Source organism: Ochrobactrum teleogrylli (assembly GCF_006376685.1).
Lineage (GTDB): Bacteria > Pseudomonadota > Alphaproteobacteria > Rhizobiales > Rhizobiaceae > Brucella > Brucella teleogrylli.
Genome location: NZ_VEWL01000018.1, coordinates 1 through 57,671 on the forward strand (window position 1 = coordinate 1; position 57,671 = coordinate 57,671).

Below are 57,671 nucleotides of genomic sequence, written 5' to 3' on the forward strand. Positions count from 1 at the left end.
CGGTCATGGATGAAAGAGAAGTCGATCACCGCATCGATCTTGCGAAGCAGATGATCTTTCGGGACCAGTTGATCGAGTGTCACCATCTCGAGCGCGGTCTGTTCAGCGGCTGGTTTCTTCAACATGACCCAGAGAATCACAAACCCCCCGGCATAGCCAGGGGTTTGTCAGCAGGCTGGGGCCGGGATTTTCCCGGCCTTTTCATTTTTGGATGCGCCCTCGCCCTCCTCATTCTGAGGAAGCGTCCTGAGCTTGTCGAAGGCCGCTGTCTCGAAGGATCAGGAGGGAAGCACAGCCTCGTCCTTCGACACGGTGCTACGCACCGGCTCAGGATGAGGGGCGCGCGCAGGCCGCAGGAGCGGAAATATCTGAAGCTTAGAAGTCGATTGTCCGCCCCTTGATCTCCCAATCGCCGAAGCGCGCCGGGTCCTTGCCGCCGCGCCCGCCGATTTCACGCGGAGCCTTGGCACTGGTTTCGGCAGCACGGCGTTCTTCCGCTTCCTTGAGGGCGCGCTGGGCAGCCGGAGGCAGATCGTCAAACTTGCGCGGCGCAGCGTTCTCGTCGATGTCGGTTTCGTCGCGTTTATCGGTCATCCGCTGAAGTCCTATTATTGAAGCGCAGGCTTTTGATACCCATCATATAGGCAGGAATAGGTGGGACGCAAAACCCTGTTTGAGATAAACTCTCGCTGAATTGGAGATCACGACGCATGAATATGACGAAAACTGCCATGCTGATTGCTCTCATGACAGTCATGTTCATGAGCATCGGCTATTTGCTGGGCGGCGGCGGCGGCATGATGATCGCGCTCGTCTTCGCTATCGGCATGAATCTGTTCGGCTACTGGAATTCCGACAAGATGGTGCTGCGCATGTACAATGCGCAGCAGGTGGATGAGCGCACCGCCCCGGATTACTACCGCATGGTGAGCGGCCTTGCCGCCAATGCCGGTCTGCCGATGCCGAAGGTATTCATCATCCACGAGGACCAGCCCAACGCCTTTGCCACCGGGCGCAATCCCGAAAATGCGGCTGTCGCCGCCACCACGGGTCTTCTCCAGCGCCTGACACCGGAAGAAGTCGCGGGCGTGATGGCGCATGAGCTGGCGCATGTGCAAAACCGCGATACGCTCACCATGACCATCGTGGCGACGCTGGCCGGTGCCATTTCGATGCTCGGCAATTTCGCCTTTTTCCTCGGCGGCAACCGCGAAAACGGCAATGGTGTCATTGGTGTTATCGGCACCATTCTGGCGATGATCGTCGCGCCCTTTGCCGCGATGATCGTTCAGATGGCCGTGAGCCGTACCCGCGAATATGCCGCCGACAAACGTGGCGCAGAAATCTGCGGCAACCCGCTATGGCTGTCTTCGGCGCTTAACAAGATCGCCCGCAGCGCCAAGGCGACCGTCAATGAAAATGCCGAACACAACCCGGCAACGGCGCATATGTTCATCATCAATCCGCTGAGCGGACGGGGTGCCGACAATCTTTTCTCAACCCATCCGGACACCGACAATCGCATCGCGGCGCTTGAACAATTGGCCGGAGAAATGGGCATTCGCTCAACCGGAATGGCTCCCCGCGCTGCTGCCCCGTCACAAAACAGTGGTCCCTGGGGCCAAAGAAGTGGTAATGCAGGCGATAACAACAGTGGCGGTTCCGGTTATCGGGGGCCATGGTCCTGAAAATCATCTCATAAAAGCAGAATAGCGTGAACGATAAGAAGCCCGCGCCAAAGCGCGGAAACAACAAGCCATCGGTGCAGAACAACGCGGTGGAACGCCCCGGCTTGAGCGCGCGTCAATGTGCGGCGCGCCTGCTGGGTGCGGTGATCGAAAAGAACACCTCGCTGGACGGTCTCACCGACAACAGCCATGGCCATCCGCAATATCTGGCACTGGAACCGCGTGATCGCGCGCTGGTACGTGCGATTCTGGGTGCAAGCCTGCGCAATCGCGGTGCCATCGAACGGGCCATTTCAAAACGTCTCGACCGCCCGCTGCCGGAAAATGCCGTTGCGCTGAAGCATTTGCTGCATGTCGCCGTGGCGCAGATTTTCTATCTCAACCTTCCCGACCATTCGGCGGTGGATCTGGCGGTGGAAGCCGCCAATGCCGATCCGCGCAATCGCAAATATGCCGGTCTGGTCAACGCATTGCTGCGTCGCCTGTCGCGCAACAAGGAACGCGCGCTGGCACACACGTTGCTACCGGAAGGCAACGTGCCCGAATGGTTCGCCAAGAGCATCGTCGATGCTTACGGCGCGGAAAAAGCTGCGGCCATCTTCGCCATGCATGCCTATGAGCCGCCAATCGATTTCACCGTGAAGAGCGACCCGGAGCTATGGGCCGAAAAACTGGGCGGCATTGCGCTGCCGAACGGTTCTGTCCGTGTGCAGACGGTGGAGGGTGCGCTGACCGACCTTCCGGGCTTCGCCGAGGGTGACTGGTGGGTGCAGGACGTGGCGGCAAGCCTGCCTGCACGCCTGATGGGCGATATCAATGGAAAACGCGTCGCTGATCTTTGCGCGGCACCGGGCGGCAAGACAGCCCAACTCGTGCAGCAAGGTGCAGACGTCACGGCGCTCGACATGTCCGAGAATCGGCTGAAGCGCTTGCGCGGTAATCTGGAACGGCTTGGTTACGAGGCGAAGACCGTTGCGACCAATCTGATGGATTTTGCGCCGGAAGAGCTTTTCGACGCAGTTCTGCTCGATGCGCCCTGCTCTTCCACCGGTACGGTGCGCCGTCATCCCGACGTTCCGTGGACCAAGACGCCACAGGATATCACCAAGCTTGCCGATCTTCAGGGCAAGCTGCTGGCCCATGCTGCAACCTTGGTAAAGCCCGGCGGCGTGATCGTCTTTTCCAATTGCTCGCTGCATCCGCTCGAAGGCGAGGAAATGGCGCGCAAGGCGGCAGAAAATCCGCTGCTGGAGCCTTTCCCGATCACCGTGGACGATTGCGCCGGTCTGGAAGGTCTGATCACCAGCGAAGGCTATCTTCGTTCCACGCCAGCCGATCTTCCGCCCGAGCGTTTCAACGGCGATCCGCATAGGGCGGGCATGGACGGTTTCTTCGCAGCACGCTTCAAGCGGCGCGCGTAAGCCAAACTAAATCGTAAAAATTGTCATAACGGGGTGCGATACCCGTTATGGTTAACGCTCGATTCATCATTCTATAGAATTGTAAAGAAGGCTGGAATTCTGATCCGGCCTAAAGGATTTGAGCATTTCCAGCAAAAGTGCGAAGCGGTTTTGCGTTGGATAATGCGTAGGCACAATGACAAAAGATACGGAGAAAGACCGGGTGGCAGTCGCGCTGAGCGAAACCCCTCACCTTTGGGGACTGGCCGTTGCACAGGCGTGGCGCAAGTTCAGCCGCCGCCTGCGTATGGGGCCGCTTTACAGCTGGCGCTTCACCGGCTTTACGCCCGACCGTATCCTGATTGCACCGCCCGATCTGCGCGTCGCCGACCCGCAGCTGGCGCAGGAATTCTATCACGGGCGCTTCGCGCTGGCAGGTCGCCTTGTCGAAACCGGCGGGCTTTCGCCATTTGCCGTTGAGCCGCCGACCCCCGAATGGGAAGCAGCGCTTCAGAGCTTCGGCTGGCTGCGCCATTTAAAAAGCGCCAACAGCGAACTGGCGACCGCCAATGCGCGGGCGCTGGTCGATGACTGGATGCGCATGTTCGGCAAGCGCATCGGCGGTCTCGCATGGGCGCCAGAAGTGACAGCACAGCGCATCATCGCCTGGTTGCAGCATTCCAACCTGATCCTCTCCGGCGCAGAAATGCCGGCCTATCGCAAATTCATGCGGTCTCTCGCCATGCAGGTCCGCTACTTGCGCACCGTTGCGGGCGCGATGGACGACGGCGAAGAGCGTCTGCGCGCGCGTATCGCGCTCGCTTTCGCCGCCCTTGCATTGCCGGTCTCACCGCCGACTGCCCGCGCCGCCCGACGCAATCTCGAATATGAACTGAAGCGCCAGATTTTGCCCGATGGCGGGCATATTTCGCGCAATCCGGTAACCGTTCTGGAGCTGCTGGCCGATCTTCTGCCGCTGCGCCAGACCTATGCCAATGGCACGGAATCGCCACCCAAGGCCCTGATCGAGGCGGTTGAGCGTATGCTGCCCGCATTGCGCTTCTTCCGTCATCAGGATGGCAGCCTCGCGCTGTTCAATGGCGTGGGCCCGACCATGCCGGAGCGCATCATCTCGGTACTGCGTCATGACGAAACCGCCGGTTCGCCGCTGACCCACGCGCCCTATTCCGGCTATGAACGTCTTTCCATGGGATCGACGACCATCATCGCCGATACCGGCCTGCCGCCGCCGGTCACTGCCTCGCGGGATGCCCATGCGGGCTGCCTTGCCTTTGAAATGTCCTCTGGACGCCAGCGCTATATCGTCAATTCCGGCATCGACCGTTTCGGCCCGCCGGAATTTCGTCCATTGGGACGCTCCACGGCTGCCCATTCGACAGCGACCATCAACGACACATCGTCGTGCCGGTTCAGCCTCAACGCTGGCCTCTCCAACATGATCGGTACGCCGATCATTGCCGGACCGACGCGCGTACAGCGTGACCGCATCGAAGAAATGGGGCGACAAGGTTTTGTTGCGAGCCATGACGGCTATGCGCGCCTGTTCGGCATTTATCATGAGCGCCGTCTTGTGCTGTCACACAATGGCAGTGTCATTCAGGGGGCAGACCGTTTTTATCGTGGCGACGGACGACCGCTGAAAGCCAATGGACGCGACAATATTGCGGTGCGGTTCCACCTGCACCCGTCGGTCGATATTTCCTATGATGAGAACGGCCTGATCGTCCTGTCTGCCGACCGGGACGACACCTGGGTGTTCTCCTGTTTCGAAGTCGCGCCGCAACTGGAAGACACGATCTTCTTCGCTGGGTTCCGCGGGCCTGTCACATCCAAGCAGATCGTGCTGTCCTTCCCGGCCTCCGAATTGCCGGAGGTCAACTGGCAGTTCAGCCGCGTGGCGCTCGGAAGCTACGTCTAACGCTTTTACACGTTCACGGATGCGGCGCTGGGAAACCGTGCCGCTCTGTCAGCGCGGCCAGAATTTTGTGTGGATCGGCAATCAGCGAACGCCCCAGATAGGTGCCCGTTTCCAGCGGCGAGCGGTCGCCGTCCTTCAAGATCAGCAATGGAAGTGACTGGTTTTCCTCACCCGCAAGCTGGATCACCTTCTCACGTGGCCGGGAAAATGCGACGCGCTCGATCTTCAGATCACCACCGAGCGACGGAAAAGACGCCAGAACACCCTCAATCAGCGCGCAGTGCCAGCAATAGAATTCCTGTCCGGGATAGGCCGGATCTTTGAAACCCGGGGTCAAAAGAAACAACGAATCTTGGGTCATTTTGCTTTGGCCTCAAAGCGAATGGATTTACAAATCACTGTTACATCATTCCATAGCAGTTCTTCACCAAGCCGTCTTCAAAAGTGAGTAACCGTCGCGGAACCGGATGCATCGCATGCCGTTCCGGTTTAAGGCGGTCCTCAACAACAGGAGTTTATCCCATGGGCGAAAAGATCAATCAGCGCATCGTGCTTGCATCGCGTCCAGACGGACGCCCCACGGCGGAAAACTTCCGGCTGGAAGAAACGGCAGTTCCGAGCGCTGGCGAAGGCGAAGTGCTTCTGAAGCTGCGCTATCTTTCGCTCGACCCCTATATGCGCGGTCGCATGAGCGCTGCCAAATCCTATGCCGCCCCGGTGGAAATCGGTTCCGTCATGGAAGGCGGCACGGTGGGCGAAGTGGTGGAAAGCCGCAGCGCGGGCTTCGCGCCCGGTGACTTCGTCTTGTCTCATTCCGGCTGGCAAAGCTATGCGGTGGCCAATGCCTCCACCTTGCGCAAACTTGACCCTGAACAGGCACCGCTCACCACCGCCCTTGGCGTTCTCGGCATGCCGGGCTTCACCGCCTATTCCGGGCTCTTGACCATCGGCCAACCCAAGGAAGGCGAAACGGTGGTCGTTGCGGCAGCGACAGGTCCTGTCGGTTCTGCGGTCGGTCAGATCGCCAAACTGAAAGGCGCGCGGGCCATTGGCATTGCCGGCGGCGCAGATAAATGCAAGGCGCTGATTGACGAATTCGGTTTTGATGTTGCGGTTGACCATCGCAGCCCAAATTTCGCACAGGAATTGGCGCTGGCCTGCCCGGACGGCATCGACGTCTATTTCGAAAATGTCGGTGGCAAGGTCTTTGCAGCAGTTTTCCCACTTCTCAACCAGTTTGCCCGTGTGCCGGTCTGCGGGCTTATCGCGCAGTATAACCAGAGCGGCCCATTCGACGGTCCCGACCGCCTGCCGCTTGTGATGCGTGATATCCTGTCCAAGAGCCTGACCATTCGCGGTTTCATCCAGCGCGACTTTGCCGATCAGCGCCCCGCTTTTTATCACGATATGGCGAAATGGATCGCCGACGGGCAAATCCGCTATCGCGAAGACATTGTGGAGGGGCTCGAAAACGCGCCAAAGGCCTTCATTTCGATGCTCGACGGCGGCAATTTTGGCAAGCTTGTCGTCAAGCTCACATAGAATGCAACTATTCCGCTTGCAGAACATCATTTCGGGCACGATGCTATGCCGGGTTTCGGATATGAGTCACTTCGGCAAGGCAGGCAGATCATGGGTGAACGCCAGCAGGCTGGCATAGGCGAGGACGCCGGCGGTCCGGGACGCGAGCGCCAGGAAGAAGCGCGCCGTATTCTGGAGCGGCTGGAACGCGAGCAAACCGGCGCGGAAGGTATCGTCCGCCGTGGTTTTGCCCGTACCGCCATGCACCTTGCCGCCGGGGACGCACCGGAAAACGACCGCATCGAACTCTGGGCCACCCGCATCGGGCGGACGCTGGGCCTTCTCATCACGCTGGCGATCATCGTCTGGCTCGTCTTTTATCTCATGCAAAGCTAGGTCTAACATGACGCTTTCTGCGCCTTCGGACGCGACAACCGTTATTGTCATTTCAAGCCATGTCGTGCGCGGTTCGGTGGGTAACCGGGCAGCCGTCTTCGCATTGGAAACGCTGGGCTTTCCGGTCTGGGCTGTGCCAACGGTTGTCCTGCCCTGGCATCCCGGCCATGGTCCTGCCGGACGCATCGTGCCACCGCCCGAAGAGTTTTCCCGCCTGATGCAGGATCTCCAGCGCGCCCCGTGGCTGGGCGAAGTCGGCGCAATCCTGACCGGCTATCTGGGTCACCCGGAACAGGCGGCAGCTGTCGCTGAGCTGGTCAAAGGCGTCAAGGCGCGCAACCCGAACGCCGTCTATCTCTGCGATCCGGTCATCGGCGATGAAAAGGGCCTCTATGTGCCCGAGGCAACCGCCATCGGCATTCGCGACAAGCTTATGCCGCTTGCCGATATCGCCACGCCCAACCGGTTTGAACTGTCCTGGCTGACCGGCGTGCCGCTCGAAGACAATAAATCACTGATGGAAGCTGCCCTGGACGCTGGCCCGGCAACTATGCTGGTCACCTCCGCCTTCCCGCTGATGGCGGGCAGCATCGGCAATATCTTGCTGACGCCGACCATGGCGCTGATGGCGGAACATCGGCGCGTGGACGGTCCGACCAATGGTCTCGGCGATCTCACCTCGGCGGTGTTTCTTGCGCGCCGCCTTTCAGGATTGTCGGAAGAAAAGACCCTGCAAAGCACCACCGCCGCCGTTTTCGAAATCATGGCGCGGTCAGCAAAACGCGGCGCCGACGAACTGATGCTGGAAGCCGATGCCTCCAGCCTTGCCTCGCCGATGGCCATGGTGCAGACGCGCCGTCTTGTGCACCCGACCAAGGGATTGCGCGCCTGATACGATAAGTGGCACTACTTACACCCTATGCCAAAGGCCAATTAGAGTTATTAATTGGCCTTTGTTCAGATGAGCATGATATTTTAAGCGCTAAATTGAAGTAAGCCTAAAGCCTCCACAATCGAACCAAATTATCTGCTCATAAAATCTTCAATAATAAAAGTATTCTCATTAGTAATATTAACGTCATCCGGGACAAATATAAGTTTTTCTATATCCGTCTTTGGTGCTTTCATGTAATATTTTAACCCATCATCTGTTATAGATATATTGTAGTATACATCAGTTGGATTGAAGAGAGTAAAATTTGTTTTACCGAAAACGGCCTGCTCGGACCCGATGGCACCACACGAAGATGAATCTTCTAACAGTTTAATACTCTTAGCTAGAAAAACATCTACACTTTGCCCCCCATCAATGTCCTTATGGTAAATCTCGTATACACCATTCTCGCTAGAGCCGGATAAAAACCAAGCGCTTTTCTCCTTGTCGCAATAAGGCGTCATACGTATATTCCAGTAATGTTGCCCTGGAATTAAACCATCTACTGTGACATAATGACCAGTACGATAATTCATTATAGATACTTTTCTATCCATTTTACTATCCTAAATTTAAAAATTTTCACCCTATATAAAAATCTTTTAGATCAAATAATACTGTTAACTTTACCAATACATGCATAAAATAAAGGAGCAGCTTGCCTATGACGCACTACCCGCCTCCTATGCTAGGCACAAGGTCTGCGAATGACGATATGGGCCTGATCATTTTGATTGATCTCGGTTTTCGTTAGGGATATTGGAACGCTATGGCTGATCTTCCGGACACACTCCTCTCAGGTTACAGAACCTTCATGACGGAGCATTTCGCACGGGAAACCGCGCGCTATCGCGAACTGGCGGAAAAAGGACAATCACCGGAAACTCTGGTTATTGCCTGCTGCGATTCCCGCGCTGCTCCCGAAACAATCTTCAACTCTGCGCCGGGCGAAATGTTTGTCCTGCGCAATGTTGCCAATCTCATTCCCCCTTACGAGCCTGACGGCGAGTTTCATGCGGCATCGGCTGCGCTGGAATTTGCGGTGCAAAGCCTCAAGGTCAAGCACATCGTCGTCATGGGCCATGGACGCTGCGGCGGCATCAAGGCTGCGCTCGATACGGAAAGCGCGCCCCTGTCGCCCGGTGATTTCATCGGCAAGTGGATGAGCCTGATTGCACCTGCGGCTGAAGCCGTCAGCGGCAACAGCCTGATGACGCCGACCGAGCGTCAGACGGCGCTGGAGCGCATTTCCATCCGCTACTCTATCAATAATCTGCGCACGTTCCCCTGCGTCGATATCCTGGAGAAGAAGGGCAAGCTCACCTTGCACGGCGCATGGTTCGATATTTCAACCGGCGAGCTTTGGGTCATGGACCAGCAGAGCGGCGACTTCAAACGCCCCGAAGCCGGTGAGCCTATTCTGTAATTCCTGCCAGACGGCAATAAAAAGCCCCGGTCCGACCGGGGCTTTTTTGTTTCCAGACCGAGCGGAGCGCTTTGGCAGCGCTCCGTGATTTCTGTTAATTCCCGTCGATGGCCTTGCCCATGACGGCAATGGCGCGCTGGTAAACCTGCGCTGCGTTCCAGCCCTGGATCGCGCCGTAATTCGGCTCACCCGGCTGATAGCCTGCACCACGGCTCCAGCCGTGACCGACCAGGAAGTTGGCAGTCGAGTGGAGAGCATCCGCCTTGTTCTTCAGGTCGAAATGGGCGCTGCCCGAACCGCTGACGCCGTATTTCAGGACGTTTGCCGGCATGAACTGCGTCTGGCCGATTTCACCATGCATGGCGCCAACTGCCTGCGGGCTGAGATCGCCCTGATCGACCAGCTTGAGAGCCGCATAAAGCTGACCGGTGAAATATTCGGTGCGGCGGCAGTCATAGGCCAGCGTTGCAACGGCTGAAATCGTGTGCTGCTTGCCCAGATAGTTGCCGAAGCCGGTTTCCATACCCCAGATCGCGATCAACGGACCGGCAGGAACGCCATAACGCTTTTCGATATTGGCGAAGAGAGCGGCGTTCTGCGCTTTCATGGCCTTGCCGCGCTTGATGATCGTATCCGCGCCGCGCTTCTTCATGAAGTCTTCAAAGGAGAGCTTGAAGCTCTTCTGGTTGCGGTCGGCATTGATGGTGGCCTGCGCATATTTGGTGTTGGCCAGCGCGCTGAGGCCCGCCTTGCCAACGCCGCGCGACGGCGCTTCCTTCAGGGTCTGCTGCAGCCACGCATTGTAGCCGGCAGCATTGTTGCCGCATTGTGCGGCTTCAGCCGCGCCTGCACCCGCAAACATGCCTGCTGCAAGAACTGTCGCCGCCCAAATCCGGCCCTTGGCAGTCAACGCCATTCTTCTCTCCTTGTGAAGTGATCAGCTGTGAACTGTTTAGCGAAATTGATTCGCCTTATGCGGGAATTTGCCATTACCACACTGTATTGTCATCGGCGGATATGCGCTAAATTGGGTGAAAGAACGGCAATTTGACCGAGTTTTGCTTGACATTCGGCTCTTCGACGCCTAATCCACCCCTCAATCTATCCGCGATCTTCAGAACGCGAGCCACCGACCGGGACCCATTATGGTATAAAACGATCCCGGAGGTCCACATCCGACAGCGCGATGCGCCCTCGGGTGCTGTATCACTTTGGGTGCTTCTTGAACTGGCAGACACGCGGGACGATCTATCCCGGATGAAGCCTCCCGCCTATTCCCGGATATAAGGAAACGCGATGTTTGAATCACTTCAGGAGCGTCTTGGCTCCATTCTGAACGGCCTCACCGGACGCGGCGCTCTCTCCGAAAGCGACGTGACGGCGGCGCTGCGCGAAGTGCGTCGTGCGCTCATCGAAGCCGACGTTTCGCTGGAAGTGGTTCGCTCCTTCACCGACCGCGTTCGTGAGAAGGCCGTCGGCGCTGAAATCCTGAAGAGCATCAAGCCCGGTCAGATGGTCGTCAAGATCGTCCATGACGAGCTTATCGAGATGCTCGGCACCGAAGGCGTTTCCATCGATCTCAACGCACCGGCACCGGTCGTCATCATGATGGTCGGCTTGCAGGGTTCGGGTAAGACGACCACCACCGGCAAGATCGCCAAGCGCCTCACCGAACGCCAGCGCAAGAAAGTGCTGATGGCGTCGCTCGATACGCGCCGTCCAGCAGCGCAGGAGCAGCTTCGTCAGCTGGGCATCCAGACCAGCGTCGACACGCTGCCGATCATCGCCGGTCAGTCGCCGGTCGAAATAGCCAGGCGCGCCGTTCAGGCTGCAAAGCTCGGCGCCCATGACGTCGTCATTCTCGACACCGCAGGCCGCACGCATATCGACGAGCCACTGATGGTGGAAATGGCGGATATCCGCAAGGCCGCCAATCCGCATGAAATCCTGCTCGTCGCCGACAGCCTGACCGGTCAGGATGCCGTCAATCTGGCGCGCAATTTCGATGAACGCGTCGGCATCACCGGTATCGTTCTGACCCGTATGGACGGTGACGGTCGCGGCGGCGCAGCGCTTTCGATGCGCGCCATCACCGGCAAGCCGATCAAGCTGATCGCCACCGGCGAAAAAATGGATGCGCTTGAGGAATTCTATCCGAAGCGCATCGCAGACCGTATTCTCGGCATGGGCGACATTGTTTCGCTCGTCGAAAAAGCTGCTGAAAACATCGACGCGGAAAAAGCCGCTGCGATGGCCAAGAAAATGCAGTCCGGCAAGTTCGATCTCAACGATCTCGCCGACCAGTTGGGCCAGATGAAGAAGCTCGGCGGCATGGGCGGCATCATGGGCATGATGCCCGGCATGGGCAAGATGAAGGATCAGGTTGCTGCAGCCGGTCTCGACGACAAGGTGTTCGACCGCCAGCTTGCCATTATCGGTTCCATGACCAAGGCTGAGCGCGCCAATCCGGACCTCTTGAAGCACAGCCGCAAGCAGCGCATCGCCAAGGGTTCCGGCACCAACGCCGCCGACATTAACAAGCTTCTCAAGATGCACCGCCAGATGGCCGACATGATGAAAGTCATGGGCAAGGGCAAAGGCGGAATGATGAAGCAGATGATGGGCGGTCTTGCCAGCAAGATGGGCCTTGGCGGTCTGGGTGGCGGCATGGGCGGCCTCGGCGGCATGCCGGATCTGTCGAAGATGGACCCGAAGCAGCTTGAGGCGCTTGCCAAGCAGGCGGAAGCAGCCGGTCTGACGAAAGGCGGCGGTTTGCCTGGGCTTTCGGGCGGCGGTCTTCCCGGTTTGGGCGGACCCAAGCTTCCGGGTCTCGGTGGCGGCCTTCCGGGTCTGCCGAAGAAAAAGTGAGCATTATGAGCGACGAACAGAACACTGCACCCGCCGAACTTCTGTCACTGCGCGCCTCCATCGACAATATCGATGCGGCGCTGATCCATATGCTGGCTGAACGCTTCCGCTGCACAAAGGCAGTGGGCGTGCTGAAGGCCGAACGGGGCCTCGCCCCGGCTGACCCGGCTCGCGAAAAGCGTCAGGTCGAGCGTCTTCGCGCTTTGGCTGTCGATGCCCATCTCGACCCCGATTTCGCCGAAAAATTCCTGAACTTCATCGTGAAGGAAGTCATTCGGCATCATGAGCATGCCGCTGCCAACCACAGCGGAAAATAAATAGCCGATAACGGCTCGATCCATTGCCCAGATGGGCAGAACAACCGATAGCCCGTCAGGGCCGAACAATTTGTCTAAAGGAAAGAAAAAATGTCCCTCAAGATTCGTCTCGCCCGCGCTGGCTCCAAGAAGCGTCCTTACTACCACGTCGTTGTTGCCGACGTCCGCAGCCCGCGTGACGGCCGTTTCATCGAAACCGTTGGCGCATGGAACCCGATGCTGGCCAAGGACGCTGAACGCGTAAAGCTCGACGCCGACCGCATCCAGCATTGGATCGCCCAGGGCGCACAGCCGACCGACCGCGTTCTGCGCTTCCTCGACCAGGCTGGCATTGCCAAGCGTCCGGCCCGCAGCAACCCGACCAAGGGTGAGCCGGGCAAGAAGGCTCAGGAGCGTATCGCTCTGGCCAAGCAGGCTGAAGAAGAAGCTGCTGCGAAGGCTGCAGAAGCTGCTGCTGCTGCCGCTGAAGCCGCAGCCGCTCCGGCTGAAGAAGCTGCTGCAAGCGAATAATCTTTCGCGCAGTTTGCATTTTGAGAAAGCGGCGGAGCAATCCGCCGCTTTTCTTTTATGCGCTGGCCTTCATTTGTCCTTGAAGACTTGCCGTAAGGTCCAGTTCCCATATCTGACCGATCAGATCGACACCGAAGGAATGGTGTGGCGCTTCTTCGACAAGCTTAAATCCGGCGCGCTCGTAAAGACGCCGAGCGGCGGTCAGCACACTGTTCGTCCAGAGCGTGAGATGCTCATCACCGACAGCCCGCGCGCGCTCAATGCAGGCGTTGACGAGTTTCGCCCCCACACCTGCGCCCCGCGCATCCGGCTCGACATAGAGCAGGCGCAGCTTGCCAAGTCCGGGCTGACCGCCCTTGACCAGAAAGACTGAACCGACCACGCGACCGTCGAGTTCCGCCACCCAGCCGGCATCATGGGCAGGGTCGAAATTTTCCGTGAAATCCGCAAGAATGCGGGCGACGAGCGCCTCATACTCATTGTTCCAGCCATATTCGCCGGTATAGAGGATGGCTTGGCGATGGATGATCCAGCCGAGATCGCCGGCTTTGAGATCACGCAATTGCACCTGCCCGGTTTGCCCCTCGTCGAAAACGCGCATGATCGCTCCCGCTGCCGTCAGCAGATCGCGGCGGCGGTCGGGCTGTAAGCCATCCAGAAGTTCGCCCACTGCATCACAGGTATTGCGTTCCAGAGCGCTGAACGTCTTGCGGCCAGCTTCGGTCAGCAGAATGGGGCGGCTGCGCCCGCCATCCGGGTGCTGTTCCGTCTCGATCAGTCCGCGCTCGGTGAAGCGCTTCAATGTTCTGCTGAGCTGGCCGCGATCAAGCCCCAACGCCCGCATGATGTCCGCCGCCGTCGGCGCGGTGCGGTTTGCGATCTCGTAGAGAATGCGCGCTTCGGTCAGGGTGAACGGGCTTTTGTCGAGATGCACGTTCAACAGGCCGAGACGACGCGTATAGGCTCGATTGAAGGCGCGCAATGCGCCAATGTCAGCCTGATTGGTCGGTTCCGTCATTGCTGCATACGCCGTGGTTCGGCGCCCCCCCTATGTTGACTCTATCAATATGCAAATTGTTGACTAAGTCAACATATAACCGATGCGCACACGCAGTCTCACCAAACGGGCTGGACGCTGCGCAAAATTACGCTATCTTGTTGATTTGACGGCTCGCATTTTCGTGAATGCGAATATTCGGGCCACGACATCCGTATTCGGGCGCTTGGCAAAGCGTCTTTTTTCAGGAGAAACCCATGTCGGCTGCGACGGTTGCCTCTTCTTTCTCTTTCCGCCGTATTCTCATCGCCCTTGGTCTCACCGTTCTTGTTCCGCTGCTCTCCGCATGCGGTTTCAACACGATCCCGACCAATGAGGAAAAGGCCAAGGCCGCCTGGAGCGAGGTGCAGAACCAGTACCAGCGCCGCGCCGATCTCGTGCCCAATCTGGTCGAGACCGTGAAAGGCTATGCCGCCCACGAAAAGGAAACGCTGCAAGCGGTGATCGATGCGCGCGCCAAGGCGACGCAGGTGCAGATCACGCCGGAAACGCTCAACAATCCTGAACTTTTCAAGCAGTTTCAGGACAATCAGGCCAACCTCACCAGCGCCCTGTCGCGCCTGATGGTGGTGGTCGAGCGCTATCCGGACCTCAAGGCCAACCAGAATTTCCTTGCGCTGCAATCGCAGCTTGAAGGCACGGAAAACCGCATTGCCGTGGCACGCCGCGACTATATAGAGGCGGTTCGCGTCTACAACACCACGCTGCGGACCATGCCGACCATGATCTGGACCTGGATCTGGTATCGCGACGCGCAACCGATGCAGACCTTCAGCGCCGACGCCGGCAGCCAGGCAGCACCGCAAGTCAAGTTTAACTGACGGTCGCTTCCGTGGCGACGGGCGCAGCATTCCGGCATCGGCATCGCGGCCTTCACTGGCCGCGATACCTGTTTGCATGCCTGCTTCTGCTGTTTTCCGCTGTCCTGACCCTGCAACCAACCTCGGCTGCATGGGCGCAGGATACGGCACAGAAGGCCACACCGGCGCTGACCGGCCGTGTGGTGGACAATGCAGGCATCATCGATCCGGCTGAACGGCAGCAACTGACCCAGAAACTGGCGGATTTCGAGGCTAAATCCTCCGATCAGGTGGTGGTGGTGACGGTGCCGAGCCTCAATGGCGAGGACATCGAATCCTATTCAAACCGCCTGTTCCGCAGCTGGGCTCTCGGGCAGAAGCAGGAAAACAACGGCATACTGCTCGTTGTCGCCCCGAACGACCGCAAAGTCCGCATTGAGGTCGGCTACGGGCTTGAAGGCACCATGACCGATGCGCTGTCGAGCGTCATCATCAACGGCGCCATCATTCCAGCCTTCCGCACCGGCGACTATAGTGGCGGCATCGTGCAGGGCGTGGACGGCATTCTCTCCGTTCTCTCCGGCGACGCCGCCGAACTGGAAGCGCGCGCCAAGCGTAATGCGCAAACCAGTAGTAACGATGTAGACTGGGTTGCGGTCATCTTCATCACCTTCTGGTGTCTGATTTTCTTTGGCGGGTTCGGCTTCGCAGTGCTTGCCCCGATCTTCGGACGCAAGCTCGGCCCCGGACGCTATGAATGGCTGGGTATGACGCTGAACACCAATTCAAGCGGCAGTTCCGGCGGTCGCGGCGGCGGCTGGGGTGGTGGCGGTGGTTGGTCATCCGGCGGCGGCGGTGGCGGCTTTGGCGGGGGCGGCGGCTCATCGGGGGGCGGCGGCGCCTCTGGAAGCTGGTAGGGAGAGGTAGCGATGAAGCACCATACGCTGATCGGCGCCGAAGACCATGCTCGCATCGCTGACGCTATTCGTCACGCGGAAGCAGGCACCAGTGGCGAAATCTATGCGGTGCTGGCGCGCAGCAGCGACGACTATTTCTTTGCAGCTGGCTTTGTCGCAACCTGCGGCATCCTGCTTGCTTCGGTGATCGCAGCCTGCCTCGCCCATTGGTATTGGTTTGATATCAGCCTGCCGATGTTCGGCCTGTCCATTCTCGCCGCTTTCATTTCGGCCATGCTTGTTCTCTGGCTGCTACCATCGATCCGCATGTTGCTGGTGCCTCGCCGCATCCGCTACAAGCGCGCCCATCTCAATGCGCTGCAACAGTTTCTGGCCCGCAATGTCCACATCACCGAAAACCGCACCGGCATTCTGCTGTTTGTTTCCATGGCCGAGCATTATGCCGAAGTGATTGCCGATGCAGGCATCCATGCCCGTGTTGAGCAAGACGAATGGAACGCCATTGTCGCGACGCTGATCCATCACGCATCGCGGTCGCAAATGGCGGAGGGCTTCGTCACGGCGATTGGTCAGGCTGGCACGTTGCTGGAAAAGCACTTCCCCGCAGGCGCCGATAATATGAACGAATTGGACGATCATCTGATCGAGCTCTGACAGCGCCAGCATCTCAGAATCATCTACGACTTTGGTCTGAATTGTGGCAATTCCGCCGTCGGCTGACGCCAATTTTTAGCGCGCCGGGAATTTCCCCGGTATTTTTAGAAAAATCGCCCAAAGTTTTCGATATTTTATTCCAAATTAAATGGATTAGATGCCATTTTTCTGACTTTTCAGGATTTTTTTCGATAGTCGCAGCAATTTGTCATCGAAAGAAATGTCTGATCTGCTAGTTTGGCGCGCATTGCCATCATGACAGGAGTATCCGACGTGACTGCAAAGCAGGATCGGTCGAGCAAAGTTAAGAATTCCAAGGCAAGCAAAGAGGACCAAAAAGGAGGGAAGCCCAAGGCGCTGGCAGCCTTCTCGCAGCTTCTCTTCGAGTGGGCACCGCCAGAAGACCTGGCAGCTTACGACGCCGAAGTGCTCGACAGTTCAGCCCGTCATGGCTATGCGGCTCTTGAATCCTACCGCAAGGGCAAAAGCATCATCAGCGTCGATAACGGTATCGAACGCCATGGTCGCCCGGTAAGCGTCATCACCATCGTCAACGACAATATGCCGTTCCTGCTCGATTCCATTCTGGGCGAGCTGAACAATCACGTCGGCCAGATTTTCATGGTCGTGCACCCGGTTCTCGATGTTACCCGGGAAAAGGATGGGCTGGTTATTCTCGGCGAAGCATCGCAGCTCGCACCCGCCACGGGCGTTGAGCGCGTCAGCCTTGTACAGATTCATCTGCCAGCGCTCGGCAAGCAGGCCAAGGCCGACCTGACGGACGGGCTCAAGCGCGTTCTCGGACAGGTGCGTTTTGCCGTCGGCGACTGGAAACCGATGCTGAAGCGTCTCGATGACGCCATCGCAGATTACAAGCGCGCTTACGAGCTGAACGGCAATGCCGCCATGCCGGAAGCCATCGCCTTCCTCGAATGGCTGCGCGACGATCATTTCATCTTCCTCGGCATGCGTGAGCTTGCTTTTGAAGGTTCGGGCAAAAAGCGCAGCCTCGTCGCCGTCAAGGGACCGCTTGGCGTCCTTGGCGACAATGAAGTGCGCGTGCTGCGCAAGGATGACGACGATACCGTCACGCCGCGCGAGGTTACCGAATTCCTCGACAGCAACGAGCCGCTGATCGTCACCAAGGCGAATACGCTGTCACTGGTGCATCGCCGCTCCTATCTCGACTATATCGGCGTGAAGATTTTCGGACCGAAGGGCGAAGCCATTGGCGAACTGCGCCTCGTCGGCCTGTTCACCTCGGTCGCCTATATAAGCTCGGTGGCCAGCATCCCGTTCATTCGCTCGAAGGCCGATGCAGTGATCAAGCATCTGGGCTTCAACCGGGAAGACCATTCCGGCAAGGCGCTGATCAACGTGCTGGAAGAATATCCGCGCGACGAGCTTTTCCAGATCGACACGGAAAGCCTAACGGCCAATGCCGAACTCATCCTCGCGCTGGGCGAGCGTCCACGTGTGCGCGCCATTCCGCGCCTCGACCGTTTTGGCCGTTTCGCGACCGTGCTGGTCTATATACCGCGCGACCGTTACGACTCGGTCGTACGTGAAAAGATCGGTCGCTATCTCGTCGACGTCTATGGCGGCGACAGCTTTGAATTCCATCCGGTCTTCCTTCAAAACGGCCTGACGCGCGTTCAGTTCGTCATTCGCCGTCATGAACGTTCCACGCCGCATGTGGATCGCGAAGCGCTGGAAGCGGAAGTGCGTTCCATCGTCCGCACCTGGGAAGATGCGGTGCGTGAAAGCGTGGAAAACGCCGATGCTGGTGTCGTGGCGCTGGCCGCGAGCTTCCCGCCATCCTATCGCGAAATCTTCACCGCACCGGAAGCGCTGGTCGATGCGGAGCGCATTGCGGGTCTCAGCCCGGAAGCACCGCTTTTCGTGGATTTCTACCGTTATCGCACCGATGGACCGGATGCGGTTTCGCTAAAACTTTATCATCACGGCGCGCCGGTGGTGTTGTCGCAGCGCGTTCCGCTTCTGGAAAATATGGGCTTCCGCGTCGTCAGCGAACAGACCATTGATCTGCCCCATGCCGGTCAAGATGGTGCGCCGGTCTATGTGCACGACATGCAGCTTGTGAACGCCTATGGCGCACCGGTCGATCTTTCCGATGACGGCGAAATGCTGGAAGACGTGTTCCGCACTGTCTGGGACGGCTTTGCCGACAATGACGGCTATAATGCGCTGGTGCAGACGGCACGTCTCACCGCGCGCCAGATCATGATCCTGCGCTCCTATGGCCGTTATCTGCAGCAGGCGGGTATCGCCTATTCGCAAGGCTTCATCGCTGCCGCCCTCAATCGCTATCCGGAAATCGCCAGCGATCTCTATTCGCTGTTCGATTTGCGCTTCAACCCATCGGCCAAGCGCCGTGACGCAGCGGAAAAGAAGCTGATCGACGCCATCGAAACCGCACTTCTCGGTGTGCCGAGCATCGACGACGACCAGATCCTGCGCCGGTTCCGCAATCTGATCGAAGCGACACTGCGCACCAACGCCTATACGCTGGATGCCGAAGGCAAGCCGCGTGTCACCTTCGCCTTCAAGCTCAATCCGCGGCTGGTCGATGGACTGCCCGATCCGCGCCCGTATCGCGAAATTTTCGTCTACGGCCCGGAAGTCGAAGGCGTGCATTTGCGTTTCGGAGCGGTCGCCCGTGGCGGTCTGCGCTGGTCGGACCGCGCGCAGGATTACCGCACCGAAGTGCTGGGGCTCGTCAAGGCGCAGCAGGTCAAGAATGCGGTGATCGTGCCGGTCGGCGCCAAGGGCGGCTTCTATCCGAAGCGCCTGCCCGTGGGCGGCGACCGCAATGCCGTCTTCGAAGCCGGACGCGACGCTTATAAGGTGTTCATCTCGACGCTTCTGTCGGTCACCGACAATATTCATGACAGCGCTGTGGTGCCGCCGCAAAATGTCGTGCGTCACGACAATGACGATCCTTATTTCGTTGTCGCCGCCGACAAGGGCACGGCCACCTTCTCCGATACGGCCAATGCCATCAGTCAGGCGCATGATTTCTGGCTGGACGATGCTTTCGCGTCGGGCGGCTCTGCCGGTTACGACCACAAAGGCATGGGCATCACCGCCCGTGGCGGTTGGGAAGCCGTGAAGCGGCATTTCCGTGAATTCGACATGGATATCCAGACCGAGCCGTTTACGGTCGTCGGCGTGGGCGACATGTCGGGCGACGTGTTCGGCAATGGCATGCTGCTTTCCGAGCAGATCAGGCTCATTGCCGCCTTCGACCATCGCGATATCTTCATCGATCCGAACCCGGTTCCGGCGGACGGCTTTGCCGAACGCAAGCGCCTGTTCGAACTGCCGCGCTCAAGCTGGCAGGACTATGATCGCTCGAAGCTTTCGTCGGGAGGCGGTGTCTATAGCCGCAGCCAAAAGACCATCACCCTGTCTGCCGAGGCAGCGGCTGCCATCGGCCTTGCCAAGACCACAGCGACGCCGCAGGAAATCATGACGACCATCCTGAAAGCGCAGGTTGATCTCTTATGGTTCGGCGGCATCGGCACCTATATCCGCGCGTCCAGCGAAACGGATGCGCAGGTGGGCGACCGCGCCAATGACGCCATTCGCATCACCGGTTCGGATGTTCGCGCCCGTGTGATCGGCGAAGGCGCCAATCTCGGCATGACCCAGCGCGGGCGCATCGAATATGCGCTTGCAGGCGGTCGCAGCAACACCGACGCCATCGACAATTCGGCTGGCGTCAACTGCTCGGACGTCGAGGTCAATATCAAGATTGCTCTGGCCGCAGCCATGCGTTCGGGCAAGCTCAAGCGCCCTGCCCGCAACAAGCTCTTGGTCAGCATGACCGACGATGTTTCGGAGCTCGTGCTGCGCAACAACTATCTCCAGCCGCTGGCGCTTTCTCTGAGCGAACGTCAGGGACTTGCCGAACTCCCCTATCAGGCGCGTTTCATGGCGGAACTGGAACACCGCAAACTGCTGGATCGCAAGGTCGAGTATCTGCCGTCCGACACCGTATTGGCTGATCGCCAGAAGGCAGGCCAGCCACTGACCCGTCCGGAACTGGCGGTCCTGCTGGCCTATGCCAAGCTGTCGCTCAGTGACGATCTGGTGGCAAGCGCGCTTCCAGACGAGCCTTACTTCCAGTCACTTCTGTTCGGCTATTTCCCGAAACGTATGGCCAAGACTTACGCGGAGGAAATCTCGGGCCACCGCCTGAAGCGGGAAATCGTTGCGACCTTGCTGGCAAATGATGTCATCAATCGCGGCGGTATCACCTTCATCAGCCGTCTGGCCGACACGACCGGCAAGTCGCCTTCAGATATTGTTCGCGCCTATATCGCGGTGCGTGACGGTTTCGAGATCGACGCAGTCTATGACGCCATTGATGCGCTCGACAATCGCGTGCCGGGCGATGTGCAGAACCAGTTCTACCATCTCGTCGGCGAAATGTTGCAGGCGACGACGGCATGGGTGCTGCGCAATGATACGACCCGCGCAAACCTCACCGAACTGGTCGGCACCATCGTCAAGGCGCGTGCCGAACTGGAACCGCGTTTCGAAGGCCTGATGCCGGAATTCCTGCGCAACACGGTGCGTGCCGACAAGGCTGCCTTCGTGGAAAAGGGCGCACCGGAAAAGCTGGCCCAGCGTCTCGCCAATCTCCAGCTTGCGGGCATCATGCCGGATATCGCGCTGATCGCGCATCTGGCGAACGCCGATCTGGTGGCAACCGCCAAGGCCTATTTCGGCGTGTCGGAAGCCTTCCGCATCGGGCGCATCGAAGATGCGGCACGGTCCATCCCCGTCACCGACTATTATGACGGACTGGCCCTGTCGCGTGCGAGCGAGACCATCACGCAGGCGGCACGCGGGATCACCATCGCGGCGTTGAAGCGCTTCGCCAAGGAGAAAGACCCGGCAGCGGCGTGGCTCGATGCGGACGGCGTCCGGATCGAGCAGGTCAGAAATCGCATGGTCGCGCTCACCGAAGGCGGTGACCTCACCGTCTCGCGGCTGGCTGTTGCGGCGGGCCTGATGTCCGATCTGGCGCAGTAATCCGCGCCCGGCAATTAAAAATGGAAGGGCGGCTTAAGGCCGCCCTTTTCATTTGTGAGGTTGCGGCTCGCCGTATAAGCTCCGGCCACATTTGCAAGGGAGTGGCATTTGAGCGATCTGACAGTCAGCGAACGCAGCTATGCGTCACGGCGCGGCATATGGGGCTGGATGTTGTTCGACTGGGCGGCGCAACCGTTTTTTACCGTCGTCACGACCTTTGTTTTCGGCCCCTATTTTATCTCCCGCATGGCGGCAAGCCCGGAAGCCGGGCAAGTTGCATGGGGCTATGGCATCGCGGCGGCGGGCTTTATCATCGCCATTCTGTCGCCTGTGCTCGGCGCTGTTTCCGACCGCACCGGCGCGCGCAAACCGTGGATCGGCTTCTTCGCCGTTCTGAAGATCGTCAGCTTGTCGCTCCTCTGGTTCGCGGCGCCGGGAGCAAGCCTGTTCTGGGTGTTGCTGGCCTTTGCGATCGCCTCGGTGGCAGCTGAATTTTCCATCGTCTTCAATGATTCCATGATGCCGCGTCTTGTGCCACGTGCAGATATCGGACGCATTTCCAATATCGCATGGGGGCTTGGTTATCTGGGCGGCATGATCATGCTGGTTTTCGTGGTGCTGTTTCTGGCCGGGTCGCCGCAAACCGGCAAAACGATCATCGGCGTTGATCCGCTTTTTGGCCTTGATCCGACCACCGGAGAAGACGCCCGCATCACCGGCCCGCTTGCAGCGCTCTGGTATCTGATCTTTGTGCTGCCGATGTTCCTGTTCACCCCGGATTCGGCGCGCGGCGAACCTCTGCGCAAGGCGCTACGCCATGGCCTTTCTGAGCTGAAAGCCACGCTGCGCGAGGTGCGCCAGCGCTCCGGCATATTGCGCTTTCTCATCGCCCGCATGGTCTATCAGGACGGCGTCAACGCCTTGCTGGCGCTGGGCGGCGGCTATGCTGCCGCCATGTTTCACTGGTCGATCACCGAGATCGGCCTGTTCGGCATGATCCTCAATGTGATGGCGATCTTCAGCTGCCTTGTCGCCAGCCGCGTCGATACACGTTTCGGCTCAAAAGCCGTGGTCATCGCATCGCTGATCCTGTTGCTGCTTGCCACGCTCGGCATTGTATCGACAGGGCGCGATTATACGTTCTTCGGGCTGCTACCCTTTGCGGAAAGCACCGCGCAGGGGCTTTTTTCGACGCCCGCCGAACATGCCTATCTCATCTATGGGCTGATGATCGGCGCGGCCTTCGGCCCTGTGCAGGCCTCGTCGCGCTCATGGTTTGCCCGCAGCATCGAGCCGGAAGAGTCGGGACGCTATTTCGGCATCTACGCGCTAGCGGGCCGCGCCACCAGCTTCCTCGCGCCGTTTCTGGTCGCCACCGTCACCGCCATCAGCGGGTCGGCAGCCATTGGAATGGCGGTGCTGGTGATCTTCTTCGCCGCTGGTCTCTGTCTGACGAAAGCGACGCCCTATCCTGCCGACAAGGCGGCCTTATAGAGCGCCGAATTGGCCTTAATCCACCCAGTTCAGGGAGCGCTGAACCGCCTTTTCCCATGAGGCGAACAGGCGTTCACGCTCCTTCTTCGGCATCTTCGGGTGCCAGCGATGGCCGACCTGCCAGTTTTCGACAACATCTTCCATGGATTTCCAGTAGCCGACAGCAAGCCCAGCCGAGTAAGCCGCCCCCAGCGCCGTGGTTTCCACGATCTTGGGGCGGACCACCGGGACATCCAGAATATCGGCCTGAAACTGCATGACGAATTCATTAACAGTCATGCCGCCATCGGCGCGCAGTTCACCGATCTCCACGCCAGAATCCTTCACCATGGCTTCCAGCACCTCGCGCACCTGATAGCAGCTTGCTTCCAGTGCCGCGCGGGCAATATGACCCTTATTGGCAAAGCGCGTCAGCCCGGCAATGACGCCGCGCGCGGACGATTCCCAATGCGGCGCATAAAGACCGGAAAATGCCGGGACGAAATAGACATCGCCATTATCATCGACAGTACGGGCGAGCGTTTCGATATCGCTGCTGTTGCGGATGATACCGAGATTGTCGCGCAGCCATTGCACCAGCGCGCCGGTAATGGCGATGGAGCCTTCCAGCGCATAAGACGGCGGGGCATCGCCGATCTTATAGGCAACGGTGGTCAGCAGGCCGTAATCGGACGAAACGAGCTTGTCACCCGTATTCATCAGCATGAAGCAGCCCGTGCCATAAGTGTTCTTGGCCGCGCCCGGCTCAAGACAGGCCTGGCCGAACAAAGCTGCCTGCTGGTCACCCAGAATTCCCGCAAGCTGGACGCCACGCAGGGACCGAACCGAAATCTCGCCATAAACTTCGCTCGATGAGCGGATTTCCGGCAGACAAGCGCGCGGAATATGGAAGAGGTCCAGAATTTCCGCATCCCATTGCAGGCTTGCAATATCCATCAGCTGCGTGCGCGAGGCATTGGTGACATCGGTAATGTGAATGCCGCCATCCGGTCCGCCGGTGAGGTTCCAGGCCAGCCATGTATCGATGGTGCCAAATAGCGCCTCACCTGCTTCGGCCTTTTGGCGCGCGCCCGGAACATTGTCGAGAATCCAGCGCAGCTTCAGTCCGGCGAAATAGGTGGTGATCGGCAGCCCCGTCCGGGCGCGAAGACGATCCGCACCGCCATTCTTCGTATATTGCGCCACCAGATCGGCGGTGCGCGTATCCATCCAGACAAGCGCATTATAAAGCGGCTGGCCGGTCGCCTTGTCCCAGAGCAGCGTCGTCTCGCGCTGGTTGGTAATGCCGATCGCGGCGATATCCGCTGCCGTCAGTTTGGCCTTCTTCAACGCTTCCGCGACGACGTGCTGCGTGTTGCGCCAGATTTCAAGCGGGCTATGCTCCACCCAGCCGGCCTTGGGGTAAATCTGCTCATGCTCGCGCTGATCCATCGCGATGACATCGCCCAGTTGATCGAAAATGATGCAGCGCGTGCTGGTGGTTCCCTGATCGATGGAGCCGATAAATTGCTTGGTACTCACAGTATCCTCCCGTTCGAATATGTTTGTGTAAAATGCTTTTAGTTTACATCAGGTATGAAAAAGCTTGCTATGCCTCCGCGTCCTCCCCCTGATGCAAAGCAGCTCCCGTGTTTACGTGAGCGCTCATAAACGAATTTAAAACGAAATAATTCGAAACTCAATGAAAACAAAAAGCCCCGAAAATTTTCGTTTCGGGGCTCGTTTTCAGATTTCTAAGTCGATGAATTAATGACGGAAATGGCGCATTCCGGTCATGACCATGGCAATGCCATGCTCGTCGGCAGCAGCGATCACTTCTTCGTCACGCATGGAACCGCCCGGCTGAATAACCGCCGTAGCGCCTGCCTGAACGGCAGAAAGCAGACCGTCCGCAAACGGGAAGAATGCGTCAGAGGCAACCACGCAACCCTTGGTCAGCGGCTCTGCCAGACCGGCGGCTTCGGCTGCATCTTCCGCCTTGCGGGCAGCGATACGCGCCGAGTCGACGCGGCTCATCTGGCCAGCACCGATGCCAACCGTTGCGCCGTCCTTCACATAGACGATGGCGTTCGACTTGACGTGCTTGGCAATGCGGAAGGCGAACTTCATATCGTTCAGTTCGGCTTCGCTCGGGCTGCGCTTGGTCACGACCTTGAGGTCGAGATCATCCACAACGCCATTATCGCGCGACTGAACCAGTAAGCCGCCGGCAACCGTTTTCGCAGCGATGCCTTTGGCGCGCGGGTCAGGAAGACCGCCCGTCACCAGAAGACGCAGGTTCTTCTTGGCGGCGACGATGGCCTGCGCGCCCGGCGTTGCATCGGGAGCGATGATGACTTCCGTGAAAATCTTGACGATTTCCTCGGCGGCTTCTTCATCCAGCGTCTTGTTGAGCGCAACAATGCCGCCGAACGCCGAAACCGGATCGCAGGCCAGCGCCTTCAGATAGGCTTGCTTGATCGATGCGCCTTCCGCCACGCCGCACGGATTGGCGTGCTTGATGATGGCGACGGCAGCCGTGCGCGCCGGATCGAACTCGGCGACGAGCTCGAAAGCCGCATCGGTGTCGTTGATGTTGTTGTAGGAAAGCTGCTTGCCCTGAAGCTGGGTTGCGGTCGCAACGCCCGGGCGCTTTTCGCCGGAGAGATAGAAGCCTGCAGTCTGGTGCGGGTTTTCACCATAGCGCATGACCGAATGCAGCTTGCCCGCAACCGAGCGCCAGATTGGCGTTTCTTCTTCGATGGCTTCGGCGAACCAGTTGGAAATCGCCGCGTCATAAGCTGCGGTGCGCGAGAAAGCCTTGGCGGCCAGCTTCTTGCGGAAAGCGAGCGGCAGCGAACCGGCATGCTTTTCAAGCTCGGTGACCACTTCGGCATAATCGGCCGGATCGACAACGGTGGCGACATAGGCGTGGTTCTTGGCCGAAGCGCGGATCATGGCCGGGCCGCCGATGTCGATGTTTTCGACGGTCGTGTCGTAATCGCCGCCCTGGAAGCGCACTTCCTCGAACGGATAGAGATTGATCACGGCAAGATCGATACCACCGATCTTGTGCTCTTCCATTGCGGCAACGTGTTCCGGGTCGTTGCGCACGGCGAGCAGGCCGCCGTGGACTGCCGGATGCAGCGTCTTCACGCGCCCGTCCATGATTTCAGGAAAGCCGGTGATTTCGGAAACGTCGCGCACCGGAATGCCTTCCGCCGCAATGGACTTGGCAGTGCCGCCGGTCGAGAGGATTTCGACGCCATGCGCACGGAGCGCCTTGGCGAATTCAATCAGGCCGGTTTTGTCGGAAACGGAAAGGAGGGCGCGGCGCACCCGATGAAGATCGGGAGCGGGAATATGCTTGGAGCTGACAGCCATAGGAAACGGTCTCTTCGTTGCTGAAGCGTTTTGCATTCAGGAAAGGGGACAGCGTCGCCGTAGCACAGTCGGACGAGGAATCCTACCGCAAAACACTGGAAACCACCGGCGAAAGAAAAACCCCGCCGTGAAGGCGGGGGTTCATTTGGGAGGTAATGGTTTATTTCATCGTCGGGATGACGAATTCTGCCCCGTCTTTAACCCACGCCGCGCGCCCGCAGCGAAGCGAGGACGCGCAAACGTAAAAAATCGTCTGGGGTTATTTCATCGTCGGGATGACGAACTCTGCCCCATCCTTAACCCCAGACGGCCAGCGCGAGGTGACGGTCTTGGTCTTGGTGTAGAAGCGGAATGCATCCGGGCCGTGCTGGTTGAGATCGCCGAAACCGGAAGCCTTCCAGCCACCGAAGGTGTAATAAGCGATCGGAACCGGGATCGGCACATTGATACCGACCATACCAACCTGCACGCGGCTTGCGAAATCGCGGGCCGCATCGCCGTCGCGGGTGAAGATGGCGACGCCGTTGCCATATTCATGATCGTTCGGCAATGCGAGCGCTTCCTCGTAATTCTTGGCGCGGACAACGGAGAGAACCGGGCCGAAAATCTCTTCCTTGTAGATGCGCATGTCGCGCGTCACATTGTCGAACAGGCAGCCGCCCATGTAGAAGCCATTTTCATAGCCCTGCATCTTGAAATTACGGCCATCGACGACCAGCTTCGCGCCTTCTTCGACACCGAGATCGACATAGCCGCGAATGCGGTCAAGGGCAGCCTGCGTGACGACCGGGCCGTAATCGGCGGAATTGTCGGTGGACGGGCCGATCTTGAGCGATTCAACCCGAGGGATGAGCTTTTCCATCAGGCGGTTGGCGGTGTCTTCACCGACCGGCACAGCAACCGAAATTGCCATACAGCGTTCGCCTGCCGAGCCGTAACCAGCGCCGATAAGCGCATCGACGGTCTGGTCCATATCGGCATCGGGCATGATGAGCATGTGGTTCTTGGCGCCGCCGAAGCACTGAACGCGCTTGCCGTTCGAGCAGCCGCGACCGTAGATGTACTGGGCAATCGGCGTGGAGCCGACGAAGCCGATGGCCTGCACATCCGGATCGTCGAGCAGCGCATCGACAGCATCCTTGTCGCCATTGACGACGTTAAAGATGCCGGCAGGCAGACCAGCTTCCATGAACAGTTCAGCCAGACGCATCGGGACGCCCGGATCGCGTTCGGATGGCTTCAGAACGAAAGCATTGCCGCAGGCAATCGCCGGACCTGCCTTCCAGAGCGGGATCATGGCCGGGAAGTTGAACGGGGTGATACCGGCAACGACGCCGAGCGGCTGACGCATGGAATAGGTGTCGATGCCCGTACCGGCATTGTCGGTGAACTCGCCCTTCAGCATATGCGCAGAGCCGAGGCAGACTTCCACCACTTCAAGACCGCGCTGAATGTCGCCCTTGGCATCGGCAATCGTCTTGCCATGCTCGCGCGCCAGCAGTTCGGCCAGGCTGTCATATTCGGCTTCGACGAGTTCGAGGAATTTGCGCAGGATGCGGACGCGGCGCTGCGGGTTGGTCGCGGCCCATGCAGGCTGGGCAGCCTTGGCGTTTTCAACGGCAGCGCGCACTTCATCCTTGGTCGCAAGCGCCACCTTGGCCTGAACCGTGCCGTCGAGCGGCTGGAAAACGTCGGCGGTGCGACCGCTATTACCGGCAACATGCTTGCCGCCGATGAAATGTCCGATATTGCGCATCGAGAAACCTCCCTGATTACCGTTTATGAGGACTCGCATCGTCCCCATCGTTATCCCTATCCTGACTCTGCAAATTCGTGATTGCAAGACGCTGAAAAGCGTATCCGTTGTGCATTTTTTATAGTACTCCTACATCATGAACTGGGATGACATTCGAATATTCCTCGCGGTGGCGCGTTCGGGCCAGATTTTGGGCGCAGCCAAGCGGCTTGGTCTGAACCACACCACCGTGGCGCGACGGCTGACGGCGCTCGAAACCGCGCTCTCCACCACACTTTTGACGCGGCGCACCAATGGCTCGACGCTAACACAAGCAGGCGAGGAGTTTTTGCTCGCCGCCGAGCGCATGGAAGCGGAAATGCTCTCCGCCCGCGCGCAGGTCGGCAATGCCGATGTCGCGGTTTCGGGCACGGTGCGCATCGGCGCGCCGGATGGTTTCGGCGTGACCTTTCTGGCGCCACGCCTTGCCCGCCTGACACAGCAATATCCAGACCTCACCATCCAGCTGGTGCCGGTGCCGCGGTCCTTCTCGCTGTCCCGGCGCGAAGCGGATATCGCCATCACCGTTGAACGCCCGGATCAGGGGCGGCTTATCGCGCGCAGGCTGGTCGATTATACGCTCGGCCTCTATGCCCATCGCAGCTATCTGGAAGCCAATGGCACGCCGGAAACTGCCGAGGACCTCAGCCACCATCGCATGATCAGCTATGTGGAAGATCTGGTCATCAACCCGTCGCTCGCCTATGCGCCGGAAATCAGTCGCGACTGGAAACCGGCTTTTGAAGTGTCGAGCGCGCTGGGCCAGGTGGAAGCGGTGCGCGCCGGTGCGGGCATCGGCATATTGCATGCCTTCATCGCGCGCGCCGATCCCGATCTGGTGCCGGTTCTTCCGGACCGGGTCATCCGCCGCGCCTATTGGCTGGCCTATCATGAATCCGCCCGAACGCTGCGCCGTGTGACGGCGGTATCGGCCTTGATCTCGGAACTGGTCGAAAGCGAAAAATCGCTATTCACTTGAGTTTGACATAAGCAACCATCACACCGACAATCATCACGACCGGCACGAACAAGGCGTCGAGGCCGATATAGTAATGGCCCAACCCGCCTCCCACCGCGCCCAGCATCAGCGCCAGCCACACGGCGGCGTGCTGCGCCCAGCGCCATTTCGGCACTTCGCCGCGAAATGCACCGGCGAGGTCTGCGGCAGCATTGAATAGCGTTCCCGTGACATAAGTAACGCCAAGACGCGCCGCGCCGATCGGCTGCACGGCGGCATTCTGCGCGCCCATGGCGGCGGCAAGCAGCAGCACCGGCTGGACGAGCATGGCCCCATCGCGCCGCAGGATACTGACTAGCACGAGCATCACTACCACGCTTGCCATGACATAAAGGCTGCCCCAGCGACCATAGGCGCGCACGGCAAGCGTGCCCAGAAACGCGCCGCTGAAGAACAGGACGATCAGCACGGCGGGAAACCAGACCAGCACCGTCCCCTGCACGCCGGGTTGACCGGCAAGCGCGACGCCGAGTTGGGTGGTGTTGCCGCTCATGAAGGAAGCGAAGAAGCCGCCCAGTTGCAGGAAGGCGATCGCATCAACAAAACCAGCCGATGCGGTGAGAACCAGACCGAGCGACAGTTTGGAATTCGGTGTCATGTCACGGAACTTCGGGAATGGAACGACCCGGCTTCAACAAGCCGGGCCTTGCAGAACATGCTGACACTCTAGACGCGTTTGACGATGCGCAGAATGATCAGAAGGATCGCCGCGCCGATGAATGCATTGATGATCGAGGCAATGATACCGCCGCCGACCGAAAAGCCGAGGCGCGGCAAAAGCCAGCCCGCGAAGAACGCGCCAATCACGCCGACAATTATATTGCCGATCATGCCGAAACCGCCGCCCTGCACAACCTTACCAGCCAGCCAGCCCGCGACGAGGCCGACAAAAAGAAATACGATTAGACTTCCAACATCCATGCGCTTTTCTCCCTCCAGAGCACATCCCGAAAAGTGTGAAACGGTTTTCGGGCGAGATGTGCGTCAAAACAAACAGTTAGAGCGCCGTCACCCGGCGCAACTGAAGTGAGTTGACAATATGTTGGTCCAACGCACAAGAGGGGTGCGCAAATTTGAGCACATCCTGAAATCTCTTCGGGATGTGCCCCAAAATCACGGCGCGAGATGCCGGAAAGCAGCGACAACTTCCTCGTAGACCTTGCGCTTGAACGGCACGATCAGCTCCGGCAGTTGCTGCATCGGCTTCCAGGCCCAGCTGTCGAATTCAGCCGTATGGCCGCCGGGCGGCGGATTGATCGCGATCTCGTTTTCGTCACCCTCGAAACGATAGGCAAACCACTTCTGCGTCTGGCCGCGATATTTGCCCTTGAGCGCCTGACCGACCAGATGCCGTGGCAGATCATAATTGATCCAGTCCGGCGCTTCGGCAAGCAGCGAGACCGACTTCATGCCGGTTTCTTCATAAAGCTCGCGCAATGCGGCTTCGACCGGGTCCTCGCCCTTGTCGATCCCGCCCTGCGGCATCTGCCAGAGCTGCGTCGCGCCATCCATCTCATCGCCCGGAATGACGATGCGATGACCTGCCCAGACCAGACCGGCCTTGTTCAACACCATCAGCCCGACACAGGGGCGATATGGCAAGCTTTCAGGATCGACCGGACCTTTATGCTTCGACATGACATTCTCCGTGATATGTAAGTTTTACTGACGTTCCGGGTCACGGACCAGCGCCGAAACCGGAACGATTTCGATGCCGCGTTTCTTGACCTCTTTGGCCCAATCCCGCACCGCATCGACGGTCACGCCAAAAGCGGAGCCGGTGCCAATCGCGCTGCCATTGGCGCGCGCAATGCGTTCCAGCTCTTCGAGACGGTCAAGCACCGCCGAGCGATCCTGTGACGCGTCGATCAGCACATCGGCAGCAGCAAATGGCACGGCGTCCTTTTGTGCGATCCGGTCGGCCTGACTACGCGCCGAAGTGCCGTCATCCAGATAATAAAGTCCGCGCCTGCCAATCTCGCCCAGCACCGGCGCGAATGCTTCCGCCTCGCCGGTAAAGCGCGCGCCCATATAGTTCATCACCCCGGCATAATTGGTCATGCGCGACAAGGCCCACAAAAGCGACGTCTGGTTTTTGGCGACCCCGTCATCCACCGTCAGCGTATTGCGCCCCGGGTTGATGCGCGGGTAATCGAATGGCTCCATCGGCAATTGCAGCAACAGCTCGTGGCCGTTCTGGCGCGCCGCCTGCATCCACCGCTGCAGACTGTTGCCCTGCGGCGCAAAGGCCAGCGTCACTTCCGATGGCAGCTTGTCTACAGCTTCCATGCTACCGGTCTGTGACAGGCCAAGCCCGCCAATAACCAGCGCAATCCTTGCGCCCCGCGCACCCGACCAGCCCACCGCATAGGCATCCATCGGGCGCAAACCATCTGCCCCGCGCACCGGCAATGGTCCGGTCGGGCTTTTCTCGACCAGCGCCTTTTCCGGCAGATGCGCGACCCGCTGGTCCTGCCCTGCCTTGTGCTGGTTCTGCACGACGACGACATTGCCATCTGCCGTCCCGGCAGTGACATTGGGCATATCAGGCGTGACCTTGATGATTGCCGGGCCGGTTTGCTGCCCCCCGGTTCCGCGCAGCGCGGTGCCCGGCGCGGGTGTGTTACCGGTCGCAGTCGATGCCTGCTGCCCAGTTTTGACCGCGGCGTCGGGCGGCGTTTGCGCCTCGGCAATTGCCGCCTTTTCAGGTTTGCGAAAAGCATCGCGGTTGGTCTGCCAGACGGTGAACATCATACCGCCTGCGACACCCATTACGACTGCCGCGCCCAAGCCGAGCAAAGACCAACGAAAAGCGCGGGAGCGTTCGCCCCCGCGCTTTCGCGGTTTCTTGTCCAGTCCGAGCGGGCTGTTCAGATCCAGCATGGAACGATCAGTTCAGCACGCCCTTCTTCGGATCCGGCGGGAATGCGGCATTCGCCACTTCACCACGCAGAAGCTTCAGAGCTTCGTTGAGCTGGATGTCATCCTTCGGATCGGCAGGAACATAGGCCGACGAACCGGAGCCATTGTCATCTTCGGCATTACCCTTGATGTGGCCCTTGAGTTCGGATTCGCCGCGAACGACGTCCTCACCCTTTAGTTCCGGCGGCAATGGCTGTTCCACCTTGATGTCCGGCGTGATGCCCTTGCCCTGGATCGACTTGCCCGATGGCGTGTAATAAAGCGCCGTGGTCAGACGCAGCGATCCGTTTTCGCCAAGCGGGATGATGGTCTGCACCGAGCCTTTGCCGAAGGACTGTGTGCCAAGCACCGTCGCGCGGCGGTGGTCCTGAAGAGCGCCCGCAACGATTTCCGAAGCGCTGGCCGAACCGCCATTGATCAGCACGATCACTGGCTTGCCGTCGGTCAGATCACCCTTGCGGGCGTCAAAGCGCGTCACGTCCTGCGGATCGCGGCCACGGGTCGAAACCACTTCGCCCTTGTCGAGGAAAGCGTCGGAAACGGCGACTGCCTGATCGAGCAGACCACCCGGATTGAGGCGCAGATCAAGCACGAAGCCCTTCAGCTTGTCGCCCGGGATCTTGCTCTGGATATCCTTGATCGCCTTGCCGAGATCTTCAGCGGTCTGTTCGGTGAACGAAATCACGCGCACATAACCGACATCGTTTTCGACACGGTAACGAACGGCCTTCACCTTGATGACGGCGCGCGCAATCTTGAGCGTGATCGGCTTGTCGACGCCCTGACGCATGAGCGTCAGCTCAATCGAGGACCCGATTTCACCGCGCATCTTGTCGACCGCATCGCTGAGGCTGAGGCCCCGCACTTCCTGACCATCGATCTTGGTGATGAGATCGCCCGCGAGAACACCGGCCTTCGAGGCGGGCGTATCGTCGATCGGCGCAATCACCTTCACCAGATCATTGTCCATGGTGACTTCAATGCCGAGGCCGCCGAATTCACCTTTGGTCTGCACGCGCATATCCTGCGCGGCTTCCGGATTGAGATAGGACGAATGCGGATCAAGCGAGGTCAGCATGCCGTTGATGGCGCTTTCCGTCAGCTTCTTGTCATCTGGCGGCGTCACATATTGCGCGCGCACACGTTCGAAAATATCGCCGAAGAGCGCCAGGTCTTTGTAGACGTCAGCATCCTTGGCGGCTGCGAAAGCCGTCGAAGCTGGAGCGCCCTGCACCATCACCATGGCGGAAGCTCCCATCAGGGCTCCGGCGAACAGCAGCGACAGTTTACGTATCATTTTTACGTCCTTCCAGAAAGCCGCTCGGTCCACCATGGGGCCGGATCGACGGGTTTTCCATCTTTTCGAAACTCAATGTAAAGCAACGGCGCACCATTGCCCACCTCTATCGGCGCAACACTCGCGAGAAGTTTATCGCCCATCGCCGCGACCGGCTCGCCCGCCAGTACAAACTGGCCTTGCGCCACATCGATTCGCCCCATGCCTGCCATCACGATATGATATCCATTGCCAGCATCGAGGATCAAGAGTTGCCCGTAAGATCTGAACGGTCCCGCATAAAGTACAACGCCATCGGAAGGTGACGTAATCGTGGCAGAAGGCAAGGTTTCCAGCACCTGCCCCATCATCGCGCCGCCAGCACCGTCCTTGTCGCCGAAGCGGCGTGCAGTTTTGCCCGCCGCCGGCAAAACCAGTTTTCCCTGTAGCGAAGCGAAATTCGTCTGCGCACGCAGGTGATTGTCATCGGGCGTTGCCTCGCCTGCGCGCTCCCGCGCCGACGCCAGACGCTCGGCTTCCGCCTTGCGCGCCGCATCGGCGGCGTCACGCACGCCCGCCATCTGCTTGTCAAGCGTATCGATCAGTTCCTTGAGGCTGCCCGCCTTCGCCGCCAGTTCTGCCGAGCGCTTGCGCTGCGCTTCCATTTCCTGTTCCGACTGCGCCTGCAGCTTTTTCTTTTCTTCAAGCAAAAGCGACTGGCGCTTTTGCTCCTCAGCCTGCGTGGTGCGGGTCTGTTGCAACTTTTCGCGCTCCTGCGTGATGGAGGCGGTGACCGTCTGCATATCCTTCAAATCGCCGGTCAACTCTTCCACCTGACCGCGCATTTCCGGCACCACCGCGCCAAGCAGCACGGCGCTGCGCACCGATGCAAGCGCATCGTCGGGCCGGACCAGAATGGCAGGCGGTGGATTGAGCCCCATACGCTGCAAAGCGGCCAGCACTTCGGCCAGCACCCCGCGCCGCGCCCGCAACGATGTGCGAATACCGGCCTCCTGCTCGTGCAGGGAGACCAGCTTTTCGGCAATATCGGCAATGTCCTGCTGTAACTTCTTGTCGGTCTTGGCCGACTGGATCAAGGCGGCGGTGATCGTGTCCTGATCCTTCTTGAGGCTCGCAACCTCGCTTTCCAGCTGCTTGAGCTTGTCTCCTGTCACAGTCAGTTCGCCAGTCAGTTGCTCATATTCGCCTGCCGCCTGATCGCGCTGCTGCTGCAAGGCATCCTGCGCAATGCCGGAAAGCGGATACCCAACCGCGCCAATAACAGTGAAGGTCGCAAAAAAGCCCACCCGCATAAAGGCGAGCAGCCGGGGCTTGCTGAGAAGATGTACAGGACTCATGCGTGTTCTATCGGGACGAAACAAGGCCAAATTCAGAGCCGAAAACGGTATCGGGACCAACCTATCCCGATACCGTTAACGAAACATCAACCATAAGCCCGATGATCGCAAACCCTGATTAGCAAAAAAGAGTTCGCTTCCAGAACGACATCAAGCAGCCATCAATCCAAGCTCGACTTTTCTGCGCCGCATCATTTCGCGCATGGAAGCCGTGCGATGGCTCGCCTTTTCGTCAACCGTTTCGGTTTTTTGCCAGATGCCGTATTGCTGCCGGAAATAATCGATCACCAGCAGGTCCGCATCCACGCGATCCTGTCCGTCTTCGACATGGTTCAGCAGCGCGCTCACGCTGCTTCCCTTACCCTCGGCGCGGCGGCTGTTTTCACCGATCATCCAGATGGGAATGCCGCGTCTTTCCAGATGGCCGGAAATCCAGGGATCATCCACGGTCCACATGATGTCGGGAATATCGTAGAACAATTCATCGAACCAATCGGGATGAACGAGAACGCCAGCGAAGCCGGAAATCTGATCCACATAGCCCGGCGTGCTCAGGTCCGGCTTGTGCAAAAACAGCGAAGCAATGCGCTTCATTCTGTATTTGCCGTCCTTGACCCTCCAGCGACTGCGCGGAAGCCGGTCGGCAGGCCTGCCTGCATCCGCAATGTCGGGAAATGTTTCACCGACTTCAACAATGCAATGACCCGGCTTGCGCTCAGCTTCCGTCTTGAAGCGCCGGTGCCAGTCGGCATCGTAAATCTTGTCGTCGTCGCAGAACAGGATATCCACGTCCCGCCCCTTGAGATCACGGGCAGCCGGTAAAACCTTGGTCGCAGGGCCGAGATCTTCGTCACAGCGGACGATCGTTATGCCCGCGGGCACTTCCGGCAACCGCCCATCCCAATCGGGAAAGCGCCTGTATGTGTGCGGTATATAAAGCCGAACTTCCGCCGCCTTCAGCCTTTGTGACAGAAGCGACAGCAGCGTTGGCTTTAAAAGGTGAAACCGGGGCGGAATGGTCGAGAGCGTGATGACGGTAGGCTTACTCATTTCCTCGTGCATTTCAGAATATTCTAATAAAAACAAAAGCGTAAGACCATTACACGCTTCTGGTTGCAGAGTGCAATCCCAAGAAGAAACGCTTTAGCAAAGAAACAAAGATTATCACGACCGATGATAAGGATGGCCAGCCAGAATGGTTGCAGCGCGATATAGCTGTTCGGCAATCAGAATGCGGGCAATCTGGTGGGGCCAGGTCAATTCGCCCAGCGCCAGAACCAGATCGGCGCGCGACCGTAATGCCGGGTCGTGCCCATCTGGACCGCCGATGGCGACGATCAGCTGCCGCTTGCCATCATCACGCATGCGCCCGATGCGCTCGGCAAAGGCTTCGGAACCCAGCGCCTTGCCGCGTTCGTCGAGAAGAATAAGAGCCGCGCCATTATCCAGCGCTTCATGGATGCGTTGCGCTTCCTCGGCCTTGCGCAAATCAACGGTCTGGCCACGACTTTCCGGGATTTCGCTCACACCGGCGAATTCCAGCCCCAAAGGCGGGCCAGCTTTGGAAAAACGGTCGAAATAGCGCTCGACCAACTCCCGTTCGGGGCCGGCTTTCATCCGGCCCACGGCATAAACACTCACACGCATCGCGCCCTCAATATGGCAGGAGTTAAAGCCTGCCGGGTCGCAGCAGACGACAGGTCAATGGACGGTTCCCAACGCGCGTTCGTCGTCGAAATCGTCATCGAGCCATATCTTCTCGATATTGTAGAAGTCACGGACTTCCGGTCGGAAGATGTGCACGATGATATCGCCCGTGTCGATCAAAACCCAATCGCCACTTTCTAGCCCTTCGACCCGCAGATTCTTGCAGCCCGCTTGATGCAGCGCCTGCAAAAGATGGTCGGCCACAGCCGTCACATGACGGTGCGAACGGCCCGACGCGACGATCATATAATCGCCTATCGTTGATCTTCCGCGAATGTCGATGGGGATGATGGATTCTGCCTTGGAGTTTTCGAGACTGGCCAAGGCCGCGTCGAAGGTCTGGGACACGAGATCTGTCTCGTTCATCCTGACCGGTGAAGGCGCGTGGTGAGCCTTCTTCTCAAGTGCTGTTCTCAGTGTATTGCCTTTCTAACAAGAACAAGCTGCTACGGCAGTTAAAAGCACCGCACATAGCTAAGATAGGCAGAGTCCCTGTTTTGTTTCAAGAGTCAGGACCTTACAGGGCCGTTCACTTTTTCAATATTTTGTTCTTTTTTGCGCATATCTTGTTGAGACAGTCACGAAACCATCAAGATCGTGTACCCGACTTGCGAATGGCGCTTGATGAAAGCGAAGAACGCGGCCCATGGATGAAGGTCCAGGCCGGTGGTGTGCGGCGCGCCAGCGTCGGCGCATATTGCTCGTCCAGACGGCTATGCGAAAAAGTCTGCGCCATGCGCGACGACAGGTAAGCCAGCGTCGAGCCGGGACGGTCGATCACCGCAATCGGGAAATTATTGGCGATCTCGCGCCAGCGCTGCCAGCGATGGAAGGAAGCCAGATTATCGGCGCCCATCACCCAGACGAAATGCACACCCGGGTTGGCGTCGCGGATCAGGGCCAGCGTATCGGCGGTATAGCGCACGTTGAAGGCAGCTTCGAGCGCCGTCACCTTGATGCGCGGATCGCTGGCGATTTCCTCGCTCCACCGCAACCTTTCCGCCAATGGCGCCAATTCGCGACGGTCTTTCAACGGATTACCGGGCGTTACCATCCACCAGAGCTGGTCGAGCTTCAGCCGCCGGATGGCGATCTCCGCGACCAGCGCGTGCCCCCCATGCGGGGGATTGAACGAACCGCCAAACAGGCCGACCGCCATGCCTTTTTCGGCATGCGGCATGCGCAGATAATGCGCACCCACATCGGGATATTGTTCCTTCAATGCGGAAAGACCGAAGCCAAAGCGCATCAGCTTCGAATCTGCCCGTTGCCGCGAACGCGATATTTGAACGAGGTGAGCTGCTCGACACCCACCGGGCCACGCGCATGCATCTTGCCCGTGGCGATGCCGATTTCCGCACCCATGCCGAACTCGCCGCCGTCGGCAAATTGGGTCGAGGCATTGTGCAGCAAAATGGCCGAGTCGATTTCGTTGAAGAACCGCGCAACCGCTTCCGCATCCTCGGCGACGATGGCTTCGGTATGATGCGAGGAATAGCGATTGATATGCCGGATTGCGCCATCGACACCATCCACAAGCGCCACGGAAATGATCGCGTCCAGATATTCGGTGGCCCAGTCTTCCTCCGTCGCCGCCATCGCTGCCGGATAGAGCGCCCTCACCTCTTCGCTGCCACGAATTTCGCAGCCCTTGGCGGCCAGATCCTCAAGGATCGGCACCAGATGCGTCGAAGCGACGGCGCGATCCACCAGCAACGTTTCCGCTGATCCACAAATGCCCGTGCGCCGCATCTTGGCATTGACCGCGATCTTGCGCGCCATGTGGAGTTGGGCGGTTTTGTCTACATAAAGATGGCAGATGCCTTCCAGATGCGCAAAAACCGGCACCCGCGCTTCCGACTGAACGCGCGCGACGAGGCTTTTGCCGCCGCGTGGGACGATCACATCGATAGCGCCGTCGAGGCCCTTCAGCATTTCACCGACCGCCGCGCGATCCGTCACCGGCACGATCTGGATGGCATCGGCAGGCAGGCCGCCCGCTTCAAGTCCCGCCACCAGGGCTTTGTGAATAGCCGCTGACGAATGGGCCGAATCCGAACCACCGCGCAGGATCACCGCATTGCCAGCCTTGAGGCAGAGCGCGCCCGCATCCGCCGTCACATTGGGGCGGCTTTCATAAATGACGCCGATAACGCCGAGCGGTGTGCGCACACGCTCGATATGCAGACCGTTGGGACGATCCCATTCGGCAATAACCGCGCCAACCGGGTCAGGCAATGCTGCAATGGCGCGGATGCCCTCCGCGATCGCCTCAATGCGCTTGTCGTCCAGCGTCAGGCGATCCACGAAGGAAGCGGCCATTCCGCTCTCGGCGGCATTGGCCAGATCAAGCTTGTTGGCGTCGAGAATGACGTCACGGCTTTGGAGAATGGCGTCGGCTGCGGCCAGAAGCGCCTTGTTCTTCTGTTCCGCACCCGCAATCGCCAGTGGTGCTGCGGCGGCTTTCGCCTTGCGGCCCACTTCGGCCATGATCGCGGCTATGTCGCTTCCAGCTTCCACTTTATTCAGCATCCTCTCCCCGCCTTTCAGTGTTCAGGCATTTTCGGTCTCGGCAGCCACGGCTGCGCCGCGCACCACGAGATCATTGCGATGGATCATAGCCGCCCGGGCATCATAGCCAAGAATGGTGCTGATCTCATCGCTTTTATGTCCGGCAATCTTGCGTGCATCCTCGGCGTCATAAGCAATGAGCCCCCGCGCAATCTCGCGACCGTCCTCGTTTAGCACGGCAACCGTGTCACCACGTTCGAACTGGCCGCTCACTTCCTTCACCCCCGCAGGCAAAAGCGACTTGCCCGATTTCAGCGCCTTCGCGGCACCTGCATCCACGGACAGACGGCCTGCCGGTTCCAGATTGCCGGAAATCCAGGTCTTCCAGGCGTTGACCGGCGCGCGGGCAGCTTCAAACAAAGTCGCACGCTCACCGCGATCAATCGCCGAAAGCGGCCCCATGCGGATACCCGAGGTGATGATCATCGCCGTTCCAGCGGCATTGGCGATCTTGCCCGCGTCAAGCTTGGTCTTCATGCCGCCGCGCGACAGTTCGGAAGCAGCTGCACCAGCCATCGCCTCGATCTGCGGCGTGATGGTTTCCACCAGCGGCAAAAACGCGGCATCCGGGTTCTTGTGTGGCGGCGCCGTATAAAGCCCGTCAATGTCGGAAAGCAGGATCAGAAGATCCGCGCCCATCATGGTCGCCACGCGAGCGGCCAGACGGTCATTGTCGCCATAGCGAATTTCTGTCGTCGCCACGGTGTCGTTCTCATTGATGACCGGCACGGCCTTCAGCTTCAAAAGCGTCTCGATGGTCGCGCGCGCATTGAGATAGCGGCGACGCTCTTCAGTATCGGAAAGCGTCACCAGAATCTGGCCCGACTTGATGCCATGGCCGCCGAGCACGTCGGCATAGGCCTTGGCGAGCGCGATCTGACCGGCAGCGGCTGCGGCCTGACTTTCTTCAAGCTTCAGCGCTTTCTTCGGCAGGCCAAGCACGGTGCGCCCCAGCGCGATCGCGCCCGACGACACCACCAGCACCTCGACGCCTGCGTGATGGAGGGCGGCAATGTCCTGTCCCAGGCTTTCCAGCCAGTCGCGCTTCAGCCCCTTGGCGCGATCCACCAGAAGGGCGGAACCAATTTTTACAACAATGCGGCGATAGTCTTTCAATTGCTTCAGCATGCTCTCATTCCTCTCGCCGCATTCAGCCTTATTCTTCGACTTGCGCCGTTCCGGCTTCCTGTGCGCGACTTGCATCGATAACAGCCCCAAGCTGGCGGAGCGCATCGTTCAGGCCTTCATGGCTGACAGCGGAAAGCAGCAGCGGATCGCGCCCGCAGGCTTTCTTCAGCGCCTTGGCCTTGGCCTTGCGCGCATCGGGATCGAGCGTATCGATCTGCGACAGCGCGACGATTTCCGTCTTGTCAGCGAGACCATGTTCATAGGCTTCAAGCTCGCCGCGAATGACCTTATAGGCCTTTGCCACGTCTTCTTCCTGCGCCGACACCAGATGCAACAGAACCCGTGTGCGCTCGACATGGCCGAGGAAACGGTCGCCAAGGCCCACGCCTTCGCTGGCGCCTTCGATCAGACCCGGAATATCCGCGATCACGAATTCACGTGCATCCACGCGCGCAACACCAAGATTTGGGTGAAGCGTGGTAAATGGATAGTCCGCAATCTTCGGCTTGGCTGCTGTCACACTGGCCAGGAAGGTGGATTTGCCTGCATTGGGCAGACCGACCAGACCGGCATCGGCGATCAGCTTCAGACGCAGCCAGATGGTGCGCTCGATGCCTTCCTGTCCGGGATTGGCGCGGCGCGGCGCGCGATTGGTCGAGGTCGTGAAATGCAGATTGCCGAAACCGCCATTACCGCCCTTGGCCAGACGATAGCGCTGGCCGACTTCGGTGATATCGCAGATCAGCGTTTCATCATCTTCTTCAAAAACCTGCGTTCCGACCGGGACTTTGAGAACGACATCGTCACCCTTGCCGCCGGTCATGTTGCGGCCCATGCCATGCATGCCGGTCTTGGCCCGAAAATGCTGCTGATAGCGATAATCGATCAGCGTGTTGAGACCGTCCACGCCTTCAACCCAGACATTACCGCCCCGGCCGCCGTCGCCGCCATCGGGACCGCCGAATTCAAGAAATTTCTCGCGGCGAAACGATACGGCCCCTGCCCCGCCGTCGCCGGAGCGGATATAGATCTTGGCCTGATCGAGAAATTTCATTGAACCTTACCTCTTGCGGCGCATTCACGCCTTAAACCCGGGCCCGCGCAACCTATTGCGCGAGCCAAATTGCAATTACAGCAAAACCCGTTTCCTGCAAACAGTTGCAGTAGCCGGATTTCATCCGATTTTGTCTTTCCAGACCGGATCGCTGAAGTCGATATAGAGCAGTTCCTGATCGAGATACTGCCCCTGCACAAAAAGCGACTTCGGCTCAGTCCCATAGGTCTTGAAGCCGAGCGCCTCATAAATCCGCTTTGCCGGTTCGTTCGTCGCCACCACCTTGGCGTCGAGAACGATGACATGCGCCGCAGCATGTTCGATAACTTTTTGAACCAGAGCCTTGCCCAGTTCCAGTCCACGCGCTTCCGGCGCCACATAGACGCCCCAGAGCGTTCCGCGATGACGTTCGGACTTGCGTTCATGACGAAACACGCCTGCCGTTCCCAGCAGATTTTCACCGTCGAAAGCACCGAAGATGATATTGCCATTCACCTGTTCCAGACGGCGCGCAAACACGCTGTCGGAATAGGCATTTTCTTCCTCAAAACTCGAACCAAAGGCCAGTGGCGCGCGGCTCAGTGCGCTCAGTCTGATGGCGCGATAGCGATGCAGATCGCCCTTATCCAGGGCGCGCAGCACGATCTTTTCTGGCGCGCTTCCATGTTTATCATTCATTTCGCTCTCCGATAATTGCGGACCCTGCGGACAAGGCCGCAGGGCCTCATTATCTTATGACTGCCAGCTTCTCAGGCCGATCCAGGTGCGCCGGTCGAGAACATAGCGTTCGACCGGAACGTTTCCGGCGGCAAGCGTATCCGACATGCCCATGCTGCTGAACTGGAAGCCGCACTTGTGAATCACACGGCGCGATCCGTTGTTGGTCGCCCGGCAGGAAATATGCAGCCGGTTGACCGCCGTTGCTCGGAACACCAGATCAATCAGCGAATGAGCGGCCTCAGTTGCAAAGCCATGCCCCCAATAGGGTTCGCCCAGCCAATAGCCGATCTCCAGCCCGTCGCCATGTTTATTCGCATGGATGCCGCAACAGCCCATAAAGATGCCGGTCTCAGCTTGTGTAATGGCGTAGATGCAATTGCCCATCTCGCCTTTTCGCACGCGATCAACAAAATCGACGGCATTCTCACGCGTATATGGATGCGGCATGCGAGTGAGCATGCCCGAAACACGGAGATTGTTGGCAAGATAGGAAATGGCATCTACGTCTTCGACATGCGGCGGGCGCAGAACCAGCCTTTCGGTGACCAAGACGGGGCAATCTAAAACGGGAGCCAACTCAGGCTCCAGATCAGCCGCCAGACCGGGGGAGAGATCGGCAAAACCCTCATCCCGGCTCGTACAGCTTTCTGCGTAACAATCTTCTTCTAAAACGTCGACAACCATTTTTCTGTCCTCCAGATGCAAAAAGGGAAGATGGTGGTCCCATCTTCCCTTCGATCTTTTGGCTAGGCTGCCATATACACCGGGTCCGATGGGACGCCGGTGGTTTTAAGAGGCCCGGCTTACTCTGCTGCTTCCGCGATCGGGTTTACCGATACGTACGTGCGGCCGTTGGCTTTCGTACGGAAAGATACGGAACCGTTCGTGGTTGCAAAAATCGTGTGGTCCTTGCCGAGGCCAACATTGGCGCCCGGATGCCACTTCGTGCCGCGTTGACGCACGATGATGTTGCCAGCGAGCACAGCTTCGCCGCCAAACTTCTTCACGCCAAGGCGTTTGGATTCTGAATCGCGACCGTTACGCGAGGAACCGCCAGCTTTTTTGTGTGCCATTGGTGTTCTCCTTTAATCTCTCTACTTACTCAGCCGTTTCGGCCTTGGCTGCAGCCTTCTTAGGCGCTGCCTTCTTCGGCTTTGCGGCTTCGCCTTCAGCGGCTTCTGCCTTCGGAGCCTTTTTCTCAGCGGCCTTCTTGGAAGGCTTTGCGCCGTCGGTGAGGATCTCCGAGATACGGATCGTCGTCAGTTCCTGACGATGACCGCGGGTGCGCTTCGAATTCTGACGGCGACGCTTCTTGAACGCGATGACCTTGCGGGCACGGCCCTGTTCGACGACTTCGGCGGTCACGAGAGCGCCTGCGACGACTGGTGCGCCAATGGTCGAGCCGACCATCAGAACTTCTGCGAATTCTACGATGTCACCGGCTTCGCCAGCAACTTTTTCGACCTTGATCAGATCGTTTGCGGCAACGCGGTACTGCTTGCCACCGGTCTTGATGACTGCGAACATTTGTTGTCCTTTCGGTTGTTCGGTCCGGCTCTCATTTCCACGACATTAGCGCCGAAGTGATGGGCCGTCTTTTTATCAGTCGGTTAAGTGAAGGGCTTGCGCCCCTTGATTGCCGCCCCGGAAAACCCGGAAATCATCAATCAAAACAATAGGCGCGGATTGCCCCACGCCTAAGGTCTGGTGCTTATAGGTTCGGAACGTGGGAAAAGTCAAGAATTTTCACGAGAGAATGCAAATTAGGTCTTGTCTAATTGCAATCAGCCCGCTATTGAGCCGCTACACACTTAGCATTCGCTTTTGATGCTGTTTGACGGTGCGATTATATAGATCGCTTTACCGGATTGCACAATGCGGAGAGGTGGCTGAGTGGTCGAAAGTACCGCACTCGAAATGCGGCGTGGGGGTAACTCCACCGTGGGTTCGAATCCCACCCTCTCCGCCATACGGCATTCATAAGTCACTGTTTTTTCTTTATAAAATACACTGCGCCTGCAATCAGCCCATCAACGGGCCCATCAGGGCATAATTTTATACCAGATCCCGCTGATGGAAATTCCGCTTGCCAAATGAGATTGTTCAATTCAGTTTGATCTTCGTGGCGATTGATTCCTAGAATCGCTTAAAAATCAACATTGCGCATGACGTGCTCCAATCTGAAACCTATCGCTTAAGCGGTAGGTTGGGGTATATCATGACTATGGATGGCCAGCTTTCGTTTATCGAAACTGAAAAAGATGCGCAGGATCTGGATGTTAAGCCCAATGCTTTCCCAGTCTCCCAAAACACCCAAAAAGAACCTTCTTCAGATAATGTCCATTCTTTCGGCAAACAGACTTATGCCGACCTTAAGGGCCGCCCATCGATCCCTGAAAGCGTTCGTCCTGAAAAACGCGATGTAGCAAAGCCTGCGAAGAAGCACGCACCAGTTCCCAACGGATATATTGCTCCTTCCACCGAAGACGAAAAATACCTGTCCGTTAAAGAAGTTGCGCACCGCTATTCGAATAGCGTCCCCACAATTTGGCGCTGGGCAAAGGAAGACGAGGCTTTTCCTAAACCTCACATCATTCGTCCGGGTACGTCGCGTTGGCGCATGTCAGACCTTTTGGCGTTCGAAAACCGTAATCTGGAGGCCTAAGATGACCTCCAACCCAAAAAATGCCCGGAATACGCGTCGCCATAGTCATATAGCGGCAAAATCTCATTTAATTTATACGACCCGAGAAGTCTTAGGGCTTTATGGTATTACGCCGAACACCCTGACCGCATGGAAGCAACTTGGGCTGCCAGCGACAAGAAGCGTTACTGATCTGTACCTTGGTCAGGATCTCAATAATTTTCAGAACTGGTACAAACGAAATAAGTCCCGTCCATTGGGCTTGGGTGAGGTCTTTTGCGTACACTGCAAGCAAGTGCATCTGGCTAAGGCTGATTTCTATCGGATTGAACAGAATGAGACTGATCAAGCTAGCTTGATAGTGGAATGCCCAAATACCGGAAAAGACGCATTTAAATACGTCTCTCATAAGGAAACTGAGCATATCAAGCTCGTTACTGATCCAAAAAACAGAACTGAGAAAGACGACTATTATGTTGCTCGACTCAGCTCTAAAACTGCGCTTCCTGCGAACGTCACTGTCGAAACAAAAAATAACGGCAATATTGCCCTAAGACGCGACTTTCAAATTTATCTGAAACAAGCCGAAGGCCTTCGCGAGAAAACCGTAATCGCTACGCTTCGTCACGTCGCTCAGTTTGATGCGTTCACTAACCACCAAGCTTATTCTGCGATCACCTGCGATACAATTATTGCTTTCAAGGAACATCTGGAAGCAAAGTTATCGCTGAGCACATCCGACCAGCGCTCGCCGTCAACCGTTGTTCACACGCTACTTGATCTCAAGAAGTTCTACGATTGGTTGGAAGCCCACGCAGACATTAAGATGGTGGCATCAGGATTGAGCAAATATTGCTCCCCGTCGCGTAATCTTCAAGCTTTGGCAGATGCACCCGGGAAGGACGGCTTTGTTCCAACGCATGAACAGGTTCTCGCCATCGTTTTGGCCATGCCACATGAGAATTTTATCCAAAGGCGAGATCGGGCTTTGCTCGCATTCTTGCTGCTCAGCGGCACGCGCATCAGTGCAGCCCTGAGCCTTCAACTGCGACACATCAATTTGGAGAACCGCAGTATTTTCCAAAATGCGCGCATCGTCAAAACCAAGAACGCAAAAACCATGCATACAGCATGGTTTCCAGTCGGTGAGGAAATCGAGGACATTTTCACAAGCTGGGCAAAAGAACTTCACGACGGCACATCGAATAAATCAGCCCCGCTATTTCCGCGAGCGATGGATCCAATTCGTCATAAAGCTCGACCTGATGAAACACTTCCACTCATGGATCAGGGCACCGTGCGTAAGATAATCAAACGTGCATGCAATACCGTCGAGCTTCCATATTTTAACCCACACGCTTTGCGCAAAACGCTTGCGCTGATGGGAGATGACCTTTGCAAAAATACAAAACAGAGAAAAGCATGGAGCCAAAATCTCGGGCACGAGAATATGGCAACGACAGATCAGTATTACGGAAAGCTCGATATTGCGGATCAGTTGGCTGAACTGAGCACCCTTCGCAACGCTGTGCAGAACCGAGAAGCCAATGAGCTCTTCGAATTGGTCTCACAACTCACCTCAGAACAGATCGGCCTGATAACTGGCATGGCCAGACAATGCGTTGGCAAAGGAGCATCAGCATGATCTTCTTTCACTTCAACCGCATTTTCCTGTATGCTTTCGACCAAGCTCCTTTCCTTAATTACATGATTTGGCTGATTATATGGTCGATATCGAAGCTTTAATGTGCGCTTTGCCGGTTTCATCATTACAACCGCAAACCATCGCCCTCATCGAAACGGCAATCGATAATAAAGGCCGTTTCGAGCACCATTTCATCGAACTACTTGAGCCTCCAGCATTTGATAATGTGCCTTATATCCGGCCTTCCGATGCTTTACAGTCGTTGGACGCACACCATCAGCTTGCCGAAGAGCTACATCTTCGCAGATCAAAGTCCCTCAATAACGAATTGGAAAGGGCTTTCCCTGAAAGCAAATGGATGCAGTTTTTCGATCCATCGAATCCAGACGCAGCGGGTGCAATTCCCGCTGTTTCATTTATTGACTGGTTAGAAACTAATGCGCTGGTCGAACCAGAGATTTTAAAGCTGCTTTATCGCGCGAACGATGAAGCCACAAAAGCTAAGATGTTTTCAGGCCCGGATTATTATGATGAGCCTTGGTCTCTTGTAACTCAGCCTAAGTTAACTCCGCCAAAGGCGATGATCCAGTATCTGCCGGGCCCTCCATGGATTGACCATGAATTCAATACAGATCACAGCCGCGCTGAGAGAGCTTTCTTGGCTTGGCGCGAACAAATGCGTCCCGTCGCAAATAGGCTAGAACAACAACTCGGCGAATCCGTGTACTATTTTGCGGATTACGAGGATGAATTAGATGATGACGACGCACATCGCTTCTTGGTCTTGCACTGGTGCTGCTCTTGGCGTCCGGAAGCCGCATTCGTGCAGTATTTGATTGAAGCGAGCAAGGCATTCAACATTGAGGAGCTAAAGCTTGCTCTCATCAATCCTGCAAGCTTCAATCATCGCTTTAAAATGAATAATTCCTTAATTGGGATTGAAGCGGAAACATGCCGATATTCAGCACAGGCACATTCTAGTTCTAATGAAGGTCGGCAGAACATTTTCTACAACATCAAATATTAATTGGGTAAGGTCTCGTATCCGTTGGGAAAATTCTCACCAGCATCACTTGAAATCTTAGAGCCTCATCACCAAAATGGGAAAGTAGTCCATGGTCGCCATGGCGTCCGACGTGAAGCTGGACCTTTCCATGCGGATCGTGCGCCACGGAGACCTAGCCAAGGTGGAAGTTTCCGCTGAGGTGTCTGTAGTCGCGGCCATGCCGTGCGCAGTGGATGGGCTATGCCTGACCGTTGGCTTCGATGCTGTGAATGCTCCGTCTCCAGACGGCCTCCAAGCAGCAGATAAGCATTCAAAGCGGCGGGCGTGGCCGGGGCAAGGCGCGCTTGACATTGCTAAAAACCTGCTAAGGTAGAAAGTGACGAAATGTGTGATTTTGCCCTGAAAAACCGGCTCATCTGAGCTGGCTTACCGGCGTACGTGCAATTTTGCTTGTGCTCGCCGCAGCGTCCATGGTCGCCATGGCGTCCGACGTGAAGCTGGACCTTTCCATGCGGATCGTGCGCCACGGAGACCTAGCCAAGGTGGAAGTTTCCGCTGAGGTGTCTGTAGTCGCGGCCATGCCGTGCGCAGTGGATGGGTATCAGTCAACGGTCGGGATTGTATGAGCGGAGGACCCGAACGAAGAACATGACGAAGACACTTTTTGAAGAGGTCAGAAGCGAACAAAATATCTTTTCAGCTTGGCGGCACGTGAAGCGAAGCGCACTGACTTCAGGCAACCCTGACATTCGGGGTAAGGCCTCTGAATTTGAACATGCGCACCAACGGCACCTGAAGCGGATTATCAGCCAACTACGCTCTGGAAAGCTCTCCTTTGATCCCGTTGAGGGTATTTTGAAGGATAAGCGAAAACGCCTTGCTGCAAAAAAAGACCCACGACCTATTGCAATATCCACTATACAAAACCGTGTCGTACAGAGGGCAATTCTGCAAGTTCTACAGCCAAGGCATGCACGAGATTTGCGTGATCCAGATACGCGCTTTGAAACCATTCGTGACGAACGGCTTGGTCAGATCAATGACGTTAACGTTTCAAAGTACGGTGTAGGAGGCCTCATTTACCCGTATGGCGGCGTCCATCCCGCAATAAAGACAATTATGTCAGCCATGGACAACGGCGCGAAGTACTTCTTTCAATCGGATATTCGCGCCTTCTTCACGAAAATTCCCACCGACAAGGTGGTAGCGTTTGTCAGACGCGAAACCGGCGATGACGCGCTTGTTGAATTGTTCTCAAAGGCGCTTGAGGTTCACTTGGGAAACGAGGATGAGCTTATCGGCTACACTCACCTTTTCCCAAAGGGCGGTATCGGCGTTGCTCAAGGTTCTTCTCTATCGGCATTTGCTGGTAACATGTTGCTCTACGATATGGACCAACAGTTGAACCGAATGGGCGTGACGGCTGTAAGATACATTGACGACATCCTTATGGTGTCAGCCGATCAGGCAGCACTTGATGCAGCCAGGGCATATGCTGAGAAGGTTCTGACAGATTTTGGCTTCGGCCTATACTCTCCTGCAGACGGGCCTGACAAGGCGGCACAGGGAGAGTGCAGCAAGGCGATTACTTTTCTGGGCTGCACGCTTCAACCTAAACGTTGTGTACCAAGTGCCAAATCGTTAGAAAACATAAAGCGCAGCATTCGAGAGGCACTCGCATCCTCGAAGTCCGCCATCACCGAGGCACTGCGTAAAGACAGCAACCTGAACCCCAAGCAATCGCAGAGCGCAACCTTGGATGCGCTGGGGAAACGTGTGTACGGTTGGCAAAAGTCCTTCGCGTTCTGCAATCAGCGCCAACCCTTCGAGCACTTGGACAAATTCATCTCAGTCCAGATTGAAGATTATCAATGCTTTATCGTCCGTAAAATTGCAAAAGCTGACCCTAAATCTAAGATGATGATACTCGGTATCCCTTCGACCGCTGCAATATTCGACTTAGAAAAGGCGAAGATTGCATAGTGAGCGAACGGGATGATCGACCTAGAGGCTTATCTCGTTGGCAGCATTCGCATTATGTGGCTTGTTGATAGCAATAGAAGTGCAGCCGCGCCGTTACCAATATGGGACTGATACGAACACTCATGCCGTCCAGCAAAAGCTCAGCTATGTTTCGAGACTTCATTCAGAAGTAATTCGGCCTGTGCCAAAACAGTCTGAACTGCCTCAAGTTCCAAATCAGGCGGATATCCAAATCGTTTAAGGATACGCTTCACTAAAATGCGCATTTTTGCTCGCGCACTTGCTTTACGTTGCCAATCAACCGTTGCCGAATTGCGCATTTGCTCAACCAATTCATGAGCAATGACCCGGAGCTGTTCGCTCCCCATTACATCAACAGCCGTCTCATTCTCGGCGAGCGCATCGTAAAAAGCTATCTCTTCCGATGATAAGCCCAACTCTTCACCACGCGATGCGGATGCCTGCATTTCTTTGGCGAGAGCGATCAGCTCCTGAATCATTTCTACAGTAGAAATAGCATTGGCATGGTAGCGAGCGACAGCTTCCTCCAACCGCTTAGAGAAAGCTTTAGACTGAACCACGTTTGTTTTTGATCGGCTCTTGATCTCTCCGTTCAGCAGCTTCTTAAGCGCCTCAAGCGCTAGGTTCTTCTTCTCCATCTTCTGGACATCCAACAGGAACTGATCAGACAGGACAGAAATGTCGGGTGATTGCAGCCCAGCTGCCTTCAGGATGTCTACGATCTCTGCATTGGCCACGGCCTGATCAAGAAGCTGCTCGACGGCGAGTGACTTGGCCTTGTCGGACATCTTGCCGGTGGCCGTTGTTTTCACCAGGGCAGCGCGTACAGCCTGGAAGAAGCCGACCTCATCGCGGATCTCGGCTGCGGCATCGCTAGCAGAGGCCAAGGCATAGGCTTTGCTGAGTTCAAGAACAGCATCCTGATAACGGCGATGCGCCTGTTTCTTGGCCTCTGCGCTCTCCACCTTGGCGGCCTCAACCTGTTGCCATTTCAAGATCCAGTCGATGCCGTCCGCCAGCGCCTTCAGGCGCTCCACTGGCTTTCCAGTCACGCCGAGACTGTAATTGTGCCCGGCAAACATTCCCCGGACGATCTCGTATTTCTCCAGCAGAACGGCAATGGCTTCCTCTTCATCAATCCCCGTCTTGTCTCGGTCGGACTGCGAATACTGGGCGAGCGCCTTCTTTAAGTTGGTAGCGATGCCGATATAGTCAACCACCAAGCCGCCCGGCTTCTCATTCAACACACGGTTCACCCGAGCAATGGCCTGCATCAGCCCATGACCACGCATTGGCTTGTCGATGTACATGGTATGCATACAGGGTGCGTCAAAGCCCGTCAGCCACATATCGCGGACAATAACCAACTTCAGGGGATCATCGAGCCTACGCGCTCGCTTAGCTAGATCGTCGCGACGTTTCTTGTTGCCGATATGCGGCTGCCAGTCGAGTGGATCGGAGGCCGATCCGGTCATGACAATCTTGATCGCCCCCTTGTCGTCATCATCTGAATGCCATTCGGGCCGGAGCGCCACGATCTCCTTGTAGAGATCGACACAGATGCGGCGGCTCATGCAGACGGTCATGGCCTTGCCGGGCAAACCCTCAATACGCTTTTCCAGATGCTCCACAAGATCGGCAGCAACCTGAGCCAATCGCTTCTTCGAACCGACCAATCGCTCGACCGTCGTCCATTGCGCCTTCTGCTTTTCCTGTTCCGTCAGGCCTTCATCTTCGAGCATGGCCTCGATCTCGGCGTCAATCTTCGGCTTCTCATCCTCGTTCAGCTCGATCCGGGCAAGACGGCTCTCGTAGTAGATCGGAACGGTCGCCCCATCTTCCACCGCACGGCTGATATCGTAGATGTCGATATATTTGCCGAAGATGGCAGGCGTGTTCACATCCGCTGCTTCAATTGGCGTTCCTGTGAAGCCCATGAAGGAGGCGTTCGGCAGCGCCTGACGGATATAGTGGGCGTAGCCATAGCGACGTTCACCGGTCTCTCGGTTCAGCTTGGCGTCAAAGCCGTACTGGCTGCGGTGTGCTTCGTCGGCCATGACGATGACGTTATGGCGCTCGGTCAGCACCGGAAACACTTCTTCCCCCTTTTCCGGTGTGAACTTCTGCACGGTCGTGAAGATCACGCCACCGGACGCCCGGTTCAGCAGCTTGCGCAAATCGTCTCGGCTATCGGCCTGCTCCGGCGTCTGGCGGATCAGGTCCTTGCAGAGGCTGAAGGTGCCAAAAAGCTGATCATCCAGATCATTGCGATCGGTCAGCACGATCAGCGTGGGATTTTCCAGCTCGCGCGAGCGGACAATCAGGCCACCAAGAAAGGCCATCAGCAAGCTCTTGCCGGAGCCTTGGGTGTGCCAGATCACACCAATCCTGCGATCCCCTTCTGGCTTCACAGCCTCGATCGCGCTGGTGATGGCTTTGCGGGCGCCATGGAACTGGTGATAGCCGCCAAGGATTTTGAACGGCCCCTCGCCCCGATCGCCAAACACGGTGAAGTCGCGGATAAGCGCGAGGAAGCGCTCCTTGTCGAAGACGCCCCTGAGCAGCGTATCCATCTCGTAGGGGCCGTGAGGCGTGAAATCCCCCTCTGCGCCGGTCACGGATCGCCAGGGCATGAAACGCTCTTCATCTGCCGTCAACGAGCCGATCCGCGCCAGCATCCCGTCAGACGCCACCATTACCGCATTGGTGCGAAACAGCGAGGGGATCTGCTCCTTGTAGGTCTGAAGCTGGTTATAAGCTTCATGGATCGTGGCGTTTTCGCTGGCCGCATTTTTCAGCTCGATGATGCCAAGCGGCAAGCCGTTGATGAAGATCATGACATCGGGCCGCCTTGTGTATTTGCCCTCGGCCACGGTGAACTGATTGGTAACCCAAAAGTCGTTATTCTCCGGGTGATCGAAGTCGATCAGCCAAACCTTGTCGCCCTTCACCTCCCCATCGCCGATGCCGAATTCCACATCGACACCTTCCGTAATCAAGCGATGAATACGGCGGTTTTCCTCGACCAGCGACGGCGTTTCGGTAATTGAAAGCTGGCGGATCGCCTGTTCACGGGCGTCAGCCGGAATGTTTGGGTTCAGATGTTCGACGGCGGCGGCAAGCACATTCGAAAGCAGCACATCGCCATAGGCCATACGGGCCGGGGCGGTCCCATCCGGGGAAATGACCTGCGAGGGATAGTAGAGGTATCCAAGGTCGTGAAAGATCGCTAGAACGACTTCTTCGACAAGGCCTTCGGAGAAACCCGAAGGTGTCATCGAAGCTTGCTGATAGAGAGTATCTTCCATTAAACTTCCCCCCCGCTCTTAGACGAAGCGCTCCTTGATGTAGGTGATGGCTTGGTCGCCAGTCATTTCACGCGAAGAATTGCCGTTGCGGACGTAAAATCGATCCTGCGCTGCTCCCCCCTTGTCTGCCAACTTGACATAGATCGGCTTGTTGGCCGACAGGATTTCGACGCGGCAGATTTCCTTCTCGTCAACTTCAGGAAAGGCAAGCTTGAGCTTGGTTGCAGCAAAGGCCTCGCCGAACGTATTGATAATCAGGGTCTTTAGATGGAGTTCGAACTTATCGCGATTGCCTCCGTTTAGCGATTTATAGTCATTGTCCAGACCCTTAATCTCGCCACTGTCGGCAACGCCGATCAGAAGCGTGCCACCATGAGCATTCGCGAAGGCAGCAATCGTTTTCATAATCACGGCCTCCAGTTCCTTATTCACATTTCCAAGCTTGATGTCCCAACGCAAAGTCTGCTTGAACTCGACCTCTTCGTTCTCACCTTCGATGATCATATCCTCGAGCGAGACTTTTTCTGCAACTGCATGGGTCTCAGCCAACCCCTCGAGCCATAAGTTCAGGCTTTCGGCAAGCATCTTGCGGCGGGTCTTCAGGAAGAGCTCGTAATTGTCTACTTGCCAAAGTTCCTTGTCTTCAGGGATGAGCTGCAGGCCAAGCGCGTTTGGCTGATTCTGTGCAACGCCCAAGAGATAGCCCTCTGTTTCCTTCGCACCCTTGGATCTGTTGGCAGTCTGAGTAAGAATTGCACGGTTTGTCAGTTCCTGCGCTAGTTGATAGCGAAGCCTGTTCTCCTGACCATATCCAGCTGCCTTCAAGTTTGCGAAAGCGAAAATATGATCGTATTCTAGCTTGTATTTCTCGCCCATCGGTTGGTGAATGGAGACGCCTGTCGTGAGGCACTTTGCACCCCGGCTTTTCAGATGCCAGCGCAACAAGCCGAACAAAGGGTTTTGGACCGCACTGCCAACAAATTCATCAGGGGTGATCGCGATGTTGCCGCCACGATCCTCACGGATTACATCCAGCAGCCGATCGAATGGCATTTCTGATGTCGCGACAATCTTGAGATCGTGATCAAGCTTCTGTGGAAGCTGACTGACGTAGCGTCGGCGAACCTGAGAATAGTAAAACCACTTCACAACCTTCTGGAGGTCGTTGTGGCTAAGATTGCAGTTCATCCAGTAGCAGTATGCGACGATTGGAATGACTGCATAAATCGAGTTGATCTCGTCGGTATGGTCAACGAACGCATGGCCACGCAACAGGTTCGCCACATAGTCCAGAACCTTTTCATCGAGCGCCTTCCAGACATCTCGTATCGCATCGTTATTGTCGACCGAGTGCAGTTTACGCATATCGGAGCCGCCCTGATGCAGAATGGCCAGCAACGCGTAGACGATGAAATCCAGCTTGAAGATGAAGCCGTTCCTCCTCAGCGCGTCGAGCTTCTTTTTGAAGGCCTCGCGAGCCTGAGGCCAGTATCCGGAGATTTGAGCCAACGCGAGTTCGGCGTCCGTCAACGCCACGCCGCCAGCATTGACGATATAGAAGATATCAATCGCTTCGCGCAGTGAAGCCTTAATTGGGATGTTTTGCTCTGGAAAATCCCGATCTAATACCGCCTGAATGGTCTGAAAGTGTTGGGCAATCTTCTTTCTGTCATCGCGGCTCAGTTCTCTACCAGATGAAAGTAGACGGTCCTCAACTTCAAAAGGAAGTACCTTTTTCCGAAATATCTCCGTGATGGCCAGCCAACGCGGGTCAGTCTCCATCCTCTTGTTGTAATACTCAATCTCCAGTGTTTCGATATTTACCTGCAGTCCCCGCGTATCTTCTGTGATCTCTTCGAGAGTGTAGTAAGGCGGCAGCTCGCCGCGGATCAGCATGTACAGCGTCGTGACGCGCTGCTGGCCATCGAGCAGAATCTTGATCGCCCCCTGGAGTGGATCATAAACGTGCGCACCCTTCAACTCAGGCGGCTGGTTGGTATCCCAGGTGAGGATGGTGCCTGTCGGATAGCCCTTGATCATCGAGTCGATCAGCAGCTTAGCATCCTTCTTCTTCCACACATATTCGCGCTGGAAGGCCGGCACGAAAAGCTGTCGTTCGTCGATCTTTTCCAGAATGCTGCTGATTTTCATGATGCAAATCGATCCTTCATAAAATTCGTTGATCCCAGGCCGGCTTCACAGATTTCGACAATCCAATGTCACCAATCCTATCGGGCCGTATTCGCCATCTGCCTCTCGAGTGGGCTGTGAGAAGTATTCGTCGGTCGGAACGATGTAGGTGGGAATCTTTCCGTCACGCATTTGCGTTTGACCATTAAGTTTTCCCACACTTGGAAAGAACAGACGTCTTCCTTGTTGGGAACATACTAGGAAATGCCAAGGCACACATCGCGCTTCCAACGAAGCAATATCTTGATAGCCGTGTCTCTTGATTCTGCGGGCATCGCCAATCAAGCATCCCACCTCGTAACGGGACGACATGACTGACTTGCGCCAACGCGATTTTGCGCTTTCCTCTGAGTAAAAACATAGGATTGGCAGCAGTCGATCACGCTTGGCTTCTGCGATCAGCATGTCGATCTGCGGGTGCGGTGCCGACTTCGCCTTATAGGTAAAAAGCCCTGGGAACTGCAGGGTATTTTTAGGCAGGCGTTTTGCCTGTACCCGCATCTTCAGCGTATATTTTAGGCCTATCAGGTGCCATTCCCAATCAGCGCCGTTGCGTGCCTCTTGTCGCTTTGTATAAGTTCTGATGTTCACTTCTGTGGAGTGGCGACGCCATATCTCCAGCAACGTGCTCTCCGTGATGGTTTCTTCGCTGTAAGAAATTGCCGACCCATACGCCAGATGCAGATTTCTGGAAACATCATCCCCGAGCTCCTGAAAGGTTCTGCAAAGAGATTTACCAGAGGACTTCAATGTGCCGGCTCCGCCAAAACTTCGGCCTCCGACAGGCAGATTTCGCCGGACATAAGCTTGGGGAGGAGAAGGTCGCGGGTTTCCGCAAGGGTCAATGACTGTTCGGAATTGGAAGTTACTAAGTCACGCAGCGGCATCACCAAGCTTTCAAATGCCAACTGCACTGGTTCCGGTGCAACGGGAAATACCATCGCAGAAAGCGACGCTGGGCTAAGTTCCGTCTGACCAGTAGATCCGTGCCCCAAGGTCTCAATAAGCGCTTCCTGTCCTTCCATGAAAAGTGACAGGACTAGCTTAGAAACCTTTGAAGTGTCGGCCCTGCAGATAGTGACGTGACTATCTGCAGTTGCCGCCTGTTTAAGCCCTCGCACTGTAGCCACGCGACCGAGAGTGCCAACTCCGGTGGAATTCACCACCACGTCATATTCTTCAAGAAGTCTGTCATTAGCCGGTCTTTTCGCCGCATCGTGCCGTCGAGCGAGAGCAAGATTGACAGCCTTATTGCGTATGCACTTCTGATTGATAACTAGAATTCCCTCATCAGAATAGGAGGGCGCAAGGCCTCTTCTCAGTAGAAGTGTAACGTCTCCTACCTGCCTTTCCTCCCACCCAGCGGGCAGCCCGTCGTCTCCAATCTTATCGGGGAACAGATGAGCAAGGGCTTGTGCCCGCTCGGTGTCCTGCACGAGGCCGCCCATGATGGTGAGGGGATCGGTTGCGCCTTCCAGCTTACGGCGGGTGGGGCCGAAATCCACGAACCAGTCACGGAAGATCGCTTGCGCCATCGCCTCCAGCGTCTCGTTCATCCGCCGATTCAGTTCGATCTTGTCGTCTAGGGAGCCGAGAACCTCTGCGATCGCGCGCTGCTCTCTTAACGGCGGTGTCGCAATGTAGAAGGATTTTACTTCCGGGAAGTAGATCGTCTGATGCACAGAGCCACTCGCGAACCGAAGGAGGGCATCTCCCTCGGCGATAAGTGCATACTTCAGGAATGTGGCTTCCAGATCTTTAGAACACGACCAGTTCACAAAGTCCTGGCTGGTTGCCATCGGTCGCCCCATGACGACGACATAACCCACGGAAGCGGTACGCGACAAGCAAACTGTATTTGGAGGCAGCACACGCGCAGCTGAATTAGCTATGCCATGTTCGTTCGTGTATTCCTTCGTTTCATAGATCGTCCGACCATGATTGCCCGTAGCGTCCCTTATACCTATCCAAGGTATATCCCCACCCCAATATTCCGGTTTTTTTCTGCTCGGAGTGTGTCCACTTTCCAGACGGGCTAGGTCTGTAAGCAGCCTCCATTCCCATCTACTGGGTGGTGAGCGGTCAGGCTTTCCCACTGCTAAGGCGAAATCACCGTCGATCCTAGCGCTGGTCGCCTCGCGTCCACCAAGCTTGCGTTTCGTATTTGCCGTCATGACTGCACTAAGCTCAGATTGCGGCGGATACGCTCTTCGACGCTTCTAGCCGCAGAAAACTGTTCTTCAAGCTGCGACTTCAGTGAGGAAATGCGCTCGTTAAAAGTGATCCCGTCATCTTCAACGTCTTCGGCTCCCACGAAGCGTCCGGGGGTCAAGACATACCCTCTGTCACGCACCTCCTCCAGGCTAGCGGATTTGCAGAAACCCGGCTCGTCCGCATAATCCGCCCAGCCGTTCTTTGCCCGCGTTTCCGACTTCGAGCGCCAGCGGTGATAGGCACCCGCGATCTTGTCGACGTCCTCTGCCGTGAACTCGCGGCGCACACGGTCCACCATGAAGCCCAGCTTGCGAGCATCGATGAAGAGGATTTCGCCGCGCCGGTCGCGGTGGCCATTGGCGCTCTTGTCGCGGGCCAGGATCCAGAGGCAGGCGGGGATCTGGGTGGAATAGAAAAGCTGCCCCGGCAGGGCAACCATGCAATCCACCTGATCCGCCTCGATCATCGCCTTGCGGATCTCGCCTTCGCCCGATTGCTGGGAAGACATGGAGCCATTGGCCAGCACCACGCCTGCCGTGCCGCGCGGGGCAAGGTGATGGATGATATGCTGCAGCCAGCCGAAGTTGGCGTTGCCGCTCGGCGGCCTGCCGAATTTCCAGCGGGCATCCTCCGCCAGCCGCTCGCCGCCCCAATCGGAAATATTGAAGGGCGGATTGGCGAGGATGAAATCTGCCTTCAGGTCCGGCAGTTCATCACGATGAAAACTGCCCTCGTTGTTCCAGCGGATATCGGCATCTATGCC

The 57,671-nt window shown here is 57.3% G+C and carries 50 protein-coding genes and 1 tRNA gene (1 of these 51 running past the window's edge); 21 read left to right on the forward strand and 30 right to left on the reverse strand.

All coding sequences use genetic code 11. The annotated features are described in order from the left end of the window. Window positions 1-375: 375 nt before the first annotated feature. Window positions 376-594 (reverse strand): DUF1674 domain-containing protein, encoded by a 219-nt coding sequence (locus FIC94_RS20185; protein ID WP_140026194.1) that lies wholly within the window; start codon window positions 592-594, stop codon window positions 376-378. A gap of 116 nt (window positions 595-710) precedes the next feature. Here FIC94_RS20185 and htpX point away from each other — a divergent pair, with 116 nt between their 5' ends. The 3 genes from htpX to FIC94_RS20210 all read left to right on the forward strand — a co-directional run bounded on the left by htpX (window position 711) and on the right by FIC94_RS20210 (window position 5,027). Next, window positions 711-1,688 (forward strand): zinc metalloprotease HtpX, encoded by a 978-nt coding sequence (gene htpX / locus FIC94_RS20195; protein ID WP_140026195.1) that lies wholly within the window; start codon window positions 711-713, stop codon window positions 1,686-1,688. Between the two features lie 26 nt (window positions 1,689-1,714). Continuing rightward, window positions 1,715-3,109 (forward strand): RsmB/NOP family class I SAM-dependent RNA methyltransferase, encoded by a 1,395-nt coding sequence (locus FIC94_RS20200; protein ID WP_140026196.1) that lies wholly within the window; start codon window positions 1,715-1,717, stop codon window positions 3,107-3,109. A 175-nt stretch (window positions 3,110-3,284) separates the two neighbouring features. After that, on the forward strand, window positions 3,285-5,027 hold the full coding sequence (locus FIC94_RS20210; protein WP_140026197.1) for a heparinase II/III family protein: 1,743 nt from the start codon (window positions 3,285-3,287) through the stop codon (window positions 5,025-5,027). A 13-nt stretch (window positions 5,028-5,040) separates the two neighbouring features. Here the strand turns inward: FIC94_RS20210 and FIC94_RS20215 are convergent, their stop codons facing one another. Continuing rightward, the gene (locus FIC94_RS20215; protein WP_140026198.1) at window positions 5,041-5,388 is read right to left on the reverse strand and encodes a DUF3088 domain-containing protein; all 348 of its coding nucleotides are present in this window, start codon (window positions 5,386-5,388) and stop codon (window positions 5,041-5,043) included. A 161-nt stretch (window positions 5,389-5,549) separates the two neighbouring features. Between FIC94_RS20215 and curA the strand changes: the two genes are divergently transcribed. From curA to pdxY, 3 genes are all read left to right on the forward strand, one after another. Then, on the forward strand, window positions 5,550-6,569 hold the full coding sequence (gene curA / locus FIC94_RS20220; protein WP_121538653.1) for an NADPH-dependent curcumin/dihydrocurcumin reductase: 1,020 nt from the start codon (window positions 5,550-5,552) through the stop codon (window positions 6,567-6,569). 90 nt (window positions 6,570-6,659) lie between these two features. Further along, window positions 6,660-6,944 (forward strand): hypothetical protein, encoded by a 285-nt coding sequence (locus FIC94_RS20225; protein WP_140026199.1) that lies wholly within the window; start codon window positions 6,660-6,662, stop codon window positions 6,942-6,944. 7 nt (window positions 6,945-6,951) lie between these two features. Beyond that, window positions 6,952-7,836, forward strand: coding sequence for a pyridoxal kinase PdxY (pdxY, locus tag FIC94_RS20230; protein WP_140026200.1), 885 nt, complete (start codon window positions 6,952-6,954; stop codon window positions 7,834-7,836). Window positions 7,837-7,967: 131 nt separating this feature from the next. Here pdxY and FIC94_RS20235 read toward each other — a convergent pair whose 3' ends face one another. Continuing rightward, window positions 7,968-8,435, reverse strand: a complete 468-nt coding sequence (locus FIC94_RS20235) for a hypothetical protein (protein ID WP_140026201.1) — start codon at window positions 8,433-8,435, stop codon at window positions 7,968-7,970. Between the two features lie 212 nt (window positions 8,436-8,647). On the opposite strand from FIC94_RS20235, the gene FIC94_RS20240 reads away from it, so the two are divergent. Further along, entirely contained in the window at window positions 8,648-9,304 is a 657-nt protein-coding gene (locus tag FIC94_RS20240) for a carbonic anhydrase (protein WP_109369835.1), read from the forward strand. A 94-nt stretch (window positions 9,305-9,398) separates the two neighbouring features. Here the strand turns inward: FIC94_RS20240 and FIC94_RS20245 are convergent, their stop codons facing one another. After that, entirely contained in the window at window positions 9,399-10,220 is an 822-nt protein-coding gene (locus FIC94_RS20245) for a lytic murein transglycosylase (protein ID WP_109369836.1), read from the reverse strand. Window positions 10,221-10,600: 380 nt separating this feature from the next. Here FIC94_RS20245 and ffh point away from each other — a divergent pair, with 380 nt between their 5' ends. The 3 genes from ffh to rpsP all read left to right on the forward strand — a co-directional run bounded on the left by ffh (window position 10,601) and on the right by rpsP (window position 12,999). Then, window positions 10,601-12,172 (forward strand): signal recognition particle protein, encoded by a 1,572-nt coding sequence (ffh, locus tag FIC94_RS20255; RefSeq protein WP_078339572.1) that lies wholly within the window; start codon window positions 10,601-10,603, stop codon window positions 12,170-12,172. 5 nt (window positions 12,173-12,177) lie between these two features. After that, a complete protein-coding gene (locus FIC94_RS20260) occupies window positions 12,178-12,489 on the forward strand; it encodes a chorismate mutase (protein WP_078339573.1) in 312 nt (103 codons plus the stop codon). A 90-nt stretch (window positions 12,490-12,579) separates the two neighbouring features. Then, window positions 12,580-12,999, forward strand: coding sequence for a 30S ribosomal protein S16 (gene rpsP / locus FIC94_RS20265; RefSeq protein ID WP_109369837.1), 420 nt, complete (start codon window positions 12,580-12,582; stop codon window positions 12,997-12,999). A gap of 55 nt (window positions 13,000-13,054) precedes the next feature. Here the strand turns inward: rpsP and FIC94_RS20270 are convergent, their stop codons facing one another. Continuing rightward, on the reverse strand, window positions 13,055-14,017 hold the full coding sequence (locus FIC94_RS20270; RefSeq protein WP_140026202.1) for a bifunctional helix-turn-helix transcriptional regulator/GNAT family N-acetyltransferase: 963 nt from the start codon (window positions 14,015-14,017) through the stop codon (window positions 13,055-13,057). 236 nt (window positions 14,018-14,253) lie between these two features. On the opposite strand from FIC94_RS20270, the gene FIC94_RS20275 reads away from it, so the two are divergent. The 5 genes from FIC94_RS20275 to FIC94_RS20295 all read left to right on the forward strand — a co-directional run bounded on the left by FIC94_RS20275 (window position 14,254) and on the right by FIC94_RS20295 (window position 22,985). Beyond that, window positions 14,254-14,877 carry a LemA family protein gene (locus tag FIC94_RS20275; protein ID WP_140026203.1) on the forward strand — a complete coding sequence of 208 codons (624 nt, stop codon included), beginning with the start codon at window positions 14,254-14,256 and terminating at the stop codon, window positions 14,875-14,877. Window positions 14,878-14,957: 80 nt separating this feature from the next. Beyond that, window positions 14,958-15,773 (forward strand): TPM domain-containing protein, encoded by an 816-nt coding sequence (locus tag FIC94_RS20280; protein ID WP_140026230.1) that lies wholly within the window; start codon window positions 14,958-14,960, stop codon window positions 15,771-15,773. 12 nt (window positions 15,774-15,785) lie between these two features. Then, window positions 15,786-16,427, forward strand: coding sequence for a TPM domain-containing protein (locus FIC94_RS20285; RefSeq protein WP_140026204.1), 642 nt, complete (start codon window positions 15,786-15,788; stop codon window positions 16,425-16,427). A gap of 273 nt (window positions 16,428-16,700) precedes the next feature. Further along, complete coding sequence (locus FIC94_RS20290) at window positions 16,701-21,491, forward strand: NAD-glutamate dehydrogenase (protein WP_140026205.1); 4,791 nt, start codon at window positions 16,701-16,703, stop codon at window positions 21,489-21,491. Between the two features lie 168 nt (window positions 21,492-21,659). Next, window positions 21,660-22,985: an MFS transporter gene (locus FIC94_RS20295; protein ID WP_371830937.1), complete on the forward strand. Its 1,326-nt coding sequence runs from the start codon at window positions 21,660-21,662 to the stop codon at window positions 22,983-22,985. A gap of 15 nt (window positions 22,986-23,000) precedes the next feature. On the opposite strand, the gene glpK is transcribed toward FIC94_RS20295, so the two are convergent. From glpK to FIC94_RS20310, 3 genes are all read right to left on the reverse strand, one after another. Further along, the gene (glpK, locus tag FIC94_RS20300; protein WP_109369842.1) at window positions 23,001-24,506 is read right to left on the reverse strand and encodes a glycerol kinase GlpK; all 1,506 of its coding nucleotides are present in this window, start codon (window positions 24,504-24,506) and stop codon (window positions 23,001-23,003) included. Window positions 24,507-24,731: 225 nt separating this feature from the next. Next, window positions 24,732-26,348, reverse strand: a complete 1,617-nt coding sequence (gene purH / locus FIC94_RS20305) for a bifunctional phosphoribosylaminoimidazolecarboxamide formyltransferase/IMP cyclohydrolase (protein WP_140026207.1) — start codon at window positions 26,346-26,348, stop codon at window positions 24,732-24,734. A gap of 259 nt (window positions 26,349-26,607) precedes the next feature. Then, window positions 26,608-28,104: a CoA-acylating methylmalonate-semialdehyde dehydrogenase gene (locus FIC94_RS20310; protein WP_109369844.1), complete on the reverse strand. Its 1,497-nt coding sequence runs from the start codon at window positions 28,102-28,104 to the stop codon at window positions 26,608-26,610. 136 nt (window positions 28,105-28,240) lie between these two features. On the opposite strand from FIC94_RS20310, the gene FIC94_RS20315 reads away from it, so the two are divergent. After that, window positions 28,241-29,122: a LysR family transcriptional regulator gene (locus FIC94_RS20315; protein ID WP_109369845.1), complete on the forward strand. Its 882-nt coding sequence runs from the start codon at window positions 28,241-28,243 to the stop codon at window positions 29,120-29,122. On the opposite strand, the gene FIC94_RS20320 is transcribed toward FIC94_RS20315, so the two are convergent. The 17 genes from FIC94_RS20320 to rplU all read right to left on the reverse strand — a co-directional run bounded on the left by FIC94_RS20320 (window position 29,115) and on the right by rplU (window position 43,424). Next, entirely contained in the window at window positions 29,115-29,759 is a 645-nt protein-coding gene (locus FIC94_RS20320; RefSeq protein WP_109369846.1) for a YoaK family protein, read from the reverse strand. The two genes, FIC94_RS20315 and FIC94_RS20320, sit on opposite strands and share 8 nt — an antisense overlap. A 68-nt stretch (window positions 29,760-29,827) precedes the next feature. After that, window positions 29,828-30,082: a GlsB/YeaQ/YmgE family stress response membrane protein gene (locus FIC94_RS20325; RefSeq protein WP_078340905.1), complete on the reverse strand. Its 255-nt coding sequence runs from the start codon at window positions 30,080-30,082 to the stop codon at window positions 29,828-29,830. A 192-nt stretch (window positions 30,083-30,274) separates the two neighbouring features. Continuing rightward, the gene (locus FIC94_RS20335; protein WP_140026209.1) at window positions 30,275-30,799 is read right to left on the reverse strand and encodes an RNA pyrophosphohydrolase; all 525 of its coding nucleotides are present in this window, start codon (window positions 30,797-30,799) and stop codon (window positions 30,275-30,277) included. A gap of 24 nt (window positions 30,800-30,823) precedes the next feature. Further along, on the reverse strand, window positions 30,824-32,044 hold the full coding sequence (locus tag FIC94_RS20340; RefSeq protein WP_140026210.1) for a divergent polysaccharide deacetylase family protein: 1,221 nt from the start codon (window positions 32,042-32,044) through the stop codon (window positions 30,824-30,826). Between the two features lie 7 nt (window positions 32,045-32,051). Beyond that, entirely contained in the window at window positions 32,052-33,380 is a 1,329-nt protein-coding gene (locus FIC94_RS20345; protein WP_121538681.1) for a S41 family peptidase, read from the reverse strand. Between the two features lie 2 nt (window positions 33,381-33,382). After that, complete coding sequence (locus tag FIC94_RS20350; protein ID WP_140026211.1) at window positions 33,383-34,717, reverse strand: murein hydrolase activator EnvC family protein; 1,335 nt, start codon at window positions 34,715-34,717, stop codon at window positions 33,383-33,385. 150 nt (window positions 34,718-34,867) lie between these two features. Next, entirely contained in the window at window positions 34,868-35,767 is a 900-nt protein-coding gene (locus tag FIC94_RS20355) for a glycosyltransferase family 2 protein (RefSeq protein ID WP_140026212.1), read from the reverse strand. Window positions 35,768-35,881: 114 nt separating this feature from the next. Then, entirely contained in the window at window positions 35,882-36,364 is a 483-nt protein-coding gene (gene rlmH, locus FIC94_RS20360) for a 23S rRNA (pseudouridine(1915)-N(3))-methyltransferase RlmH (protein WP_109369852.1), read from the reverse strand. Between the two features lie 54 nt (window positions 36,365-36,418). Beyond that, complete coding sequence (gene rsfS / locus FIC94_RS20365) at window positions 36,419-36,790, reverse strand: ribosome silencing factor (protein ID WP_109369853.1); 372 nt, start codon at window positions 36,788-36,790, stop codon at window positions 36,419-36,421. A gap of 223 nt (window positions 36,791-37,013) precedes the next feature. Further along, entirely contained in the window at window positions 37,014-37,673 is a 660-nt protein-coding gene (locus FIC94_RS20370; RefSeq protein ID WP_109369854.1) for a nicotinate-nucleotide adenylyltransferase, read from the reverse strand. Next, window positions 37,673-38,956, reverse strand: a complete 1,284-nt coding sequence (locus FIC94_RS20375; protein WP_140026213.1) for a glutamate-5-semialdehyde dehydrogenase — start codon at window positions 38,954-38,956, stop codon at window positions 37,673-37,675. Before FIC94_RS20375 ends, FIC94_RS20370 begins: the two co-directional genes overlap by 1 nt. 21 nt (window positions 38,957-38,977) lie before the next feature. Next, window positions 38,978-40,123, reverse strand: a complete 1,146-nt coding sequence (proB, locus tag FIC94_RS20380; RefSeq protein ID WP_121538693.1) for a glutamate 5-kinase — start codon at window positions 40,121-40,123, stop codon at window positions 38,978-38,980. A gap of 28 nt (window positions 40,124-40,151) precedes the next feature. Continuing rightward, window positions 40,152-41,177, reverse strand: coding sequence for a GTPase ObgE (gene obgE / locus FIC94_RS20385; RefSeq protein ID WP_140026214.1), 1,026 nt, complete (start codon window positions 41,175-41,177; stop codon window positions 40,152-40,154). 120 nt (window positions 41,178-41,297) lie between these two features. Continuing rightward, window positions 41,298-41,855, reverse strand: coding sequence for a GNAT family N-acetyltransferase (locus FIC94_RS20390; RefSeq protein ID WP_121538697.1), 558 nt, complete (start codon window positions 41,853-41,855; stop codon window positions 41,298-41,300). 54 nt (window positions 41,856-41,909) lie between these two features. After that, complete coding sequence (locus FIC94_RS20395) at window positions 41,910-42,581, reverse strand: GNAT family N-acetyltransferase (protein ID WP_140026215.1); 672 nt, start codon at window positions 42,579-42,581, stop codon at window positions 41,910-41,912. Window positions 42,582-42,700: 119 nt separating this feature from the next. Then, window positions 42,701-42,970, reverse strand: a complete 270-nt coding sequence (gene rpmA / locus FIC94_RS20400; RefSeq protein ID WP_109369860.1) for a 50S ribosomal protein L27 — start codon at window positions 42,968-42,970, stop codon at window positions 42,701-42,703. Window positions 42,971-42,995: 25 nt separating this feature from the next. Further along, window positions 42,996-43,424 carry a 50S ribosomal protein L21 gene (gene rplU / locus FIC94_RS20405; RefSeq protein ID WP_109369861.1) on the reverse strand — a complete coding sequence of 143 codons (429 nt, stop codon included), beginning with the start codon at window positions 43,422-43,424 and terminating at the stop codon, window positions 42,996-42,998. A gap of 352 nt (window positions 43,425-43,776) precedes the next feature. Here rplU and FIC94_RS20410 point away from each other — a divergent pair. The 5 genes from FIC94_RS20410 (at window position 43,777) to FIC94_RS20435 (ending at window position 49,175) form a co-directional block, all read left to right on the forward strand. Continuing rightward, window positions 43,777-43,866 (forward strand) — tRNA-Ser (locus FIC94_RS20410). A gap of 249 nt (window positions 43,867-44,115) precedes the next feature. Then, on the forward strand, window positions 44,116-44,562 hold the full coding sequence (locus FIC94_RS22585; protein WP_210237313.1) for a helix-turn-helix transcriptional regulator: 447 nt from the start codon (window positions 44,116-44,118) through the stop codon (window positions 44,560-44,562). 1 nt (window position 44,563) lies between these two features. Then, window positions 44,564-46,186, forward strand: a complete 1,623-nt coding sequence (locus tag FIC94_RS20420) for a tyrosine-type recombinase/integrase (RefSeq protein ID WP_140026216.1) — start codon at window positions 44,564-44,566, stop codon at window positions 46,184-46,186. A gap of 79 nt (window positions 46,187-46,265) precedes the next feature. Then, entirely contained in the window at window positions 46,266-47,213 is a 948-nt protein-coding gene (locus FIC94_RS20425; RefSeq protein ID WP_140026217.1) for a hypothetical protein, read from the forward strand. A gap of 627 nt (window positions 47,214-47,840) precedes the next feature. Then, window positions 47,841-49,175, forward strand: a complete 1,335-nt coding sequence (locus tag FIC94_RS20435; protein ID WP_140026219.1) for a reverse transcriptase domain-containing protein — start codon at window positions 47,841-47,843, stop codon at window positions 49,173-49,175. A 140-nt stretch (window positions 49,176-49,315) separates the two neighbouring features. Here FIC94_RS20435 and FIC94_RS20440 read toward each other — a convergent pair whose 3' ends face one another. The 5 genes in view from FIC94_RS20440 to FIC94_RS20460 are tightly spaced (at most 45 nt apart) and all read right to left on the reverse strand, a layout consistent with a single transcriptional unit that may run on beyond the window. After that, window positions 49,316-52,504, reverse strand: a complete 3,189-nt coding sequence (locus FIC94_RS20440) for a type I restriction endonuclease subunit R (RefSeq protein ID WP_140026220.1) — start codon at window positions 52,502-52,504, stop codon at window positions 49,316-49,318. An 18-nt stretch (window positions 52,505-52,522) separates the two neighbouring features. Then, window positions 52,523-54,655 (reverse strand): GmrSD restriction endonuclease domain-containing protein, encoded by a 2,133-nt coding sequence (locus tag FIC94_RS20445; protein WP_140026221.1) that lies wholly within the window; start codon window positions 54,653-54,655, stop codon window positions 52,523-52,525. 45 nt (window positions 54,656-54,700) lie between these two features. Further along, window positions 54,701-55,444 (reverse strand): DUF6615 family protein, encoded by a 744-nt coding sequence (locus FIC94_RS20450; RefSeq protein WP_140026222.1) that lies wholly within the window; start codon window positions 55,442-55,444, stop codon window positions 54,701-54,703. Beyond that, complete coding sequence (locus tag FIC94_RS20455) at window positions 55,441-56,868, reverse strand: restriction endonuclease subunit S (protein ID WP_140026223.1); 1,428 nt, start codon at window positions 56,866-56,868, stop codon at window positions 55,441-55,443. The genes FIC94_RS20450 and FIC94_RS20455 overlap by 4 nt, the downstream gene beginning before the upstream one ends. Beyond that, a protein-coding gene (locus FIC94_RS20460; RefSeq protein ID WP_140026224.1) for a class I SAM-dependent DNA methyltransferase crosses the window boundary here: on the reverse strand, window positions 56,865-57,671 show its 3' portion. It continues 747 nt past the right edge of the window; 807 of the gene's 1,554 nt are visible here — the last part of the coding sequence; its start codon lies off the right edge, out of view; its stop codon occupies window positions 56,865-56,867. Before FIC94_RS20460 ends, FIC94_RS20455 begins: the two co-directional genes overlap by 4 nt.

What these genes read in the sequence shown, in the direction of transcription:
- obgE (WP_140026214.1), bottom strand. Translation starts at nt 41,177, where the DNA reads ATGAAATTTCTCGATCAGGCCAAGATCTATATCCGCTCCGGCGACGGC.
- FIC94_RS20345 (WP_121538681.1), bottom strand. Translation starts at nt 33,380, where the DNA reads ATGATACGTAAACTGTCGCTGCTGTTCGCCGGAGCCCTGATGGGAGCT.
- FIC94_RS20310 (WP_109369844.1), bottom strand. Translation starts at nt 28,104, where the DNA reads ATGCGCAATATCGGACATTTCATCGGCGGCAAGCATGTTGCCGGTAAT.
- FIC94_RS20210 (WP_140026197.1), top strand. Translation starts at nt 3,285, where the DNA reads ATGACAAAAGATACGGAGAAAGACCGGGTGGCAGTCGCGCTGAGCGAA.
- FIC94_RS20270 (WP_140026202.1), bottom strand. Translation starts at nt 14,017, where the DNA reads ATGACGGAACCGACCAATCAGGCTGACATTGGCGCATTGCGCGCCTTC.
- FIC94_RS20315 (WP_109369845.1), top strand. Translation starts at nt 28,241, where the DNA reads ATGAACTGGGATGACATTCGAATATTCCTCGCGGTGGCGCGTTCGGGC.
- FIC94_RS20320 (WP_109369846.1), bottom strand. Translation starts at nt 29,759, where the DNA reads ATGACACCGAATTCCAAACTGTCGCTCGGTCTGGTTCTCACCGCATCG.
- FIC94_RS20275 (WP_140026203.1), top strand. Translation starts at nt 14,254, where the DNA reads ATGTCGGCTGCGACGGTTGCCTCTTCTTTCTCTTTCCGCCGTATTCTC.
- FIC94_RS20420 (WP_140026216.1), top strand. Translation starts at nt 44,564, where the DNA reads ATGACCTCCAACCCAAAAAATGCCCGGAATACGCGTCGCCATAGTCAT.
- FIC94_RS20285 (WP_140026204.1), top strand. Translation starts at nt 15,786, where the DNA reads ATGAAGCACCATACGCTGATCGGCGCCGAAGACCATGCTCGCATCGCT.
- FIC94_RS20235 (WP_140026201.1), bottom strand. Translation starts at nt 8,435, where the DNA reads ATGGATAGAAAAGTATCTATAATGAATTATCGTACTGGTCATTATGTC.
- curA (WP_121538653.1), top strand. Translation starts at nt 5,550, where the DNA reads ATGGGCGAAAAGATCAATCAGCGCATCGTGCTTGCATCGCGTCCAGAC.
- FIC94_RS20425 (WP_140026217.1), top strand. Translation starts at nt 46,266, where the DNA reads ATGGTCGATATCGAAGCTTTAATGTGCGCTTTGCCGGTTTCATCATTA.
- FIC94_RS20185 (WP_140026194.1), bottom strand. Translation starts at nt 594, where the DNA reads ATGACCGATAAACGCGACGAAACCGACATCGACGAGAACGCTGCGCCG.
- FIC94_RS22585 (WP_210237313.1), top strand. Translation starts at nt 44,116, where the DNA reads ATGACTATGGATGGCCAGCTTTCGTTTATCGAAACTGAAAAAGATGCG.
- FIC94_RS20370 (WP_109369854.1), bottom strand. Translation starts at nt 37,673, where the DNA reads ATGCGCTTTGGCTTCGGTCTTTCCGCATTGAAGGAACAATATCCCGAT.
- ffh (WP_078339572.1), top strand. Translation starts at nt 10,601, where the DNA reads ATGTTTGAATCACTTCAGGAGCGTCTTGGCTCCATTCTGAACGGCCTC.
- rplU (WP_109369861.1), bottom strand. Translation starts at nt 43,424, where the DNA reads ATGTTCGCAGTCATCAAGACCGGTGGCAAGCAGTACCGCGTTGCCGCA.
- FIC94_RS20335 (WP_140026209.1), bottom strand. Translation starts at nt 30,799, where the DNA reads ATGTCGAAGCATAAAGGTCCGGTCGATCCTGAAAGCTTGCCATATCGC.
- FIC94_RS20375 (WP_140026213.1), bottom strand. Translation starts at nt 38,956, where the DNA reads ATGCTGAATAAAGTGGAAGCTGGAAGCGACATAGCCGCGATCATGGCC.
- FIC94_RS20240 (WP_109369835.1), top strand. Translation starts at nt 8,648, where the DNA reads ATGGCTGATCTTCCGGACACACTCCTCTCAGGTTACAGAACCTTCATG.
- htpX (WP_140026195.1), top strand. Translation starts at nt 711, where the DNA reads ATGAATATGACGAAAACTGCCATGCTGATTGCTCTCATGACAGTCATG.
- FIC94_RS20395 (WP_140026215.1), bottom strand. Translation starts at nt 42,581, where the DNA reads ATGGTTGTCGACGTTTTAGAAGAAGATTGTTACGCAGAAAGCTGTACG.
- rlmH (WP_109369852.1), bottom strand. Translation starts at nt 36,364, where the DNA reads ATGCGTGTGAGTGTTTATGCCGTGGGCCGGATGAAAGCCGGCCCCGAA.
- FIC94_RS20445 (WP_140026221.1), bottom strand. Translation starts at nt 54,655, where the DNA reads ATGAAAATCAGCAGCATTCTGGAAAAGATCGACGAACGACAGCTTTTC.
- rsfS (WP_109369853.1), bottom strand. Translation starts at nt 36,790, where the DNA reads ATGAACGAGACAGATCTCGTGTCCCAGACCTTCGACGCGGCCTTGGCC.
- purH (WP_140026207.1), bottom strand. Translation starts at nt 26,348, where the DNA reads ATGGCTGTCAGCTCCAAGCATATTCCCGCTCCCGATCTTCATCGGGTG.
- FIC94_RS20340 (WP_140026210.1), bottom strand. Translation starts at nt 32,044, where the DNA reads ATGCTGGATCTGAACAGCCCGCTCGGACTGGACAAGAAACCGCGAAAG.
- FIC94_RS20435 (WP_140026219.1), top strand. Translation starts at nt 47,841, where the DNA reads ATGACGAAGACACTTTTTGAAGAGGTCAGAAGCGAACAAAATATCTTT.
- FIC94_RS20225 (WP_140026199.1), top strand. Translation starts at nt 6,660, where the DNA reads ATGGGTGAACGCCAGCAGGCTGGCATAGGCGAGGACGCCGGCGGTCCG.
- FIC94_RS20350 (WP_140026211.1), bottom strand. Translation starts at nt 34,717, where the DNA reads ATGAGTCCTGTACATCTTCTCAGCAAGCCCCGGCTGCTCGCCTTTATG.
- rpmA (WP_109369860.1), bottom strand. Translation starts at nt 42,970, where the DNA reads ATGGCACACAAAAAAGCTGGCGGTTCCTCGCGTAACGGTCGCGATTCA.
- FIC94_RS20390 (WP_121538697.1), bottom strand. Translation starts at nt 41,855, where the DNA reads ATGAATGATAAACATGGAAGCGCGCCAGAAAAGATCGTGCTGCGCGCC.
- FIC94_RS20355 (WP_140026212.1), bottom strand. Translation starts at nt 35,767, where the DNA reads ATGAGTAAGCCTACCGTCATCACGCTCTCGACCATTCCGCCCCGGTTT.
- FIC94_RS20455 (WP_140026223.1), bottom strand. Translation starts at nt 56,868, where the DNA reads ATGACGGCAAATACGAAACGCAAGCTTGGTGGACGCGAGGCGACCAGC.
- pdxY (WP_140026200.1), top strand. Translation starts at nt 6,952, where the DNA reads ATGACGCTTTCTGCGCCTTCGGACGCGACAACCGTTATTGTCATTTCA.
- FIC94_RS20440 (WP_140026220.1), bottom strand. Translation starts at nt 52,504, where the DNA reads ATGGAAGATACTCTCTATCAGCAAGCTTCGATGACACCTTCGGGTTTC.
- FIC94_RS20215 (WP_140026198.1), bottom strand. Translation starts at nt 5,388, where the DNA reads ATGACCCAAGATTCGTTGTTTCTTTTGACCCCGGGTTTCAAAGATCCG.
- FIC94_RS20245 (WP_109369836.1), bottom strand. Translation starts at nt 10,220, where the DNA reads ATGGCGTTGACTGCCAAGGGCCGGATTTGGGCGGCGACAGTTCTTGCA.
- rpsP (WP_109369837.1), top strand. Translation starts at nt 12,580, where the DNA reads ATGTCCCTCAAGATTCGTCTCGCCCGCGCTGGCTCCAAGAAGCGTCCT.
- proB (WP_121538693.1), bottom strand. Translation starts at nt 40,123, where the DNA reads ATGCTGAAGCAATTGAAAGACTATCGCCGCATTGTTGTAAAAATTGGT.
- FIC94_RS20295 (WP_371830937.1), top strand. Translation starts at nt 21,660, where the DNA reads ATGTTGTTCGACTGGGCGGCGCAACCGTTTTTTACCGTCGTCACGACC.
- FIC94_RS20325 (WP_078340905.1), bottom strand. Translation starts at nt 30,082, where the DNA reads ATGGATGTTGGAAGTCTAATCGTATTTCTTTTTGTCGGCCTCGTCGCG.
- FIC94_RS20260 (WP_078339573.1), top strand. Translation starts at nt 12,178, where the DNA reads ATGAGCGACGAACAGAACACTGCACCCGCCGAACTTCTGTCACTGCGC.